The following is a 53,929-nucleotide window of genomic DNA, read 5'->3' on the forward strand; positions in this document are numbered from 1 at the left end:
ATTTTTGGAATGGGTGATCGTCCGGTGTGGATGCCAGAGCCACGATGCCTGCAGCGTAGCGTTGGCCAAATACCACGTCGTAATCCTCGACGATCGCAACAGGAGGAGGCAACCGCTTCGACGGATCGTCGAACCATTTCAGTAGGCGGGCGAGCGCTTGCGCCAACGTAGCCTCGATGACCGGCCGGCGCTCCATGTCATAGCTATCCAGCAACGAGGGATCGGCATGCCCGCGTGCTACCATCGCAAGCTTCCAGGCAAGGTTATGGGCGTCGTGGATACCTGAATTGCCACCGAAAGCGCCTGTTGGGGGCATCACATGTGCGGCATCCCCCACAAGAAACGCGCGGCCTCGGCGGAATTGGCGCGCTGTGAGGGCGGCCACTTCCCAGGAGCGCGCATCGACAAGCCTCGTCGTGATGTCCGGCCGGCCCGCACCTCGTATGATCAGTTCCCTGCACTTGGCTTCATCAAAATCCTGTGGTTTCTCGCCCTTTTCGGGAAAGTACTGGAGCGCCAGAAGCCATCGTCCACCCTGTCTGGGCGTGAAGGTCCCGTTGAGGTCCGTCACGAAGCACGACGTGAAGCGCTTGCCGCCTATCGTCGGAGGCATGTCCGTGTCAAAGACGACATTCATCCAGTGCTGAAGGCCGCCTGCCCCGCTGCGGCTGATCTCCAGCCTCTCTCGCAGGGAACCGTTCGCACCGTCCGCGACGATCAGATAGTCGGCCGAGATGACCTCCTTTGCGCAGGTCGCGATATCGCGAATTTCCGCGCGGACGACGGTCTCGTCCTGATCGAAAGTCACCAGCTCCGTGCTGAAACGCACGTCTGCACCGTTCCGCTCGGCGTAGCGGCGCAGAATCGGTTCCAGGACGTGCTGATCACACGTCGCTGGTTGCGTGGGGCTGAGGGCACTTGCATCCGGCCACGCCGGTCCGCCCCATTGAATCTGCGGATCGGCGAGATTCCTGGCGCGCGCAATAGCGCCTGCCTGCTGGTCCCCCGTCCGATTTGTACGAATCTCCTCCTCGAGGCCGAGGCTTCGGAATATCTCCATGCTGCGCGGGGAGATGCCGGCAAACTTGTACTGGATTGACGTGTCGGGATGACGCTCGACGAGGACACACGCAATGTCGTTGTGAGCCAAAAGGGCGGCCGCCGTCAGACCGTTCAGGCCGCCTCCGACGACGAGAACCGTGGTATTGGTCATCTCGGATCTCCTCTCATTGCTTTGACCACAAAAACATTTTGATTGATCAAATCATATGATTGGTCCAAGTATGTGTCAAGGCACGAAGGAGCGTGGAATGAGACCGAGCCAAGATCGCTTGCAGCACGCCACCGAGGCATGGCGCCTGATGTTTGATTTCCTGATGCGGTCCGCGCCGGACCGGTTGGCGATCCAGCAGAAATTGGGCCTGACGCCCAACGACTCCCGCGCCCTCTTCACGCTCGACAAAGATGCGGGCAAGCCGATCGGCGCATTGGCTGCTCAATGGCAGTGCGATCCATCGACGGCGACCTGGCTGGTCGACCGGCTTGAGCAGGCGGGGCTCGCCGAACGGATTCCGTCGCCAGGCGATCGCCGTGTGAAGCTTGTCAAGCTCACACCCAAAGGTGCCGCAACCATCAAGGAATTGATGAAGGAATATCACAAACCCCCGCCCGAGATACTTGCGCTTCCACGCGCTGATCTGGATCAGTTGATCGGCCTCGTAAGAAAGTTACAGGCTGGCAAATCCGTGAGTTGATCCTATCCCGGAAAGGCACTGGCTAGGATCGGGTAGCGCCGCGTCACACTTTCCATGCTGCCGCTCGAGCTGCTCTGGTGGTCGGCAGGTTCCTTGCTTTCCGGTTTTTTGACGTGGTCAAACCTTGGCCCATCCTATCGCGCATGAGAAGGTAAGGGGTGGGTTCGGCATCATCTGGACGACGCAGCGGCGGCCGTGGCCGCCTGGATGCTGCTGCTGCTGAAGAAGACCATTTGAGCGTTGTCGCAATGGCGACATCAGTCTCGTTGCGTCTCTACTTTCAGCATCACGCCTCTTCCAGTCTGCGTACACGAGCCCTGACCCCATTGCCGATGGCATCAGCGACTTCCGCAGGAAAATCCTTTGGGAGCGATGCAGAAACCAGTTCGACCGCCGCTAGCGCCTGTTGGCGCAGCTCATCAAAGATCGCCTTGACGGGTTTCGGACCGATCCCTGCTTTGGCGGCGGTCTGGATAAAATGGGGTGGCATGACGCTGTCGACGAGGTAGTGGCGTGTGTCACCAATAGCCATCGCCAGTTTCATTTTGTTGCGCTTGATCTGTCCCGCATCAAGGCTGGGCTGCGCTGAAATCACATCATAGAGCGGCGTTATGCGGAACCGGCCGCCGGGGGAAAGAAAGACGCTAAAATTCTTGGCGTGCCCATCTGTGGCGCCGAGAAGCCAAAAGGCAACCACGGCCTTTAAAACCGCAGCCTGGTCTACCTCCGGTTGGTCGCTTCCCTTCATCAAATTGAGGATAGCCGGAACGCCAGGCCCGCCGTCGGATTCGTATTTCAGTGACGGCGGCACAGAAAGGGCCTGGCAGCAGTCTTCCTGGGGCAAACGCAGGAGACGATTGTCACTGGTCCATCGGCGATCGAACCGCTCGACCGCGAGCACGCGATTGCCTTCGAACTCCTCGATTGCGACGACGGCGCTCGGGAGCCCTAGGGCGGTTGTCAGCTTGAGGCAGAAAAATTCGTTCTCGACGCTGAAGGAAAGATCGATGCCATTTGGCAACCGTCCAATCTGTGGTTTGAGGATGTGCGTCGTGGCAGTCGTCGCCAGCGGCTTGTACCAACGTCCTTTCCAGAACAAGAGCGCAGTCTTTTCCTGAGCGCCAGCGATCGAGATCCGGAAGTCCTCGTCCTCGCCAAGCCCAAGGGGAGCCGATGCCAGATCGAGGAGAAGACGAGCAATCTCGGTATCGTCAACGGGTTTGCCGTTGACAATACCGGCGGGGCCTGGCTCGACACCATCCGGCAGGAATTGCAATGCGCCGACACAATCGCGCCCGACAGCGGCAAGCAGGTCGTAAGCGTCTATTCCTTGAGCATGAACACGCTCCGCCATACGGCGGCGAATGGGGACGTTGTCGGGCAGGAGATTGTCGAAGACGGCGATGACGGGCGCACCGATATAACGATCTTCACGCAGAGGCAGTGATAGCGAGACGGGCAGCGCGTGCTCCCAAGCAAGCCAGGACGGATCGTACTGAAAATCGATCGCGCCGCTGGATTGTCTATTCAGCCGCCCGACGAGACGGCTGTTCAAGAAGACATTTAGCGGGATGTGCTGCCGCGGACGAGCCATCAGAAGATGTCCTCGATCTCAGCCGGCTTTGCCTTGGTACGAGGGCGGACGACGAATTCGAGGTCGAGCGCTGCGAGAATATCGCAAAGCGTTCCGAGCTGGGTCCCAGGCGCGCCACTCTCGACGGCCGAGATGGTCGCCTGACGCAGCATCGTTTGGTCCCCGACATTGGTCTGGTTGAGGCGGAGCTTGCGACGCTGCCGGCGGACGGCATCTCCAATTTGCTTGGGTGTTCGGGCGATTTGGTCCACAGCATACCTCTCTAGCCATGGTATTATACGCTCGCGCAGATAAACTTCAATATACGCTTTTCCGTATCGAATTTTGTATACTTTGAAGCGTATAAGCAGCAATATGGTCGGCGTATGATCTTCGATCCGCATGGACCGTCACCGCCATGCTTTCAGCTTGTCCGGCCGCCGCCGGCCAATGTGACCGAAGCGAATAGCCGGCATGCTCATAAAGCTCCAAGGCAAAGTGAGGTCAGTCCTAGCAGACTGCGGCAACGGATCGGTTTTTCAAACGGATCTTGCGGCACTCACCCAATCGAGGCGTGCGGCAGGGACAAGCCCATAATTGTAAAAATTGATGCCGTCGACATCCGGCGCCATCGCAGCTTTGACCTTGGCGGTGAGGATGTCGGGGCCGGCCATTTCCGGATAGAACAGCCGGTAGCCGGCGCCGAGGAACTTTTTCACGCCAAGGGCTGCGCGTCCGGCCGCCATCAGGCTGGCGACATCGCCGGGCTGCATGTCGTAGGCACACAGGATTGCCCCGTCACAGACCTTGCCGAGCGCCGCGAGATCGCAGCCGCCAAGCCAACCGTCTTTCAAATCGATGATGACAACGCGGGTCGCCGGATTGGCCACCTCGCGCAGTTCGGCGACCAGGCTGGTCACCGGTTCGAACCGCCACAGCAGGTAGCCATGGAGTTCCGGCCTTGGCAAAAAAGTGTCGAGGCCGCTCCCCGGAAAGTCTGGAAAGCGCCGTTCGGGCACGGCGCGCTCGCAGGTCTCGACGATCCATTGCCCGACGAGCTTGCGCGCTACTTCGCCGTCGACGCCGGCCTCGGCCGCGCGCGCAAGGCAGGACGGGCAGAAACATATCGACAACAGAAAATCGTCTTCCGGCATCAGCCCGACACCGTCTTTCTCATGATGGTATTCGTGGGCGAAGCCCATGAAGGACGGGCTTTCAAGCTCGATCCGGTCCGGCCTGTAGCTGTGCGAGATATCGGCGATCAGCGCGCGGACATAAGCGCGCGCTTCCGGATGTGATGGGCAGAGATTGTAGTAGTTGGCATCGCCGAAGGCGTTGCGGGTTACGGCCTGCGGATGAAGCATGCCGAGCCGGGTGTTGTGCAAGCAGACCGTCCAACACGAAACGCCGAGCCCGCCCACCTCGCGCCGGCGGACAAGGTCGCCAAGCACATCGCCGCCTTCCATGATCACCTTCGCCACCTTGGGCTGGATGGCTAGGTCGGCCCAGTGTGCCGCATCTGGCTTGAAATAGATGGTTCCGTCTTCCGGAAAATAGGCTTTCCGGCGCGGGCTGCGCGGCTGCAGAAACCGGCCAGCGTGATACGAAGTCGCCAGACTGATCATGTTGAGCCCGGCACGCTCGACAAGATCGCGCTCGACCATCTCCAAGCCCAGATCCTGGACATCCCAAGGATAGGTCCACATCGACAGTTGCATCCGGTTATCCTCAGTCTTGATCCTGATATGGGCGTATGGTCGGGAGGGCTTCTTATCAGTCGACCGGCTCGGCGACCTGCATGAGGCAGTCTCCCGCCTCGCACATCGTGTGCAGCCGGCGCGAAAGCACAATGCCGCTTTCGAGGAAGTGCAGGGCTTGCTCGGCGAGGTCGAGTCGTTCGAGGTCGTGGTACCAGCCCGCCAGTTGGCCTGAAGTCACGCTGTCGCCCAGCCTGACTGCCGGCTCGAACCAACCACGGCTTGTGGCATAAAGGCCCTGACTGTGCCGAGACAACGAAAGAAGCCGCGTCGGCGCCGAAGGTCCGGTTGCCGGTGCAAGAACCGGCGCCTCAACCACTCCCAAGGCGGCCATCAGGGCGTCGAGTGCGCGGGCGGTAATCTCCATCGTATCGACCGTGACAGTGCCACCGCCGCCGAACTCTCCGCTGACGCCGATGGCGCCGGCCCGGCGCGCCGCACCCATGGAGGTCGGTGAGGCCTGGCCGTTGTCGGCCACGAACCCATAGGGCATGCTGAGCGTCCGCATTAGCTCCACACCGCGCCGGTGCCGGTCGGGATCGGTGTTGTGCTCGACAAGCGTGGTCGGCAGATGCTCCATCGAGGTGCCGCCAGAATGAATGTCGAAGATGACGTCGTGGCGGGGAAACAGTTCCATCTCCAGGAAATTGGCAAGCCGGCTTGTTGGCGTGCCTGACGGGTCGCCCGGAAAGGCGCGGTTGAGATTGCCGCCGTCGAGTGGCGAGCAGCGCTTTGCGGCGATCACCGCCGGCACGTTCGCCATCGGCAGGATGGTGACGCGACCCTTGATCTGCTTGGGATCGAGCCGGCGCACCAGCTTTGCCAACGACAGCTCGCCTTCATATTCGTCGCCGTGATTGCCGGCCATCAGAAGCACCGACGGGCCTTCGCCGTTGCGGACAAGGCAGATCGGGACCTTGACCTGGAAATAGGGCGAACGGTCGATCGAAAACGGAATGCTGAGATGGCCGAGTGTCTTGCCGTCCCGGTCGAAGTCGAGCGTATGGCTGAGGCCGGTGTGCATGGCGGCGGCTCAGATAGCTGCGATCGCAGTGACCTCTATGCGGAGATCGGGATCGGCGAGACGCGCCTCGACACAGGCGCGCGCCGGCAGGCGCGCAGGATCCACCCAGGCATCGTAGATGCTGTTCATGGCATCGAAGTCGGCGATCTGCGGCAGGAAGATGTTGATCGCCACTAGCCTCGACTTGCTGCTGCCGGCCTCAACAAGGAGCGCCTCGACCTTGGAGAGCACGTCGCTCGTCTGACCCTCGATGCCGGCCTTGCGGTCGTCTGCCACCTGGCCTGCGATGTGCACGAGGCCGCCATAGACGACCGCCTGAGACATGCGGGAGCCGGACTGGAAGTACTTGATCATATCAGATCCTTTCGAGGTTCTCTTTTTTGGAAGTGGCCGCGATATCTGCTCAGCCGAAATAGGTAGGAAAGGCGTGGCGGACATACCCGGCCGCGTCGGCGCCGAAGATCACGCGATAGCGATCGAGGCAGGTGCAGGGGTGCGAGATGCCGAATTCAACGACGTCACCAACGGCAATATCGTCGCCCGACGCAATTGTCAGGAAGGCGTGCTGGTCGTTGAGCTTGAAGACCTCGGCACGCGTTTTCGGCAGCTGCTTGCCGGCACGAAAGATGGTCACGACCTTCGGAAAGCCCTGGTCGAACGACACGTCGCGCATGCCCATACCGCAGATAGCAAGGCCGGGCTCCGGCCGCGACAGTACCTCGGCCCAAAGACGTAAAGCCGGATGGAAGCAATTTCGTGCGGAAGCACCGACGCCGCCGATCGCAAAACCGTCGCGGGCATCGAGTGCGCCGAGCGACCTGTCGTAGACGCCATGGTCGTGAAAGAAGATGGCGCCGCTGCGCAGCACCAACGTGGCATTGCCGTCCCTGGAGACGAGGGGCGAAAGCGCTGCGACCACCTTGTCGAAGTACACCGAGCCGCCGGCGGTGGCGATCAGCGGGGTGTCGCCGCCGACGCGGGCGCGGAGCCGCAGGAACATATCGGCTGTCATTGCCAACAGCGCGGATATCGCCTCATCGGTACGGCCAGGATCGGCTTGCGCCGCGGCACCTTCGTAGGCTGCGACGCCGGCGATCAGCAGCCGCCCTCCGGCAGCTACAACCGCGTCGGCGATCGCCTCGGCTTCGCCGGTGGTCCGGGCGCCTGCCCTCCCCGCACCAAGTTCGACGAGCACGCGCAATGGCGGCAGCGTCGCATTGGCGCGCCAAGCTTCAGCAAGCGCATTCACGGCGTCGAAAGAGTCGGCAAAAACGTAGAACTCGGCGCTTGGCCAGGCGCCGACAAGGACAGCAAGTCGGTTCGCACCACCTGGTCCGCCGACCTCGTTGGCGATGATCAGCCGAGAGAGCCCGGATCTGAGCATCACTGTGGCCTGCCTTATGTCGGCGACGGTCGTGCCCCATGCTCCGGCCTCGACCAGGGACCGGGCAAGGTCCGGCGCCATCGGGGTCTTGGCATGCGGGGCGATCACGGCGCCCTGTTCTCGCGCATACCCCAAGAACAGGTCACGATTGGCGATGAAGGCCTCCTCGTCGAGGGTCAACACCGGCAACGACATACGTCCATGCGCTGGATGCCAGCGCTCAGATGCGACAAAGCTGCTGTCCAGGCCGAGGGTGCCAGGCGGAACGCCGCGGATACGATCGTCGAGCAGGAAATTTTCACGGGTCGCGAGCGACAGTACGGGTGAGTTTTCGGTCATCCGATGCTAGTCCTTTCGCTTTCGCAGGATGAAGTCCGGATCGATTTCCGATGCCGGCCACACCATGAGAGAGATGCGTGCCAAAGCGTTACTGCGGACCGATCATCGATGCCCACCATCACCTGTGGGATCTCGGCCTCGGCCGCCATCCCTGGCTCGCGCCCACGGCTGGCGAACGCGGCGGTCTGGGCGAGCTTGGCCCCTTGCGGCGAAACTACCTTCCTGAAGATTATTTGCGCGACGCCGGCCAGCACAGTGTCGTCGCCACCGTCCATATTGAAGCCGGTTGGGCCGGGGATGACTGCGTGGGTGAAACGCGGTGGCTTGAAACCCTCGACAAGTCGCGCGGCGTGGCCGCCCGTTACGTCGTTCACGTACCTCTGGCGAACCGCCAAGCGCCGGCGCTGGTCCAGGCGCAGGCGGCATTCGACCGTGTCGTCGGCGTACGCGACATACTGAGCTGGGATCCTGATCCCGCCCGTCGTTTTGCCGCCCGCGACGGCATCATGGACGATCCGGCCTGGCGTGCCGGCCTGTCCCTGCTTGGGCGCCGCCGGCTGGTTTTCGACCTGATGGTGTTTCCGCGCCAGCTCACCGGCGCGGCGCGCCTCGCAGCGGCATTTCCAGACCAGCTCTTTGTTCTCAACCATTGCGGCAGCCCGATCGATCGCGATGCGGACGGAATGCGGGTGTGGCGCGAGGGGCTGCGGCTTTTGTCGGAGCGCGAGAACGTCGCCATCAAGATATCGGATCTGGTCGCCTACGATCATGATTGGACGCTCGACAGCCTAAGGTCGGTTGTCATGCATTGCATCGACTGTTTCGGTACGCGGCGCGCGATGTTCGGCAGCGACTTTCCGGTCGCCGGCCTGCATGCATCGTTCGATGCGGTGTATGACAGCTTCAAGGCCATTGCAGGAGAGCTTTCCGCGGACGAGCAGACGGCACTGTTCTACGGCAATGCACGGCGCATTTATCGGCTGGACGATATGTCATCGGCGGGCCTGCTCTCTGCCTGAGAGAAGCAGCAGCCCCAGGATCAGCGACCCGAACAGGATACTGCGCCAGCCAGGCGATGCGTTGACCACGGTGATCAGCGCGGTGATCGTAACCAGCAGGATGGCGCCGGGGATGGTGCCGGCATAGGTGCCAAGCCCGCCGAGGATCGAGGTGCCGCCAAGCACCACGGCGGCAATCGAGGCGAGCAGATAAGGATCGCCGATACCGACATAGCCTTGTCCGTTCATGCCGAGGACCAACACACCGGCAAGTCCCGCACAGAAGCCGCTGATGCCGTAGACCGCCAGCGTGGTCGAGGCGACGGGAACCCCGGACAGCGCCGCGGCGAGCGGATTGGCGCCCATCGCGAATATCCGGGCGCCAAGGGATGTCGCATGCATCGTGGTCAGAACGATCACTGAAATGACCACCCACAAAAGCACGCCTGCCGGAATACCGACCGGCCGCGCATTGCCGAGCCAGCGGACCAGCGGGTTCTCGGCGGTCACGGCACTGCCGCCGGCGATGATGATCAGCAGACCTTGCAGGAATGTCGCCATCGCCAGCGTCATGATCATTGGATGAACGCGCAACAGCGCCACGCCCAGCCCGTTCACCAGACCGATTGCGCTCGTCAACGTGAGAACTGCAAGAACGGCGGTGAGCCCTGTCGGATCCGCCTGCCATGAAAGCAGCGGCAGGCTGACAGCGCTAACCGTGACGATCGCCGCGACGGAAAGGTCGATTCCGCCGGCAATCACCACGAAAGTTTGGCCCGCCGCGACCAGGCCGACCACCGCGCCCAATTCAACCAAATAGCGCAAATGCCCATAAGCGCCGAAGCCAGGTGAAGCGAAGCTCGCCGCGATCCATACCGCCGCAACTATAGCGATCGTAAGGAAGGGCCGGCTGCGCAAAATCGTCACGGCGCGCCTGCCGCTCACACTGACTTTCCGTGCTGTCATTGCTGCACCTTGCGGAATTGCGGGATGGCGACCGCCCCGATGATGATGAGGCCCTGGGCGACATATTGGGCGACCGGCGTGAAGCCGAGGAAGAACATGACACTGATCATCAGGCTGAGCAGCAGGCTGCCCGCAAGAGCGCCGCGCATGGTACCTTGGCCGCCAAGGAAACCGATGCCGCCGAGCACTGCGGCGGCTATGGAATTCAGCGTGAACGCCGTGCCGATGACTGGATCGCCCGAACCCGTTTGCGCGGCGATGAACAGGCCGGCGCCTGTGCAAAGCAGGCCGCTAATCGCGTAGGCGGCGATCCGGGCACCGTCGACCGGCACGCTGGAGCGGTAAGCGCCGACGGGATTTTCGCCTGCAGCATAGATGCTCAAACCAAGCGGCGTGGCGAGATAGAGTTTCCACAAAACCACGATGAGTACCAGCAGCACGAATGCCGCCGGCGTGTTGCCGGCAAGCAGGTCCGACAGCCACTCGGGTATGGCGCCCCCCGGCCTCGGCAGGATGAGCAGGGCAGCGCCGCCGATAATGAAGGAGCCAGCCAGCGTCACCACGATCGCCGGCAACCGAAGTTTCACGACGATGAACCCGATCGCGGCACCGATGCCGAGACCGGTCAGCGCCACCGCAGCGGCACCGCCGGCTACGCCCAGCGGTCCAGTCATCGTCGTCGCAGCGATCACTGCGCCCAGGCTGACCATGGCGCCGATGGCCAGGCTTATGCCGCCGGTGAGCATGAGGATCGCCTGGGCCATGGCGACCAGCGCCAGCGGAAACCAGCTCTGGGTGAATTTGGCGAAACCGGACGCTGTCAAGAGGCCGGGAAACAGGAAACCGTAAGCAATGACGAACGCCAGGACCACAGCGAACAGGCTGCGCACGCCGACATTGCGGCGCAGCTGAACCGGCCAGTAGAGCGCGCCGGCTTGGCTTGAGGATGCGACCGCGCTCATGCCGCAACTTTCTGCTGTTCGGCGCCCATTGCGGCGGAAACGATGGCTTCCTCGCTCAGTGCCTCGCGCTCGAGCATGGCCACGATGCGGCCTTCGCGGACCACGCCGACGCGGTCGCAAAGGTGCACCAGTTCGGGTGTGTCGGAACTGAGCAGCACGATCGCCTTGCCGGCGGCGGCGAGTTTGCGAAGCATCATGTAGATCTCACGCTTGGTCTCGACATCGACGCCGCGCGTCGGGTCGTTGAGGAGAAGCACAGGCGGCTCGTGTGGCATCCATTTCGCCAGCGCGACCTTCTGCTGGTTGCCACCTGAGAGTGCCTGTGCCGGGCGGTCGAGGTCGCCCTTGATGGCAAGCTGGGCGGCGAGACCCCTTGCCATATCGCGCTCGGCACGCCGACTGCGCAGCTTCAGCGCCGGCAGCCTTGCGAAGGCGGGCAGCATCATATTGGTGATGATGGGATGGATCAGGTGCAGGCCTTCGCGCTTGCGGTCAGCCGGGACATAAGCGAGGCCGAGCGCATTGGCGTTCGGCACGCCGCCGGGCAAACCCGAAACACCGTTTACGGTCGCGGATACCGTCCTGGCGGGGATCGCGCCGTAGAGGCCAAGCAGCAGATCTTCCTGCCCCTGCCCGACCAGGCCGCCAATGCCAAGCACCTCGCCCGTCCTGATGTCGAGATCGACGTCGCGCATCAGGCCGGCCGAAAATTTACGAACCGAGATGGCGTCGGCCGGCGATGGCGAAGGCCGCCATCGTGGAAAGAGATCGCCGGGGTCGCGGCCGACCATCAGCCGTACCAGCCCGGCGGCATCGGTTCCTTCCAGCGAGCAGTCCGCCGTGCAGGTCCCGTCCTTGAGCACGGTGACATGCTCGCACAGCGCCATCACCTCGTTCAGTCGGTGTGAGATGTAGAGAATAGCGATGCCCTCGCCCCGAAGCCTCTCCAGCAGGTCGCTGAGGATTTTTGTCTCAGTTGCCGATAGCGATGAGGTGGGTTCGTCGAGAATGAGCACGCGCGGCCGGCGGTAAAGCGCCTTGGCGATCTCCACCATCTGCCGGCGGCCGAGGGACAGGTGCCCCACCGGCGCAGACAGCGGTTCGTAAAGCCCGACAAGATCGCATGCGGCCCTGGCCCGGACGGCAAGCTCGTTGTAGTCGATCAAGCCGAACCGCTTGGGATAGGCACCGAGCCCGATGTTTTCGGCAATGGACAAGCTGGTCGTCAGGCTGAGTTCCTGCTGGACAACGGCGATTCCGGCCTGTCGCGCATTAGCGGGGGTCATGCGCGAGACCGGGCGCCCATCGACCTCGATCGCCCCGCCGTCCGGGCGCAAGGCGCCGGACAAAAGGTTGATCAGTGTCGACTTACCTGCGCCGTTCTCGCCCAGCAGTGCATGCACGCGGCCGGGCTGGAGAGCGATTGAAACGTTGCGCAGAACGGGGTTGCCGAAAAAGGACTTCGACACCCCCTGCGCGGCGAGAAGCGGAGCCGTGGTTGTCAATGCTACAACCCTTCAGGCTTATTTTTGGGCCAGCAGCTTCTTGAATAGATCCTCATCGTACGGCGAATAGATGTAACCGTCAGCCGGGAAATCCTTCGCCCGGGCGAGGTATTCGTCGATGTTGGAATTGTCGATCACCGGCAACGGGATCTTGACGAAAGCCGGCACATCCTCGCCCTCCAGTGCCTGGACGGCGGTGTAGGTGGCGAAGGCGCCGAGCCAGTTCGGCTGCATCGTCGCCCAGCTCTTCAGGCCCTTTTCCTTCCACAGTTCGAGAAACTGGCGCGCATTCTCGCCGGTGATCGGCACCTGGTCGCGGCCCTGCTTGTCGAGCGCGAGCACGGCGCCCGCCGACAACGCGCCGCCCAGCGACAGGATGCCGTCGATTTCGGGGTTGGCGAAAAGCAGGCTGGTGACGGCCTCCTGGGCGGGCGCGACATTGTAGGGCGTGTTCGTCTCGGCAAGCACCTTCACATCGGGATGGGCCTTAAGCTCGGCATCGGCGCCTTTGCGCCGGTCGTCGCTGACCGAAACGCCGGCTGGGCCATTGAGGATGAGGATCTTGCCCTTGCCGCCGATGGCGTCGATCAGGAACTTGGCCGCCTGATCGCCCCACTGTGAGGAATCGGTGTTGACCTTGGCGGTCACCTGGTCGGTATCGACGAGGCTGTCGAAGTTGATGATGGCGATGCCTTTGGCGCAGGCGTCCGCCAGCACGCGCGCCGGCGCGGTCGACGAACCAGCGATCAAGATGATGGCATCGACATCGGAATCGATCATCGACTGGATCTGCTGAATCTGGACGTTGGCGTCGCCCTGGGCATCGGTCACGACGAGTTTGTCGACCAAGCCTTGCTTCTTCAAAGTCTCGACTTCGGCTTCGATCGTGCCCTGTGTCTGCTTCATCCAGGTCGGCACTGAATAGATATTGGCCCAGCCGATCGTATATGGCGCTTTGCGATCGCCCTTGATGCATTTAGCGGCGGCGTTGGCCTGCGAACCGGCGCCGAGGCTGAGGAGGAGGCCGAGGCAAAGGGCACTGGCGGACGCGAAAAACGATGATTTCGTCATGATTGTTCCCTTCTGAAGTTATGCCTGGACGTGCGGGATCGGGACGAGAGAACCCGCCGGTTGCCGCATCGGAAACCGCCCGTTTTTCTCGTCAGGACTTTCTGCGCCTGGCTCGTTATTGTCCGATATTTCAGACAATAGGCCTGTATATCGGACAAACGGGATGCTAGACTGAGCCTTGACATCTTTCAAGCGTCTTGAGACGAGGGCCGAATGATTTTTGCGCGGGTGCGGCCTACATGAGCGATGGCGTCACTGGTCTAATTGAAACGGAAGCCGGCGCCGAGCCGCGCAATGGCGAACGGCGTCGCGGGATCGACCGCGTCATCATGCTACTCGAGGCCCTTCTGCGGCACCGCGCGCCGATGCGCGTCGGCGACATCGCCAAGATGATCGGCGCGCCGCGTTCAACCACTTATGAAATCGTCAACAGCCTGCTGGAAGCCGAAATGCTCGAAAATGTCGGGACGGAAGGCTACGTCTATTTCGGAAAGGCGATGCATCTGTTCGGCTGGGCCTACTCACATCATAATGCCCATTACCGGCGCATCATCGAAACCCTGGACAGACTTGGCGCGGAGACGGGCGAGACCGTCCAACTGTGCGGCCTGCGCGGGACCAAATATGTCGTCCTTGATTGCCGGGACTCGCCTGGCCCGTTCCGGATTTCAAGCGATGTAGGCGTCGAGGTGCCGATACCGTGGACGGCGTCCGGTAGGCTGCTGCTCGGCCATATGAGCGAGCAGGAAATACGGGACTTCATTCCGCCTGGCGACTACACGCTTCCCGACGGCCGCGTCATTGCGCCAGCCGAGTTCTTCGACGATGTCGCTCTGGCGCGCCAGCAAGGTTTCAGCGAGACCGCCGCTCTGGCCGACCGCTTCACCTGGTGCATGGCCGCGCCGATCCGCGACGGCAACGGAGCCATCAACAAGACGCTTTGTTTCGTGTTGCCCGTCGACACGCCAGAAGCGCGGCGCAGCGAATTGCTTGCCCTGTTATGCGAGCGCGCCAGTGGGTTGTCGCTCGCGGGAAGCTACTAAAAAATCGGCGCGCGAAGGTCTGGGGTGGGGTCCGTTCGTTCAGCCGCAGCAGCGAAGCCAGAAACTGGTACTCCGGTGAGTATGGCAAAGGCGGCAGCGCGCTCCTGCTACCAGATCATCGCATATTCGATCGGAAAAATCGGCAGTCGGCTTCGGCCTGGTTCAGACCTGCCTACGGAGTGTCGCCGACCATGCCTGAGAACAGCACTGAACGCGCTGACCGAGAAGAGAAAGCGAAGTGAAGTCCAGTATCGAGAGCCCTCCGTCGGCGATCACTCCTATGACTTTGTGGAAAGCGAGGTCGAATCCGACGCGCCGCTCCATGTCGGCGACATCGCGCTCGCCACTTGTCCAAGCTGGCTGGAATTCCGCGGACTGCCCGACTTCCTGCAGCGAAGGCCACGACTGGAACAATGGTATAGATCCTTCGTGGAACGCCCTTCAATGCGTGCCACGCCCTACGGCGGCGACACGCGAGATTGACATCGATCGCCAGGCTTTCGAGTTCCAGCATGTGTCCCTCATCAGCAAGCATTCTCGCGGTCATTTGCTGGGCGGCCTCGATGATAGAGCGCGAAACCGCGACCTTGCCAGGACAGCCTTGAGGGCGGCACATCAAAGGTCATTTCTTCGTCTGTGCGCGTCGCCTGACGCAGCACGTCAGGAGGCAGCCACTGCAACGAAAAGCGATTGTCCTTGCCTTTCGATGCGGAACAGGATGGGCTTTTTCTGCTGACGGGATTTCGTCCACTCTTGCTGGATATCCGACGGCTGCGTCACGTTGCGGGTATTGGCCGAGACGATGACGTCGCCAGGCCGAAGGCCGTTCTCGGCGGCGGGGCTGTTCGGCGCCACTTCCTGGATAAACACGCCGGTGGTACCCGGCTGCAGACCCAGTTGCTGGCGCGCTTCGTCCGGAATGGGGCTGAGCGACAGCCCGAGGCGTTGGTCCGCCCCTTCCGGACTCGGAACGGCACCGGTCTGTACCTCCTCGTCCTTGCGTTGACCGACGGTCAGTTCCACCTCCTGCTGAGAGCCGCCGCGGTTCCTTGTCAGCGTGGCTTTCGACCCTGGCTTTTCGTTCGCTGCCGCCAGCGTCAGGTCATGGACGCCCTGAATGTCCTTGTCGTTGAACCGGGTGATCACATCCCCCGATTGCAAGCCGGCCTTCTCCGCCGGACTGCCGGGCTCGACCGAGGCGACCAGCGCTCCCTTGGTGCTCGATATGCCAAGCGCCTGGGCAAGCGACGGCGTCACCTCCTGGAGACGCACTCCGATGAAGCCGCGCTCGATCCGGCCGGTGCGGATCAGCTGATCGGCGACGCTCCGTGCGGTTCGGGACGGCACGGCGAAACCGATGCCTATGCTGCCGCCCGACGGCGAGACGATGGCCGTGTTGACCCCGATCACTTCGCCTCGCGCGTTAAACAGGGGGCCGCCGGAATTGCCTCTGTTGATCGAGGCGTCTGTCTGGAGGAAATCGTCGTAAGGGCCGGCCTGGATGTCGCGCGAGCGGGCGGAAAGCACGCCGACGGTCACCGTTCCCCCGAGCCCGAAGGGACTGCCAATCGCGATCGTCCAGGCACCCGGCTGCATTGCGTCAGAGTCACCCCAGGCGGTGGTCGTCATGCTGGGGCGTGGATCGACCTTCAGCACCGCGATGTCGGTTGCTGGATCGCGGCCCACCAGTCGCGCGGGCGACGTCTCCTTATCGTAGAATACGACGTGGATTTCGGTGGAGTCGGCCACGACATGATTGTTGGTGACGATGTAGCCCTCGGGGCTGACCACGAAGCCGGAGCCAAGAGCTTCTCGCACCTGCGGCTGGACTGGCCCGCGGCCATCGAAGGGATTGAGAAAATCGTCGAGCATCGTTTGGTCCTGGATGATCTGCCTCGTCGTGATAGCGACCACGGCCGGCAGCTTCTGACGCACGATTGCGCTGAAGTCGTTCGGGATTTCCTGTGCTGAAACCGGAGCAAAGCCGCCAGCCGAGAGCATCAAGATTCCTGCGACGAGGCCCCTGCACAGTCGCTTCCTGGAAATGTAAGACATGATTGGTTCTCCTGCCCGACCGCCCTGGCGCTGCTGCGTGAGTTGTGCCAGACGCAAGAACTGACACTCACGCCGATTGTTTCACCGGTTCGAAAAAATGTTGATGGTGGGCTGAACCGCGAGAAATGTGGCGTTGCGGGGCCATTGAAATTTGGTCGAAACTCTCCAAAATTTCAGCTGGTAGAAATCGCGAGAGCCACCAAAGATGACATCAACAGAGGAGACTATTCAAAGCGGAGGACCATCGATGGAAGGAGCCATTTCGACGAGTTTTCCCCCAATCGGGCCCGAGGGGCCTGATGTTTTTCTTGACCGGTTGCTCCATCCAGCACGGCATTTCGAGCGACCTCAGGACGTGCTGGCTGACGTGACGCTGGACGTCCAGGAGAAGCGTGCAATCCTTTCGTCCTGGGCATCGGACGCCTGTGCAGTGGAATCGGTGCCGGCGCTGCGCATGCCGCCGGGAGCAACCGAACCGGTCAGCTTCGATGCCATCATGGACGCGTTGCGCCAATTGGATCAATTGGAGAAGCTTCCCGGCGCCGGTCACGGTCGTGAGATCGAAAGTATTGCGGTCACCGGTTTTACAGCATCCGTCGATCGACTTTGAGTGGAGCGCAGCCACGCTCTTCATCCGAGGCATCCGCCCGCCGGCCAGGATTGGCCGGCGGGCGGGATAGACGTGTTCTTAGCGACCAGTCGTCTGGCTGAAAATTTTCCTATAGCCCCCCTTGAACACGTAAAGCACTGTTATAAATAATTAATCGCCGGTCGCCAGATGGGGCCGGCGCAGGTCCAGGAGGCGTCAAGGCTCTCTTGGCGTCTCCTTGTATCCATGTTGCTCAAAGGAGGATGTGGCTATGAGGACAAACCTCGATTTTACCCCCCTGTTCCGGTCCAGCATCGGCTTCGACCGAATTTTCAACATGCTGGAGAATGCGAGCCGTATCACTGCGATAGACAATTGGCCGCCCTATGACATCGCCAAGACTGGTGAGGACGCCTATCGCATCACCATGGCGGTCCCCGGCTTCTCGCGGGATCAGCTGACCATCACTCATCAGCCTAACCTGTTGGTTGTGAGCGGGTCGCAATCTGGCGACGATGACGGCCAGTATCTCTATCGCGGCATAGCCGGGCCCGCCTTCGAGCGTCGGTTCGAACTGGCCGACCATGTGAAGGTCGTTGGCGCCAGCCTGGACAATGGGCTGCTGAACATCGATCTCAAGCGCGAGCTTCCCGAAGAGATGAAGCCGCGCCGGATCGCCATCGCCGGCAGCACGGCAAAGGCAGCACCGCGGCAGATCGAGGCCGAAAAGAACGCAGCCTGAAGTCAGCGTGAACCAGAAGCGACAGGCACCGGCAATCGTCCGGTGCCGCGCGGTTGAACGTGGAGGTGAATGACAATGAACATGCGTGACCTTATCCCGTGGGGCCGCAACAACAACCAGGCCCCGAGCATCTATAGCGGTGGCGACCCGTTCCTTTCGCTTCACCGCGAGGTAAACCGGCTCTTTGACGATATGTTGAGGAGCTTCGAGACGCGCTTGCCTGCTGCGGGGCAGCTTTCGCCTTTCGAGAGCGGCTGGCCGAAGGTGGAGATCTCGGAGTCGGATAATGAGCTTCGCGTCACCGCCGAGGTCCCCGGCATGGAAGAGAAGGACATCGAAGTTCTGCTCGACGAAGACGTGCTGACCCTGCGTGGCGAAAAGCAGTCGGAGACCGACGAGAAGGACTACTCCGAGCGCTTCTATGGTCGCTTCGAGCGGCGCATACCCCTTGGCTACGAGGTCGAGGACGACAAGGTCAAGGCGTCCTTTGCCAATGGCGTCCTGACCCTGACGCTGCCGAAGAACCCGAACGCGCAGTCGAAGGTGAAGCGCATCCCGATCACCCACTGACGCATGGAGCAAGTCGGAGGCGGCAGGCCGCTGCCTCCGGCGCATCCTTCGCCAAAATGGGAGGGATGAGTGATGCAGAAGCAAGAAAGAGAAGTCACACCAGTCGTAGAAAATCTCGAACTGGCAAACGACAACCGCGGGCGAGCGCCGCTGTTCGGCAGATCCGAGTTCCCGAGTGATGCGGTCGCACGGATCTACAAGCCTTGCCGCTCAGTCATGACCTCCGGCCGTGCGCGGCCGAAGGTCTGGCGGCTGGTGTTCGAGCGGCGTACTGCGCCGGTCATTGAACCGCTGATGGGCTACACCGGAGGTGGTGACACGCTGACCCAGGTGGAGCTCGATTTTCCGACGGCTCAGGCGGCCATCGACTATGCCGAACGGCAGGGGCTTGCCTACGAGGTTCAAGGAAGCCCGGCGGCCGAAAAGTCCGTCGAATCTTCTGATGCGGACAAGCGGCTGCAGGCCGGCGCAGACGTTGTCTTGAACCGCCTCCAGTTGACTTTGCTGCAGACCAGCTATGGCGCTGTTTCGCAGGCGTCGCATTATCGAGCGGCTCTGGCGGACTCGGAGGCACTTTTTGCATCGCCGATGGATGTGGTCGTCGACCCTCTTCTGACCGCCGACGAGAAACGCGCCATCCTGCGCAACTGGGCGTGGAATGAGTATCTGGTCGATCTCGCAACGGCCGAGGGGATGCCGGAGAACGCGCGTCCGACGCGGCTCGACGAAGTGGAACAGGCGCTGGTCGCATTGGAACCCTGGATGACGGCAGCGAACCTGACCGTCTCCATTCCTGAACAGAAGCAGAAGGCAATGTGAGGTGACGCTATGGATCCGCTCATTGTGTTCGATTGTGAAAATACCGTGCCGAACCGTTTCGCACTGGCTGTCGCCGCGGTGAGACGGGCTCGTGCACTCAGCCGGGGCGCCGAGCCTCGCCTGTCCGACAAAGTGACTGTGGCCGTCGAACTCGCCTGCGTGAGATCGCCGGCAACCGGTTCCAGCCCGACGAGTCAAGCCCTTCGTTCTGGCGGGTTCGGTTCCGCGCGATCGCCGGGTTCGGCCCGGCCGACGAAGAAAGCTTCGCGGTGGCGAAGGGCAATCCCTGGCCGCCGCACCCGCCTTCGCTCAGAGGGCGGTGCACTGACCATGTCAGGAAAGGAGGATGAACAATGGAGAAATGGCTGAAATCTGAAACACGTCCGGTGATCGACATCCTCAATGTGATCGCCGGCATAGCGCTGGTTCTGTCGCCTTGGTTTCTCGGCTTTGCGGCTGAACCCCATGCGGCCTGGAACGCCTGGATCGCCGGTGCGGTGATCGCCCTGATCGCCGTGGGTGCACTGGTTGCGTTCCATGCCTATGAGGAATGGGCAAACCTGGTGGTTGGGCTATGGACGCTGATCTCGCCTTGGGTCCTCGGTTTTTCGGCCCTGGCTGCCGCCATGTGGGCGCATGTGATTGTGGGCGTCATCGTGGCGGCCTTGGCTGCCGGAAACCTCTGGTTCTTCGGCGACCGTCCGGTTTCAACGGCCTGACCAGTCTCTCCGGCGGGCCTGGATTTCCGGGCCCGCTTTTTTCAACCGTCTTCGATGGGGTCTGCCGTTGCAGGCGTTGCGGCCAGGCACATCGGCAGCCGAAACACAGGCCGCTTTTTCACCGACGTGTATTGAGCCGGATCTCGCCCTGCAGCTCGTCATTTCCCGTGCTTGGCGCGCGGGGAAGAAAGAGATGAACGCTTGTTCCCTCGCCGACTGCACTCTCGATCCGAACATGCCCTCCAGACTGCTTGATGAAGCCGTAAACCTGGCTAAGCCCAAGTCCGGTCCCCTGGCCATCCGCCTTGGTGGTAAAGAACGGCTCGAACACCTGGGCCAGGACCTCCTTGCTCATCCCGCACCCCGTATCGCGGACCGTGACCCGAACGAAAGAGGCAGCCAGAGCGGGCACGTCTTCGATGTCGCCTGGAGTATCGCTGGTCTCAATCGCCAGCGTGCCCCTGCCGGCCATCGCGTCCTTGGCATTCACAGCCAGGTTCAGGATGGCGACGTCCAGCTGATTGGCGTCGACGAGGACAGGGCCAAGTGCCGGATCCAGCTCAAGGCTAATGCCGATCCCGTTCCCCAGCGTCCGCTCCAGCAGCATCGTGACGGCTTTGATTCGTCCATTCAGGTCGATTCTCTCCGGATACAGCGACTGTCCGCGAGAGAACGCGAGCAATTGCTGCGTGAGCGCACCGCAGTTTTGCGTTCGTTTCAGCAACTCTTCAATCAGAATCGCCGTGTTCGGATTGGCAGGATCCTGGCGCAGCTGCTTCTGAAGCAGTCGCAGCCCCGATTCGAACACCGCGAGCAGATTGTTGATGTCGTGAACGATGCCGGCGGCGAGCCGGCCGATCGCCTCGAGCTTTTGTGATTGACGTCGACGCTCCTGCTGCGCGCGTTGCGCGGAGACGTCGCGAAGACTGGCAAGCAGCGCCGGCCTACCATCCCAGCTAAGCTCGACCGTCCGCATTTCCACTTCGGCTGGTGCTCGATTGGGTCTGTGGACGGTGATTTCCGTGGTTTCACCCGATATGACCGGTCGCCCGAGGGGAATCTGGACGAGATCGGCAGCCGGACAACCGAAGATCGCGGCCGCCGCCGGATGCATAAAGCACCGTTCCCGTCAGATCCACGACGAGAACCCCGTCGGCCGTGGTTTCGATCAGCCGTCGAAAATCGAACTGGCTGATGCCCGTCAGACTTGCCTCGCCGTATTGGTCGAAGATTTCGGCTGCGGCGCGCGCCATCTCAACGCTCCTCACGCCAAGGACGCGGCGGAGCGCCGAACACGTCGGGCGCGCCATCGAAGGGCTGACCGAGATGCATCCCGGCGCTGTCGATTGTGAAGCGCCGAATCTGCTTGTCATGCTCGCTGCCGCGCATTTTCAGCACCATGATCCCCCGATGCATGAAATCCCCTTCCTGGATGTACCGCAACAGGATGATCGAGTCCGTGAGGGTTGAAATATGCTGTTCGCTGGCACTCTGGCCGCCGACGAGCGATTTGTTGGTGGCTGTGCAAAGGCCAGCGATCTCGTGTTTCTTGATGAAGGAAGTGAGGCTGATCAGGAATTCCCGGAAACCGGTCTCTGGTGCGATCCGTTCCAATGCCGACAGGCTGTCGATAGCGATCCGGTCAGGTTTGAACTCCTCAACGAGTTCGCGAATCATCAACAGGTGATCCGGCAAGTTCTGCGCTTCCGGGTAAATGCAAACGACCTTCAGCCGGCCATCCGCCTCCATGCCCTCGAAATCGACGCCCCAGCCGCGCGCATTGCGGAACAGCTGGCCGCGGCTCTCTTCGTAGCCGACCAGCAAGGCACGTTCGCCAGCCGCTGCGCCGCCTGCCAGAAAGTTGGTCACCAGCAGCGTCTTTCCGGTGCCCGTCGCACCGCTGACGAGGGTGACGCTGTCGCGGAAGAATCCACCGCCACACATCCTGTCGAGTTCCGGATTGCCGCTCGTCACCCGCTTGGTGCTGGATTGCTGCTCAAGCCGCAATGAAGACAGTGGCACTGCCACTATGCCTTGCTTCACCACGAGCGTGATCGGCACCTCGCCCTCGACGTGGCGGCTGCCCCGCATCTTGAGAACTTCGATCGTGCGCCTGCGCCGCTCGCGGTCGAGCGCGTTGCGCAGGATTACGACGTTGTCGGCAACGAACTCCTCGATCCGGTGGCGGGAGATCTCGCCATACTCGCTGTTGCGTTCGGCGGTCATCAGCACCGTCAAACCATCCCTCTTTAGCGCTGTCGCGATGCGAAGGAGCTCCCGACGCACCGATGTCTGCTCCGCGACGAAGTGGTCGAAGAGCTGGGTGACCGAATCCAGCACAATGCGCTTCGCCGCGGCGTTTCGCGCAGCGTGCAGGACACGCGCTAGCAAGCCTGACAAATCGAAATTGCCGATAATCATCTGGTCGTGGTCACGCGGGCTGGCGTCGACGAAAACCAAGTTGTTCGTCTCGCGCCAACGGCGGATGTCCCAGCCGAAGCTGGCCATGTTGACCTCGATCTCGAGCGGCGATTCCTCGAACGTGACGAAGACGCCTGGCTCGTCGAGCACGGTGATGCCATGGGCCAGAAACTGCGTTGCAAATACAGTCTTGCCACTGCCCGGCGTGCCTCCGACGATGGTGGTGCGCCCGCGCGGCAGGCCGCCCATCACAAGATCGTCGAAAGCCTCGATACCGGTCCTGACGCGTTCGAGCACAGGATCGATGAGGATCTCTTCAGCTGTGGTCATAGCCACTGTCCTTCTTGCGACAACCGAAATAGTCGAGAACCTGAGCGATGTTGCCGATGTCGCCAATCAGCCGGCGTGGAGGGGTGGTTGACTCATCCGAGAGCGCCGGCGTCGCTAGAATGCCGGCCCTTTCAGCCTCTTCAGGATGGGCGAGGACGTCGACGACCTGGATTTCGACACGGCCGGCCAACTCCTCCACTATCCTCAGACGGCTTTCCAGCGCCCGCCGGGCGCCCGGCGCATCGCCGGCGACATAGAGTCGAAGCAGGCCGTTGGCCCCTGGATTGGACCGATCATTGACGCTCATGTTCACGCCTTGCTGCAGGGAGTTGCAGTTTTCGGCGTGCACGAGGCGCCACGCCACGGAATCCAGTCGCCGGCATTTTTCTTCCCTCAGCAGAAGTCGGTCTGCCTGGAAGCCGATGCACCACGGCTCGCGCTCGGTGAGGCCTGGATCAGCGCCCCTTATGTCTTTGTAGATAGCTGTGCCTGGTTCGTCTGCGCACTTGTGAACATTTCTCCACATTTGGCGTTGTAGACGTCCCATTTGAAAAGAGGAGTGCGATGGAGAACCTGCAAAAAACAATCGGAGCCGATTGGAAACAACCTGCTTCGGGCACTCAGGGCGGACGACTGGGAGATCCTGCACCCAGGACTCGAACAATGGTGGGCGTCCGCCGGGACACTGCTGCACGAACCAGGCGATACGGTCCGCTTCGCTTACTTTCCTTGCGGATCGGCACTGGTCTCCTATCTTGTCGTGCTGAGCGACGGGCGAGCGATAGAGACTGCGCTGATCGGTCGTGAAGGAGCGGTAGGCGGCATCGTCAGCCAAGGCAGACTGCCGGCGTATGCGCGGGCCGAAGTTCAGCTTGGAGGGGTATTCTTCAGGATCGACCTGCACCATCTCGAAGAAGCCAAATTGCGTTCCTTGACATTGCATCACCTGTTCGCCCGTTACGCCGATTGCCTGATGGCGCAGGTGTTCCAATCCGTCGCCTGCAGCGCAGCGCATTCGATTGAACAGCGCACTGCAAGATGGCTGGTGGCGGCGACAGAACGGACGGGGGCACAGGAACTGGGTGTGACGCAGGAACAGCTTGCGACAATGCTAGGCGTCGGCCGCAGCTATCTGAGCCGAGTCATCCGCGACCTGCGGCAGCGCGGCGTCATCGAGACGCGGCGCGCTCGGCTTGCGGTGCGCAATGCTGACGGGCTGCGTTCCCTTGCCTGCGAGTGCAATGCGGCGGTCAGCCATCATTTCAACGACGTATTGAAAGGAGTCTATCCGGCGGAGGAAAACGGCTGACAAGTTCGCCGGGCCTGCCGCACAGGAAGGACAATGACTGACCCACTATCGTCGCCGGCCGGTCTGGGCTTCCCACTTTTTGCGCCGTACCTGGCCTGCACCGATGCCGCGCGGGCTTGGCGACCTATATCCGGTTCCCTGTGGAGGCCGCCATGGACATGAGCAACAGAAATACGCGGTTCAATATCTGGTACTGGGTCGCGGCGTTCGTGGGCGTGATGGTCGTCCAGTATATCTATGCCACGACGCAGCACGTCGCCGAGATACCGTACAGCCAGTTCGAGACCTTGCTGAACGCCGGCAAAATCGCCGAGGTGCAGGTTTCGGACCGCTTCATCCAGGGCCGCTTCAAGGAGCCGCAAGACGGCAGGCCGCAATTCATCACCACACGCGTCGAGCCGAACCTCGCCCGTGACCTGCAGGAGCACGGTGTCACTGTGACCGGCCAGGTCGAAAGCACCTTCCTGAGCGACCTGCTTTCCTGGGTTGTGCCGGTGCTCGTCTTCTTTGGCCTGTGGATGCTGCTTCTAAGACGCATGGACGGCGGCGTCGGAGGTTTGATGCAAATTGGCAGGAGCAAGGCCAGGGTCTATGTCGAAGCCAATACCGGCGTGACGTTCGACGATGTGGCGGGGGTCGATGAAGCCAAGGCCGAGCTGCAGGAGATTGTGGATTTTCTGAAGAACCCGGGCGAATACGGCCGCCTCGGAGGCCGCATGCCCAAAGGCGTGCTGCTGGTCGGACCGCCGGGCACGGGCAAGACTCTGCTCGCCAAGGCCGTCGCCGGCGAAGCCAAGGTCCCGTTCTTCTCGATCTCCGGTTCGGAGTTCGTCGAGATGTTCGTGGGGGTCGGGGCCGCGCGCGTGCGCGACCTTTTCGAGCAGGCGCGGTCCAAGGCTCCCGCAATCATATTCATCGACGAGCTCGACGCTCTTGGCCGCGCCCGCGGGACCATGGTCGGCGGTCACGACGAAAAGGAGCAGACGCTCAACCAGCTTCTGGTCGAACTCGACGGTTTCGATCCACAGATCGGCGTCGTGCTGCTGGCCGCGACGAACCGTCCTGAGATCCTTGATCCGGCACTTCTGCGCGCCGGCCGTTTCGACCGCCAGGTATTGGTCGACCGGCCCGACAAGCAGGGTCGCATCAAGATCCTGCAGGTTCACATGAGCAAGGCCAAGCTGGCGACGGATGTCGATGCGGAAAAGGTGGCGGCGCTGACGCCCGGTTTCACCGGTGCTGACCTGGCCAATCTCGTGAACGAGGCGACGTTGCTCGCCACGCGCCGCAAGGCGGATGCGGTAATGATGGGAGATTTCAACAATGCGGTGGAGCGCATCGTCGCGGGACTGGAGAAACGCAACCGGCTCCTGAACCCGAAGGAGCGCGAGATCGTCGCCTACCATGAAATGGGTCATGCGCTGGTAGCCATGGCCCTGCCTGGCGTCGACCCGGTGCACAAGGTGTCGATCATACCACGCGGCGTCGGCGCGCTCGGCTACACTATCCAGCGTCCGACCGAGGACCGCTTCCTGATGACGCGCGAGGAGCTGGACAACAAGATGGCAGTGCTGCTCGGCGGCAGGGCGGCCGAATGGATCGTATTCGGCCATCTGTCCACCGGAGCCGCCGATGATCTCGCCAAGGTAACCGACATAGCGCGCGCCATGGTGACGCGTTACGGCATGTCGGCAAAACTCGGGCACGTGGCGTTGGAAAAGGACCCACGCTCGTTCCTGAGCCCCAACCCGCTCGCCGGCGGACCGCGCGAGCACGATTACGGCGAAGCCGCCGCCGATGCCATCGACGCAGAAGTGCGCGACATTGTGGAGGCCGCGCTCGGACGAACCGTCAGCCTGCTCACCTCCCGGCGCGACGTGCTGGAAAGGGCGGCACGCAGGCTGCTCGAGACCGAGACGCTCGATGAGACTGAACTTGCGGCGCTGGTCGGAGACGTCTCGACGGCGGATCGTGCTGCGCAGGATAGTTCGCATAAGAAGAAGGCTGCGCTGCAGCCGGCCAGGACCGCGGCTGCAATCCCCACGCGCGGATCGGGGAAGTTTCGGACGCAATAATGATGTTTCGGACTGCTCCCGCCGGCACAGACCGCTCTTGGAAAGCCGTGCCGCACGCTAGGACGGTGACACGCAAGATCGACATTGATCTCTAGGCTTTCGAAATCCAGTATGTGTCGGTCACCAACCAAGCGTTCTCGATGCCATTTTTCGGTCGCCCTCGGTGATATTGCGCGAGACGGGTGACCTTGCCTCGCGCAGCTTTGAGGGCGACCATCAAGGCCTTTTCTTCGTCACTGCGCCTGGCTCCGCTGCAAGGGTAAAATCCGCATGGCACAAGTGATCGTACGGGAAACGTATCGCCAGCCCTTTCCAGAAGCATCATGAAACCTCGTCGGTCTTCACCCGTGAACGGCAATGCCATCCGGCCAGCGTCGGACAAATTTGAAAGCCACCGTTCCGGCACGTGCGTCACTCCGGCAAAGGCGATCACGACATCGAGGTCTGGCAGATCAATTGCCTGCGTTGCATCACCGCACGTCACTTCGACGTGCGCATAATGAGCAAGATTGCCTTGCGCGCGACGAGCTAGTTGTTCGTCGATCTCATATGCAATCACGCGTCCTTCAGAACCGGTCAGTTCAGCGAGGATGGCGGTGAAATAGCCGACACCGGCGCCCACCTGAAGGACGGTCTGGCCGGGAGTGATGTTCAGATGGTCGAAAACCAATGCCCAAAGCGACGGCAAGCCGCTGTTCAGTCCGCGTTTTTCGTCAAGCAAGACCAGAACGTCGTGGTAGATCTCATGAAGTGCGGCTGAAGGGCTGGTATGGACCGCCCCGATTTGCAATCTCGAATGGATACGCCATGGCCCGTCGCCAAGGTAGTGTTCGCGCGGAACCCTTGCAAAGGCCTCGATGACCGCAGGATTGTGCAAGACAGGTGATGCGACACGCAGGTCTTCGGCAAACCACCGGCGCGCTACACTAGCATCGATTTCTGTTGGCATAGAGTATCGGCTCCCGGATTGCGCGTACTCCATCATGCTCTCAGAAAACCGAGTGACGGCAAAGGGCGGCTATCCTCGTATGGACGGGGCGATGCGCGCTGTCCGTTTGCGACCGAGCGCGGTTTCGCCGAGCGCCTTCCGCGAGACTGTAAACCGTGGCGATATGGAAGAACACTGTCCCCGACGATCACATCCTCCGGCTGGCGAGCAGCCTTGTCAGCCAATCCGGGTCCATTTCCGGCACGGAGGACAGAAGCCGTTCGGTATAGGGGGCATGCGGCGGCGTGAGAATTTCGCTCTTTAATCCCTGCTCAACGACTTTACCCTGGTGCATGACCACAATTTCGTCGGCGATCGCCCGCACGGTGGCAATGTCATGGGTGATGAAAATGTAGGTCATGCCGAGCTCGCGCTGAAGCCGGATCAAGAGCTTCAGGATTTCCTCTTGCACAATCTGGTCGAGCGCGGACGTGATTTCGTCGCAGATTATCAGCTCCGGATCGGCGGCCAACGCCCGGGCGATGCAAACGCGCTGCTTCTGGCCTCCCGACAGTTCGGCCGGCAGACGATCCAGGTAAGTTTCGCTCATCTCGACCATGTGCATGAGTTCGCCGATCCGCCGATCCCGTTGTGCACCCTTGAGGCCAAGGTAGAATTCAAGCGGACGAGCTATAACTTCTTCGACCGTCTGGCGCGGATTTAGGGCGTTGTCGGGCATTTGATAAATCATCTGTATGCGTCGCAGGATCTCTTTTGGGCGCAACTTCACGGTCTTGGAAAGAGCCTGGCCGGCAAAGGAAATCGACCCCGAAAGCGGGGGCAGCAGGCCGGTAACGACGCGAGCGAGCGTCGATTTCCCGGAACCGGACTCGCCGACCACAGCCACTGTTCTTCCGCGTGGAACTTTGATCGAGACATCCTGGAGCACCTTAACCGCCCGGCCGTAGGCCGCGGTGACGTTGTCTATCGTAAGCAAATATTCATCGGCCGGAACTTCGGGCTTGGCGAGCTTGCGCACGGCCCAGAGCGTCTTGGTATATTCCTGGGTGGGCGAGGCGAGCATCTGGCGCGTTTCTGCCTCCTCCACGGTTAGTCCATGGCGCAAAACCATGATGCGGTCCGCCATTTGCGCCACCACAGCCAGATCATGCGTCACATAGATTGCAGCGGTGTTGAACTCCTCCACGATGTTGCGAATGGAGGCAAGAACTTCGACCTGGGTTGTCACATCGAGCGCCGTCGTTGGCTCGTCGAAGACGATGAGGTCCGGACGGCAAGCCATCGCCATCGCGGTCATCGCCCGTTGCAACTGTCCGCCGGAAACCTGGTGAGGATAGCGAAAGCCAATGGTCTCCGGATCTGGAAGCTGAAGACGCCGATAAAGATCGACCGCACTCCGGTTCGCTTTCTCTCGGCTGGCAATCCCATGCGCCACCACGGTTTCGACAGTCTGATCGAGGAGTCGGTGGGCCGGATTGAAAGAGGCCGCCGCGCTTTGCGCGACATAGGCGATACGGGAGCCTCTGAGGCGACGCCGCCCTGTTTCGCTTAGTGCCAGAAGATTGATCCCGTCGAACAGGATCGAGCCCTGTGTAATACGGCAGCCCGGCTTGGCGTAACCCATCGCCGCGAGGCCAATGGTGGATTTGCCGGCGCCTGACTCGCCGATCAGGCCAAGAACGTCCCCCCGCTTCAGCGCCAGATCGACCCCGCGGACAATGGGATACCACCGCTCGTCCGAGAAACCCTCCACATGCAGATTGCGGATCTGAAGCAGATCCTTGCCTTTTTCGCGCAATCCGGGAGCGCTATTTTTCATCCCGCAACCCGCTTGTTGCATGCAGGAACCAGTCCACGACGAAATTCACAGAGACCGTGAGGAGGGCAATCGCGCCGGCCGGCAGCAGCGGCGTGACATCGCCGTAGGTGATCAGGGTCGCATTCTCGCGCACCATCGATCCCCAATCGGCGGTCGGTGGCTGAATACCGACCCCCAGGAAGGACAGTGCCGCGATCGTGAGGAATACGAAGCAAAATCGCAAGCCGAACTCCGCGACCAGCGGCGGCATCACGTTGGGAAGGATTTCCTTGGCGATGATCCATTTCGGGCCTTCGCCGCGCAATCGCGCCACTTCGACATAGTCCATTACCGCCACGTTAAGCCCGACGGCGCGTGCGAGCCGAAAGACACGGGTAGAATCGAGCAGCGCAATGATGATTATCAGGCTTGTGATCGACGAGCCGAAGATCGAAAGCAGCACCAGGGCGAAGATAAGGCTTGGGATCGACATCAAGACGTCCACCGCACGCGACAGTATCTGGTCGAGCCATCCTCTATACAACGCGGCAAGAAGGCCTAGCGAGACGCCGACTGCGAAGGACAGCAATGTAGTCGCGACGGCTATACCGATGGTGTTGCGCGCACCGTAAATCAAGCGTGTGAGCATATCGCGGCCGAGCTGGTCGGTTCCCAATTTGAACTGCTGGCTCCACGGTGCGAAGGCCTCGCTGAAGACCTGTGTTTCGCCGTATGGGGCGATCCAGTGCGCGAAGACCGCAACGACGACATAGCCAATGATCACGAGGATGCCGAACCAGGCACTGAAGGGTGCCTTCTTCAGCGCCGTTTTGGCCCGGGTGGCGCGCGAGCGCCTCAGCCTGTGAACCTGCGCGATGGGTTCGTAGCTGGTCATCGTGGATGCAAGAGCCTGGGATTGGTGGCGATGGAAATGATGTCGGCGGTCAGATTAAGGAGGATATAGGTCGCCGCGAAAATCAAGGCGCAAGCCTGGACAACCGGAACATCCCTTGATTTGACCGCGTCGACCATCAGCTGACCGATGCCGGGATAGACGAACACCACTTCGACGACGACCACTCCGACGACGAGATAAGCAAGATTGAAGGCCACCACCGTGACGATCGGAGCCCATGCGTTGGGCAAGGCATGCCTGAGTACGATGGCAATCGGCGAGACTCCCTTGAGACGCGCCATGTCGATATAGGGGCTTGCAAGCATGTTGATGATTGCCGCTCGTGTCATGCGCATCATGTGTGCGACGATGACGAGCGTAAGCGTGGTCGCCGGCAAGGCTACTCTCCAGACCTGATCCCAGAACGGCGTCTGGTCGTTTACGTTCGACAATGTCGGGAACTTGGGAACTGCGTTAAGTATCCAGTTCAGTGACACTGCAAGCCAGTGCGGCAGGGATTGTGCGAACTGGGAGCCGATGAATGTGTCGCGCGAGATGACCAGATAGGCAAGCATATAGGCGACGAAGAACTCCGGGAACGAAATGGTTGTCAGCGTCACTGCGTTCACCACCCGGTCGAACCAGCCATTGCGGTAGAGCGCAGCGAGGATGCCCAGTCCCAGGGCGAGCGGAACTGCGATCAGCGCGGTCATCGATGCGAGGAACATCGTATTGTAAAGGCGCGGCGCGATGATCTCGGCGACGGTGCGCCGATATCCGGTGCGGCTTGCGAACGAAGAGCCAAAATCTCCGTGGAGCATCTGCCCGACCCAGACGAAATAACGCTCGACAGGCGGACGGTCGATGCCAATTTCTCGCTGGAAGGCGGCGACCGTTTCGGGTGTCGCGGATTGTCCGAGCATCGCCTTGGCGAAGTCGCCCGGCAGCATTGCAATCGCGGAGAAGATAATGATGGAGACGATGAACAGCGTGACCAGGCCGAGGCCAAGGCGCTGCAGAACCGTTCTTGCGACCGGGTTCATTTGCTCGCGTTTCCCGTTGCCGTCGCTGCCCTGCCGGCAGGGCACACGGCTGCAAGCCGAAGCCCAGTAGCCATCGCGGGTCCGGCCCGCTCTCTCACGCAGTGGCGATCCACCAGCGTTCGGCCATCTTCAGTCCATCGTTCTCCCAGTTCGGCGCCACTTCGCCATGTGCGAGCTTGTTGGATTTGGCGCTGACGAAATTGTTGAAGACCAGCACGATGCTGCCGCCATCATCATGCGTCAGTTGCTGCATCTCGGCATACATTGCCGCCCGCTTGGCCTCATCCGTCTCGGCGCGCGCCTGGACAAGCAACTCGTTGAAGCGGGGATTTTTCCAGAACGACTCGTTCCAGCTGGAATCGGCGGCGAAGGCTTGCGTGAACATCCAGTCGGCCGTGGCGCGACCACTCCAATAGGAAGCGCACCAAGGTTTCTTGAGCCAGACATTGTCCCAATAGGCGTCCTCGGCCTCGCGCACGACGTTTACGTCGATACCGCACTGGGCTGCCGTCTCGCGGATCAGCGCAGCCGCGTCCACCGCGCCTGCAAAAGCGGCATCGGCGACCGACAGGTCCACCTTCAGTTTCTCCATTCCAGCCTTTTTCAGATAATGCTTGGCTTTCTCCGGATCGAAACTGTGCTGCGGCTGCGGATTCGTGGCGAATTTAATCGCCGGCGCGATCGGGTTGTCATTGGCCACAGTGGCGTGACCGAGAAAGATCTTGTCGACGATCTCCTGACGGTTGATCGCCCACTTTAAGGCCATCCGGACATCCGGATTATCGAACGGCGCCATCGTGACATTCATCGGCAAGGTGTAATGGCCATAGCCGGTGACCTCGACGATCTCCACCTTGGGGTTGCGTTTCAACATGCCGAGGGTCTTAAGGTCGGCGCGGCCAATATAGTCCACCTCCCCCGTCGATAGCGCGGCCATGCGAGCGGCGAGATCGGTGATGGCGATGAACTCCACCTCGTCGAGATAGGGTTTGCCGTTCTTGAAGTAGTTCGGATTGCGCTTGAGTTTGGCCGAAACGCCGGGCTGGAAATTCTCAAGCACGAAAGCGCCGGTGCGAACGCCCGATCCCCAATCCGCCTTGCCGTCCTTGGCCGGCATGATGACCAGATGGTAGTCACTCATGATGTAGGGGAAGTCGGCGTTGCCGCTTTTCAGCGTGAAGACAACCGTTTCGGGGCCATCCGCCTTAATGCTGGCGACGGGCTCAAGCAGCGGCTTCGCCGCCGACTTAGTTTCGTCGCCCATATGATAGCGAAGCGAAGTCACGACATCGTCCGCCGTCACATTCTTGCCGTTGTGGAAGGTTGCGCCCTTGCGAAGCTTGAAGACCCAGGTTTTGGCGCCATCGGACGATTCAAAGCTCTCGGCAAGGTCCGGTTGGACGTTGCCTTTGGCGTCGACCTCGGTGAGGCTGTTGGACATCGAGCCCGAGAACGCTGTCTGTGTGAAGGTGTCCGGGTAGCCGGCCGGATCGATCGAATCCGTCGTCGCGCCATGTGCCATTCCGAGCTTGGCGAAGCCGCCCTGCAGCGGTTCGGCGCGGGCCGTGCTGACGAAGAGCTTATCCGCAGCGGTGACCGTCAGCCCAGCGGCCAGCCCAAGATTAATGAAATCGCGACGGGAAATCTTGCCGCGACCGATCAGGCTTTGAGCGATAGCAAGCTTGTATCCAGATTCTGACATTTGACTCTCCCATTGCGGATTTTCCGCGTTCTTGTTCGTCACGCACCCTGTGAAGAAATCTGCCCGTTAGCCGCGATCATCATTTCTGCTACTCTTCGAATCCGTACCTCAATCAGGCCGTCACATAGATGCTGCCCGCCTCGACCGTTACTGGAAATGTGCGCGCACGAACGGACGGATCGACCAGGGCCGCGCCTGATTTGATGTCAAATTCCCAGCCATGCCAGGCGCAGCGCACGATCTCGTTTTGGCGGTGATAGATGAACTGCGCCTCTTCGACCGGTGCAGTTGTTCCACATTGCGGCCCCTCGCAAAGGGGAGCGCCGCGGTGCGGACAAACATTCAGCAGCGCGTGGAATGAATCTCCGATGCGAAAAACGCCGACCGAAAGGCTGCGGATCTTGGCGATGAAGGGAGATCCGGTTTCGATCTCGTCGACTCTACAGATGTATGTCTTTTCGGGCATCGTCTGCTTCCTCAGGCAGCATTCGCCGCTTGCGCGCGCGGGATGCGCTTGTAAACCTCCAGCGCATTCAGCCCCATGATCTTGCTCTTCCAGGCAGGAGGGATTTGCAGCGTGTTGGCATCGTCATAGTCCCAATGCGGATAGTCGGAGGCAAACATCAGCGTATTTTCGCCGTCCATCGCCTCGAGAGTGGACCAGAGATGCTGAATATTTGCGGGCTGCTCCAGCGGCTGCGTGGAAAAGCGGATATTTCGCCGGCAATATTCGGACGGCAGCATTTTCAGCCATGGCGTCTCTTTGCGTAGGGCTTTGTAGTCGGCGTCCAGGCGCCACAATACCGATGGCACCCAGGCGACGCCGCATTCGATGACCACGAAGTAGAGGTCCGGCCATTTTTCGAAGACGCCATGCGCAATCATGCTTGCGACATGCGAAATGGCCGACATGTGCAGGATGGCATGGGTCTCCCAGAAGAATGTCGTCGGGGCCGGAGCAATCCCGGTCGAATTCACGCCACCATGGCCGCCCAGATGAATGGCAAAGGGCAGCCCCACCTCGGCGCAAGCCTCATAAATTGGATGGTAAAACGGATCGCCATAGGGCTTGACGGAGCCTTGCGAAGCGAGAACCTGAACCATGCGCGGGTGATTGCCCAGACGGCGTATCTCGGCGGCCGCGAGCTTCGGATCCTGTGGCGCGACGATGGTCGAGCCCATGAAGCGATCGTCCTTCGGCAGCCATTGGTCGATCTGATAGTCATTGTAGGCGCTGACGAGGGCGCTGGCATAATAGGGATTGGCGAGGGTGGAAGCCTCGATCGGCTCATCGCCGGTCAGGATCGCCACATCGACCTTGTACTTGTCGAGGTGTTTTTCCTTCATGATGAGATAGTTGTCGGCTTCTGTTTTCGGACGGACGTCCTTGCGTGAGAAGTCCTGCGGATGAAACCAGGGACGATGGCCATGCGGGAAGGCGCCAACGGGACCTGTCTTCTCGCCTTCAACGAACATGTCCTTCCATAGGCCGGAAAGGTAAGGCTCCAATACAGTCGCGCTCGACCAGTAATTGTGACAATCGCAGTCGACTATGAACACGTTGCTCAGCTCCGTAGCTTCAGCCTGGACGATCTGCCGGCCGATTTCACCGCGTGCAGCTTCCGCCTTGAGTATTGTTTGATCAAGCTTATGATCCTGCGCAATATGATCGACTTTTTCGATCGGAGGTCATGTGCAGCTAGATCACATCGAAACCTTTCTCGACATCATCGAGTCGCGAAATTTCAATCGTACCGCCGACCGGCTGGGGTTGACCCAGTCGACGATCAGCACCCGCATCAAGAATCTGGAGAGCGCGATCGGGTCCGAGCTCTTTCTGCGCGGGCGCGCCGGCGCTGAGCCGACAGCCGCCGGGCGGCGGTTCGAAGCCTATGCCAGATCCTTGCTGTCGACGTGGTCGCAAGCTCGACACGATGTGCGAGCGTTCAACCGTTTCGAGGGCACGTTGCGCATCGCCGCACAGGTGGGGATGACCCGTTCGGTCCTGCCGGGATGGGTCGAGACACTGTGCCAGGCGCTTCCAAAATCCTCGATCCATGTCGAGTCGGACTATTCGAACCAGATGGTCAGCGACCTAAGCATGGGAAATCTCGATATTGCCGTGCTTTATGCGCCTCGCTACCTGCCTGAGATCGCCTACGAGCATCTGATGGTCGAGGAATATGTGATGGTTTCGACGGCTGCCAGAACGCTGTCTGATGTCGACCCTGAAACCTACATTCGCCCAGGCTACACCGCGGTGCTGGAAAAGACGCACGCAGAGCTGCTGGCCGAGCTTGCGATCTGTCGGCTTTCGACGGGATCGGAAACTCTGGCGGAGATCATGCTGCGACGAACGGGCGGCACCTGCTACATGCGCAGCGACGATGCGCGCCGGTTCACGGCCGAGCTCCCATCGTTCCTCGTCGAGGGAGCGCCGACGCTGCACCAGCCAGTCCACACCGCGATCCTTGCGCGCCGCAAACACGAACCCATTATTCGCAAGGGCATCCGAGCTCTCCAGGTGGCTGTAATGTCCCTGGAAGTGTAATCGAAATTACCGATCATAACGGCAGGATTGCGCGGCTGTTCAGCGGGGTTTGAAGTGGCATCTTGGCTCCACTTCAAACCCGAGTTGAATGATGAATGCTTACGCGGCCTTTGCAGCCTCCGGCTTCGCCCCAACAAAGCTTCACCGCCAGTGGGCACAGACCACGCCGCAGCTTGTGCTCTGCCGACGCGTGATCGACGAGACGCACGACGTGAAAACATTCGTTCTCACACCCGCTTCAGATCGGATGTTCTGCTTCAGCGCTGGCCAATATGTTGTGGTGCACCTGAGGATCGAGGGCGCCGCGGTGACACGCTCCTACTCTGTTTCATCACCGCCGACGCGACCGCTCGACCTGCAGATCACCGTGAAACGGACGCCGGGCGGGCTCGTTTCGAATTGGCTCCATGACAATTTGAAGCCGGGCGATGGCATCGAGATCGAAGGGCCGCTCGGCTCGTTCAATCTCGACGATCTGCCGCATGCAAAGTCCCTCTTCCTTTCAGGTGGCAGCGGGATAACTCCCGTCATGTCGATGCTGCGGGCATTTACCGACCGCGCAGCAAACCAGGATATCCACTTCATTCATAGTGCGAGAACGCCGGACGACATCATTTTTCGGCTCGAACTGGACGCACTTGCCGCTCGCTTTCCCAATGTTCATGTGACTTGCATTTGCAGTCATGGAGACCCGGCCTGGACGGGTCCAACCGGGCGAATTAACAGTGAGATGCTCCTGACCTTGGTTCCCGATCTCCATAGCCGCACGATTTTTGCCTGTGGGCCGGAATCCTACATGAAGGCTGCACGCAGCTGCCTCGATGCAATCGGGCTCGCCCCTTCACAGTATCATGAGGAGAGCTTCGGGGGCGGCAACTTTTCGCGTTCGCTATCCGATTCAAAGGTTTCGTCTTCGGTCCGCTTCGCCCGCTCCGGCCTTGCATATCACTGCGCGCCCGGAGAGACCCTAGGCGGACTGACCTTGGAGGACAAATCGGCAGGCTACATCCTGGCGTGCTGCAGCCGCCCACAAGGCGACATTTTGCTTGATCTATAATTGTACCCATCGCGGAACGAAATCGGGCAGCCTTTGCGTTCAACGACCAAGCCATACTACTGCGACCGCAAGTGATTAGGTTTCGGAACCCGGATGGGCTCGCCCGATTTCTGGCGCAGCTCACGCTGGGCATCGCAAACGACAAAAGTCCTACCCAGCAATACGCTTGAGCTATCATTCAGCCGTTGCATGGGATGGACCTCGACACAAAGAGGCGCGGCAATTCGGCTCCAGCTACACCGTCGCAGCCGGATCAGGGGCGTTGCGGTTGAGATGAACCGCAATCGAATTACGGTTCACCAGGCGAGCAGCGAGGACACGGTGTTCAAACGGTGCGGTGTCGCCAGCCAGCCTCTTCAAGAGAAGCTCGGCTGCCGTCGCCCCGATCAGATGCGCCGGCTGCGCGATGGCTGTGATACCTTGGGCCACGAACTGCATCCAGTCGAGATCGTCGAAGCAAAGCAGCGAAACCTCTCCCGGAATCGCAAGCTTCAGTGCGGATGTCGCCTCCAGAACGCCTGTCGACATCACACCGTCGGCGGTAAACAGGGCGGACGGCGCATTGCGCATTGTCAGCAGATCGAGTGCCTCCTTTCGGGCTGCCTCGCTGGAATAGACCGCCACGCGGCGGATCAACTGTGGATCCGGCGAAATGCCCGCAGCGCGATGGGCTTCGAGATAACCCAACAACCGTTGCCAGCTTGGATGATGGTAGCGAACGTCGGAGCTGGAGAGATCAGCGTTTGTCACAAAGGAACCAACATCATCGCGTTGGTCCGGCCCGAGTTCCGCCAATATTCCGATGCGGCTGTGTCCGGCGGCGATGATCGCCGCTATGCTGCTACGCGTTACAGAAACGTTATCGACCACGACCGAATCGGTTTCCATGCCCGCCACGATGCGATCGAACTGCACGACGGGACAGCCGGCCGCGACTGCGTCACGAAGATGATCCGGCTTGTCCAAGAAGGTCGATGAGACGACTAAACCATCGACCTGCTTTTCCAACAGCAGCTGCACCGCCTCTCGCTCGAGTTCGGCATTTTCGTCACTATTCGTAACGATAACCCCGAAGCCGCCACGGCGCGCGACGTCCCCTATTCCGCGCAGCACGCTTGCATAGAATGGGCTTTCGATGTCGCCCACGACAACGCCGATAGTCTGGGTCTTACCGGTGATCAGACCTTTGGCCAGGCGATTGGGCCGATAACCCAGCGCAGATGCCGCGGCGCGCACCTTCTCCTGGACCTCAGGGCTGCTGTACCCGTAGTCACCAAGCACGCGCCCAGCCGTGGCAGAGCTCACTCCAGCCCGGCGAGCGACTTCGATGATAGTTGCGTTTTTGGATCTTTGAGTCACCCAGCAAGTCCCGCCGACCATGCAACGTCGTGGCGACGAACTAGCGGCAGTTAGGCACGCCCCGCAAGGCCGAACACCCCAGAACCCGCCGCTGCGCACACCATTTGAATCACAGCACCTCCGACAGAAAGCGTCGAAGACGCGGGCTCTGCGGATTGTCGAATAGGTCTTCTGGCCGGCCTGCCTCGACGATCCGCCCCTCGTCCATGAACACGACCTGGTTCGCGACCTTGCGAGCGAAATTCATCTCGTGTGTAACGACCACCATCGTCATCCCGCCCCGCCCGAGGTCGGCCATCAAGTTCAGGACACCTTTGACCAATTCTGGATCGAGGGCGCTGGTGACTTCGTCGAACAGCATAATTTCGGGTTCGAGGGCGAGCGCACGCGCGATGGCCACCCGCTGCTGTTGCCCGCCCGAGAGATTGGCCGGCCGATGGTCCTTACGCTCCAGCAGTCCGACTTCATTTAGCCTCGCCAAGGCCGCGTCATTAGCCTCCTCGCGCGACATGCGTTTAACTTTGCGCAGCGCCAAGGTGATGTTGGCGAGCGCGCTACGGTCGGGGAACAGATTGAACTGCTGGAAAACCATGCCCACGCGCCGCCGGAGTTGGTCAGGGGTCTGCTTGTAGATGCTTTCGCCGTCGAGCAGAATGTCACCGGCTCGGCATTCTACGAGACGGTTGAGGCAGCGCAGCAAGGTCGACTTGCCCGATCCGGACGGACCGATGAGGCAGGTGACGGTCCCGGGCTCCACTTTCAGACCGACGTCATGCAGCACCTGGACGGCGCCGTAGGCCATGTCGATATTTTTGACCTCGATGCCGGCACCCTTGAAGCGTGTGGGCGCTGCTGCAGGCAACGTCGCTGCTCCCGGCACGACGGCTTCGGCAAGCTCGGCGACCTCTTGGAGGCCACTCTGCACGGCGGTTATTCGTTTGCCGACGCGCATGCGCGCGTCGATGTAGTTGACGAGATGGGTCAGCGGCACCGTGATCACGAGATAGAACACTCCGGCCAGCAATAGGGGCGACAAGTTGCCGGTCAGCACAGCCTGGTCCTGGCCGACGCGGAACAGTTCGCGTTCGGAGGCGAGCAGACCAAGGAAATAGACCAGGCTGGAGTCTTTGACATTGCCGATGAACTGGTTGACCAGTGCAGGCAGGACGCGACGGATGCCTTGCGGGATCACCACCAGGCGCATGCCTTGGCCATACGTCATACCGAGAGTGCGCGTGGCGTCGATCTGACCCCGCTCGACGCTCTGAATGCCGGCGCGGAAAATCTCCCCGATGTAGGCTCCGGCGATCAGGCTGAGCGCCAGAATGCCCAGCGGATAAGGCGATGGACCGAACAGATCTCGGCCCAACCGCGCGAAGCCTTGGCCAATGATCAGGATTGTGACAATGGCAGGAAGCCCACGGAATATATCGGTGTAGACTCGGGCAAGGAGTTTCAGCGGCCGGTTCTCTGAAATTCCCATGACTGCGAGGACGATACCGATCAGCGTCCCGAAAAACGTCGAGGCAAGGGCCAGGATCAAAGTGTTCTTGAGGCCGACCATCACCATGTTTGGCAGAACTTCTGCCATCGCCTGGAAATCAAGGAAGCTGCGGGCGAAGGTATCGAACCAGCTCATATCAAGTCCATCTATAACTCGGCCGGGCACCGTTGCTGACGGGCCCGGCCGGAAACGAAAATGAATACGCGCGAATTTACTTCTTGGGCAGATATTGATCCGGCATCGGAGTGCCCGGGAACCATTTCTCATGCAGCCGTTTCCAAGTGCCATCGTCCATGGCCTTGCGCAGCGCCTTGTTGAGCGCCTCGCGGAAGGCATCGTTGCCTTTCTTGACCACGAACCCGGCCGGCGCATCGAAGGACGGCACGTTCATTGTTATCTTCAGGTTCTTGTAGCGCTCCACATACTGCTTGGCGGACTCATAGTCAGTGAAATGGCCATCAATCGTCCCGTTATTCAGCGCCGCCACCGCAGTGTTGTTGTCGGGAAATTTGACAATGTCGCCCTTGAGGTTCTTCTCGGCATAGATTTCCTGCAGCGTTCCCTGGATCACGCCGATGCGCTTTCCGGCGGTGCTCTCATTGCTCGTCAGTGCCGGATCCGCCGAAATGATCGACAGGTAGCCGGCGAGATAGCCGTCGCCAAAATCCACCGTCTTCTTGCGCTGCGCCGTTGTGCCGATGGCGGCGACAGCGACATCGAAGCGGCCGTTGGCAACGGAGGGCAGCAGCGCCGAGAATTCCTGGCCGGTGAAAACGACCTGCTCCTCCTTGAACCCGAGCCGGCGCGCCACATCACGGAAGAGTTCGGCGTCGAAGCCGGTGAAGTTGCCGTTGGCATCGGTGAAGACATAGGGTTTCGCATCGCCCATGGTTCCGACGCTGATCACCGTCGGGTCGATGAGGTTATAAGGGTTGTCCGCTGCGTTTGCCTGAGTTGACGAGGCCAACGTGCCAAGTCCTGTCAACAGCGCGATCGTCAGCGCCAGACCGGATTTCAAAAGTAGGCGCCTGCTCGAATTCGTGTGCATGTCTTCTCCTCTTACGATTGGCCGAACTCGGCCTTGCGATCCCACTCGACGTCTCATCTATCAAAACGCTCTTGGACGGCGTTCGGTCAGGAACGTGAGAACGTTATCATTTTCTCTAGCATTGTCCATTTCTCGCGTCAATTGTTTCGGAGAATTTCGCAGCTAGATGGTTTCCAGTGTTAAGCGTGGGGGATCTTCGGCGTCATCTTTCCTAAGTCGATTGCTGTCGCATGGCCGATTGCCCCGTAGTACCGGCAGGTAGCAGCCGCCGCGTCCGCGGCATGGCCGAGGATGTCTTGAGGCGCCTCTTTCTTAAGCAGGCCGAACAGCGTTCTTGCGATGAAGGTGTCGCCCGCGCCCAGGGTGTCGACGGGTTTGACCAACCGCGCCGGGGTTCGGTAAGAGACGGTGTCGCCGTGAAGCACCGCGCCGGCTCGACCACGAGTCACAAGAACCCACTTTGAACCACATGCAAGCAATTCGGCCGCGATTGCGGCCAATTCCTTGTCGTCGAGACCGTCACCCGAGACACAAGCCAGATAGCAATAGGGTCCAATCTCGCGTCGATGTCCCGGGTCCCGTCGCGTGGAAAAATCATAAGACAACAGTGACTTACTTGATACAGCGGCAACCCACGGGTCCAAACCGCTGGACTGGCCGATGTGGACGGCCTGAAAGCCCGAGAGAAAATCCAGATCTTCTTGCGTCGGCGTAAACACCGAAACTCCGAGATCGAAGTCCAGGAAAATCCGATCGGCGTTGCGGTGACCTATGAGGCAGTAAGCGGTCGGTCCCTCGAGACGCCGTAATCGGGTGATGTCCACGCGCTCCGACGCCAGTGCACTGCAGATAAGGTCCCCTGCCCGGTCTTTGCCGATCGCTCCGACATAGGCCGATCGCCCGCCGAAGCGGCTGACATAAACCGAGACATTGAGGCAATTTCCACCAGGATACATCTCGTCGCGAGCAAGATAACAATCGACCACGTTATCGCCTATCGCGGCAATCTTGACCATTGCAGGACTTTCAGTTTAAAGGGTGTGATAACGTTCGCACAATGGCCGCCCACCTGTCAATTGTGGGCCCGCCCCTAGCTCTGCCAACGAGACGAGGAAGCTCATGATTTCCGCCCTGCCCTCCGACGTGGAACGCGCCCTGACCGCTACGGCGGGCACGCAGTTTTCGCACCTATTCCTCGTGGCGTGCGGCGGTTCGCTCTCGATCATGATGGCAGGCAAATACTTCGTCGACCGTCACAGCGGCGCATTCGCCTGCGACATCTACAACGCGGATGAGTTCGTCTGCCGAGACCCGCGACGGTTGGGACCTGACGCGCTCGTTGTCCTTTGCTCGCAGACCGGCACCACCCGCGAAACTGTGCGAGCGGCCAATCATGCAAAGAATCGAGGCGCAACGACAATCGGCATGACGCTCGACCAGATATCGCCCCTCGCGCTGGCGGTCGACCACGCAGTCGCCTACCAGGCCTCCTACACGACGGGCAAAGCAATCGATTCAGCCTGCAGCAACTACGGCGTGCTCTATATGTTGCTCGCCGGCCTGATCGATGCTCGGGAGGATGCCGGGCTAACTGCCGATCTGCTGAGGAGCCTGAGCCATCTTCAGCCGGCGATCGAGCGTGCGCACCGGACCTATGCCGACCGGTTTCAGGCCTTCGCCCCCCGTTTCGCGCCGCGCAATGCGATCCACACACTGGCCAGCGGTGCCAGCTATGGTGCGGCCTATTCGTACGCCACCTGCGTGTTGATGGAGATGCAGTGGTACGATTCGCAGGCCATACACGCCAACGAGTTCTTTCACGGCCCATTTGAGGTGGTCGACCGGGACGCTTGCTTCGTGGTCTTAGTGGGTTTGGACGAAACGCGGAGCCTTCCCGAACGTGCCCGAGACTTCCTTTTCAAGTACGGCAGCCGGGAAAACGTCCTGGTGCTCGATGGAACTGAACTCGACCTCAGTGGTATGTCCGAACACATCAAACCCTATCTCGTGCCCTTGGTCTTCTTCGACACGCTTTGGCGTTTTGCCTACGAGCTGGCCGCCCTGCGCGGCCGGCCAATGCTTGAGGGCCGGCGCTACATGAAGAAGCTCACCGACTATTAGTTCCGCCGCGCTCTGCAGCCATCCAACAACTCCCAGCCCGGCTTCTGCGAAGAAGGATTTCTCCATGACTGCATCACCAAAGCCGCGCCATGTCGTTGTTATCGGCGCGGGCATCTTCGGCATCTCTTCCGCGTTGCACCTTGCTCGTCTTGGCCTTGATGTAACGCTTGTCAACGACGGCGCGCCAGCCAACGGTGCATCCGGCCGTTCACTTTCCTGGCTGAACTCAGCGCGACGTGCGGACACTGCCTACCACCGCTTGAGGCTTGCAGGCATCGACCGTTATCGGACCCTGGCCGCCACAAGGCCGGAAACGGAATCGTGGCTTCGCTTTGACGGCGGCCTCACCTGGGATGCGGATGACGAGACGAACCAGATCGCGTCCGTCTGCCAGTTGGAGCAGGATATTGGTTATGACGCGCTTCTGCTCGGCCCTGCCGAAGTCGGTGCAGTGGTGCCCGGCGTCAACGCGAGCGCAATTACCCCCCAGGGCGCCATCTTCAATCCTGGCGAAGGATGGGTTGACCTGCCGTCTTTGATCAGTCTGCTGCTCAATGAGTTCCGCTCCCGTGGCGGCAAGTTTGTTCGGGACGCTGGACGCGTCCGGATAGATGCCACAGGTGGTCGCGCGCGTGGCGTCGTCACTGCCGACGGTGTGCCGGTAAAGGCGGATGCAGTGGTCCTTGCGGTCGGGCCAGCGACGCCTATCATGCTCGCAGAGATCGGAGTTCGTGTCCCCGACGCCACGCCAATTTCACTTCTCTTGAAGACCAAGCCGATCAAGACCGAGCTCCGTGCCGTGCTGAATACGCCCCGCGTGGCGGTTCGCCCGACGCCGGATGGCGCACTTGTTTTGGATTCGGCGTGGTCGGAGGAAGAAGTCGTGGTCAACTCTGACGGAACCTACACCGTGCACGACAAGACCGTCAAAGGACTGCTCGAGGAGGCTAGTGCGGTGCTCGAGGGCAATCCGCGGCTCCAACTCGCTGCCTATGCAGTTGGCCCGAAGCCCATCCCCGGCGACGGCGAGCCAGTGCTTGGCTGCGTCGAGACCGTTGCCGGACTTCACGTCGCCTTCAGCCACAGCGGCGCCACGCTTGGATTGATCGTCGGCGAATTGCTTGCCAAAGAAATCGCCTCTGGCAATCCGCATCCCATGCTTGCAACGTTCCGCCCTAATCGTTTCAGCTGAAAGGGCAATTTGGGGCAAGGCCGAACTGTCCAGATGGGTCGCGGGCCTGGGGAAGAGCGGCGTGATCAGGTTGTCGTGCTACGGCAACAGAGACGGCGAGAGATCGGCGCTGCGCGTCCAAGCGCGAACGCTCGAAGAAGAATGCCCCGCAAACTATGGTCAGATAGCCACTCGCGATCCACTGGAGTGCGCTAACCGCGACAAGTTGCGCAAGCTTCCGCCCGCAAAATCAGACACTGCGCATAATCAGAAGCCGTTGCCCCAGAACGATTTCACCTTGTCAAGAGACGGCCCGCCTTGCGGCGTGCGAGGGGTCGGCAATGACTTGACCAAGCCTTGACCAAGGGTCAGGATTGCGCCTATCGTCGCGTGCAAGAGCGATTGTCGAGCAATCCACACTCAGCTCGGCAATGAACACGGCTCACCACGTTGACCCGACGCGCGCAAGGACAGGAAATGACCATCACGGTGAAAGTTGGCGAGGCCAAAACGCATCTCTCGGAACTGCTTTCAAGGGTAGAAGCCGGCGAGGAGGTGATTATTTCGCGCGGCAATGATCCCATCGCTAAACTGTCGCGGATTCAACGGCGCAACGATGTCGAAGCCGTGATCGAAGAGATCAGCGCTGCCCGCGCCCGCGCCAAGCCCGTGACGCAGGACGAAATTCGGGCCTGGCGCGATGAAGGGCGCCGCGCTTGATGGCGATCATCGTCTGATGCCTTTCGTTGTCGACCTTTCCGTGGCGGCTGCCTGGATTCTTCCTGATGAAGACAGCGAGGCGGCGGCCGCCCTGATGCGACGATTGCCGGGAGCAACGGCGCCTGTCCCTTCCCTGTTCTGGCACGAGGCGCGTAACGTCGTATTGATGGCCGAGCGGCGTGGCCGCATCGCGGCGGGCGAAGCTGCCACCACCATGGCACGGCTGCGCCGATTGCCGCTGGAGGACGCCGGCGGCGGGTCGGACGGCGCAGTGCTGACATTAGCGGCTTCGCACGGGCTCAGCGCCTATGACGCCGCCTATCTGGCGCTGGCAATCGAAACCGAGTTGCCGCTGGCCACCCTCGATCGGAAGCTCGCACTTGCCGCACGCCGCCAGGGAGTCCAAATTCTCGGGCCGCTCGCGAATGGCAATTGACCTCTTCGCTCGGCCACCTGCCTATGTTATTCGACGTGCAGAAGTCTTTGACGCTCTCGATTCCGTGCTGCCTCTGGACCACCGCGACTTTCTCGCCGAAGAACCCGAGAAGATCGCAGGTAGACCGCACCAAGAGTCTCTACCTTGTTGGAATCAGATGCAGTGCAGACTTCCCGCCCTTCACGGCCGCCGCTGACAGCTTGCGGTCAAAGCTGGCAAGTTGGCCGCCGCGCGCCTTGGCAAGCGCGAGAAGGTAGGTAGCCGTCACCTGCGCCGAGGTCAGGATTTTGGCTGCATCAATGTCGCCGGAGCGAACCAGGCTCACATCGTCGGGCCAGAAGCTGTGCCCGTGCAGGGTCCGCAACTTGGTAACGATTCGCGCAACAACAGCTGGTGAGCCGGGAGAACTGGGATATCTTTGGTTGCCGACGATGCGCAGGACGCCGTTTTCGGTGACGGGACACGTAGCCCATGCGGAGTTTACCGGTCTCTTCGAACCAGCCATGCGCGTCGTCATGGGCGACGTGGCCAGGATCTATCAGTGCGATCAGCACATTCGAGCAGGAGCGTCACGGCAGTTCGTCTCGCAAGGCATTGACCGTCTCAAGCGTGACAGGAGGTGCATCCGGCCGAGGCGACAGAAGAGGAATCCCGTTGCGCTCGCCGCCGGCTTGAGGCCGACGCAGCGAGCGCCGGGCGAGATCGGTGATGACCTCGCCGAGGCTGCGATCCTGCTGCCGGGCGATGGCCTTGGCTGCAACCAGGACATCGTCATCGATCGCCAATGTGGTTCTCATGTTGCCCTGCTTGGTGCGCATCAAACATCACGCATCATATAGAATAGCGACGTCGGATACTCAACCGGTGCGAATAGCCGGCGGACTTGGCGTGGAACGCGTTTTGTGCCGGAAGGATTGTCGCTTCACGGCTTCAACCTTTGTATGCGACGAGAACTGCGCCCCCTGCTGCAATCAGTGAAACGCCAAGCCAGTTCGGCAGGGACAATTGTTCACGGAGGAAACCCACTCCGAATACCGTGTCAAGCGCGCCGCTTAGCCTGGCGTCACCGAGCAACTCCCCCTCCCATAATGCAGCATCAGGGCTGCGGTCACATATCTTGATTGTGTTTTGCTGACATCAGCCAGATCCAGCCACGTCGACAACGGCCTTGATCAGACCGGACTTCTGCTGCGCCCAGATTGCGATGTCGCGTGGGCTGTCGCGCAGGGTGGTGCGATGGGTGACGAGTCGGTCGATTGGTATTTTTCCAGCGCGGATCGAGGCAATGACGTGCTGGAAATCGCTACGCGTCGCGTTGCGACTGCCGATCAGCATCATTTCCCGCTTGTGGAACTCTGGATCTGAGAAGGTTATGTCGTCCGGCACGACGCTGACCATCACCATGACGCCACCATGGGCAACATAGGCAAAGGCAGCCTGCATCGAACGGCTGTTTCCCGTTGCGTCGAAGACGACGTCGAAACCTGCTCCCGCAGTTCGCTCCCCTATCGTTTCGACGATCGATCCCTTCGACCCGTCGATCACCAGAAAGCCCAATTGTCTTGCGGCAAAGGCCAGCCGCTCGGCATCGACGTCCATGACGGTCACGTTGAGTTGCGCTATGCGCGCAAAAAGCGCGGTGCCAAGGCCGATCGGCCCGGCGCCGATAACCAAGGTGCGAATGCCCGGCCCCGCCATGGATCTGCGCACCGCGTGAGCACCGATGGCCAGAAACTCGACCGTGGCAGCCTCGACCGGTGACAGGCCGGCCGCTGGTATCAAGTTCTGCGCCGGCACGAGAATCTGCTCGCTCATGGCACCGTCACGGTGCACGCCAAGCATCTCGATCGACATGCAGCAGTTCGGCTTTCCCTGGCGGCAGGCGGCACAATTTCCGCGGGCAAAATAGGGGTTGACGAGGATTTGCTCTCCAACCGACAGGTCCACCGGCGCGTTGATTGCAGCGATTGTTCCCGAAACCTCATGGCCCATGACGCGCGGATAGGCGAGATAAGGATGCCTGCCCTCGAAGATGTGGTAGTCGGTTCCACATATCCCGACATAGGCGACATTGATCAGTGCCCAGCCTTCGGGCGGAGTGCCTGGTGCCTGCTGCTCCTCAAACATCAGCCTGGCCGGCTCAGCGCATCCACTTCTTTTGCGGGTGCGCCAAATTAAAATAATCCCCCCCCGTCCAATGGGGGCGCCCGCTGGGGGCGGGGGGGCCCCCCCCCCGCACCGCTGGTGGATCACTCGAAGTCCTTGACGTTCTGCAGCGTCACCAGTCCGGCGCCGGTATCCACATTGGCCTCGACGGGTTCCCCGCGGATGGCCTTGACGACGGTGTCGATGCCAAGCTCACCCATTTTCGCTGGAAATTGAGCTACGCTGGCGTCCTCCGCTCCCGACTTGATCGCTTCGATCTCACCGCAGCACGCGTCGAAGCCGACCACTATGAGGTTGTCGTTGGCAATGCCGGAATTGCTGATCGACTTGACGGCGCCAGGGATCGGCGGACCGCAGGCCGAGTAGATCGCCTTGAGATCGGGATTGGCGGTGAGGATGTCTTCGGTCACTGACGTGCCAAGTTCCAGCGTGCAGTTGGTTGCGCCCTTGCCGACGACATCGACCTTGACGTCGCCCAATCCCTCCATCATGCCCGTGACCCGGTCATCCAGAGCCGGCACCCCGGGAACGCCTTGCAGGATACCGATCTTGTCACCCAGGCGCCCCACTTGAAGCCGGAAATACGCCTTCTCCCGCGAGAGCCTAAACGCCTCAAACCGGGCCATTGGTCCGGACGCGAGAAGGCCCTGGCTTTGCGTCCGGGACAGCCAGGACCCACTTATCCGACGGTGAATTCTGCGCTGCCTAAGCAGTGCGGCTGCACGCCCCTTTGCGATCCCGTTTGGGATCCACATTGAGGTTAACTCTGATGATCTGCCCCATCTTGTCAGAAAAGGACATTTCGCTTGACCTTACGAGTAAAGGAAAGCAATCAGCCTTGACAAAAATCGCGATGAGGATTGCGCGGACAACTGGGCTTTGATGAGCAGATGGTTCTCCGTGGTCTGTTCGACCGCGAGTGTCTCGGCTCGACGGGCATCGGTCGTGGCGTCGCGATCCCTCACGCTCTGCTGGGCACGATCTCTTCGCCAGTCGTGTCCGCTTGGCCCAGCCGTTGACTTCGACGGCCTCGACGACGACCAGTCGATCTCATTTAGCCTGTACTCTGGCCGAGCTCTGCTAATTCCGCCTTCCTCCCTGCCCTTCGCAAAGATGCCGGCTGCTTCGAGTAGCTCATGTTCGGGAGTGACTCCGATTGGCACGGTCAGCTGATGGGGTGCTGGCGATTGTCGAAAATGAGCCGCTTCCGGGAATTTTCCACCAATTTGCATACTTCTCGTGTCGGGTGTCTGGGCAGTTCAGCAATGCCTAGATTCCTGACGCGGCGCATAGCGCAGTGAACAAAGAGGGCTCTCCACCAGCCGATGAGGCGGCCTTCGCGGAGGATTGAAGCATCTTCGGGTGTAACCCAACAGAATGTCTGCGTCGTCACATTAATCTGAGGCCGCGTCGCGCTCTGGCAAAGCACGGTCTGGTTCTCCCGCGGGCACTGCGATCGATCAGCTCCGCATCGTTGAGCGCAGAAAAACCCGCCTCGACTGCCGCTGAGCGCGCCATCCCCGCCTCTGGAACGGTTTACATACTTTGCCGTTGCTAAAGGCACCTGCAGGAGCCAGGCATGAGAGTGTTCCAACCAGTTTTGCCCCTCGCCGTGTTCGCGTTGCAACTCTTTGCCGTGGAGTCATTTGCTCAGACCGAGCAGCAAGATCCTCCGGGGCAAGGCGCATCATCGACAACCGAAGATGCCGAGGATGTCGGCGTCGACGTTTCGCTTGGCAGGCACGAAGTGAAACAGCAGATCGCACGGGAGCTTGGAATTTCCGAGGTGGAAGTGCCTCTGGCAGTTCATGTGCCTATCGAGCTCGCCAAGCGGGTCTGCGAGAAAGAGGTATTCGACGCACGCTCCAATGTGAACCGAAGCTGCACCGCGACGAAATACATCCCGGAAATTGCCGAAGCAGCACGAAATCGTCCGCAAACCTCTGCCGTTCCGGAGCAATAGTCGAAGACGAATACTATAGGATAGAGAAGGGGTGCTTGGCTTGCTCAGGGCGATCGACAAGGCGCCGCCACGAAAGTGTGGAGCGCTTGCGCGTAAGTTTTCAGGCAGCGTCGATATCCGCTTGGCTTCCGCGAGCAGTTGCGTCGAGGTGAGTTCAACTACATCGCAAAACAGGTCCGCGGTCCCTATACACTGCTGATCTGCTCGGCAACTTCGTCCAGGTTCGACCGCTGAGGGCGCCGACAGTTTCGTCATTCAGGACAGCAAGATCGTCGTCTGGTCCATTCACTAAGGTTGCACCCCAAGGCGGCTGGGTAAGCCGGCGGGCCTCTTCCACTCACCGCATCGGACTCGTCACAGCCTTTGTTCAGTACCGGCGTCATCCACCAGAAACGTCCTGATCACACATGCGGCGGCATTTCCTCGAATCGGCCGAAAAGCGGCGCAATTCACCCACACGTCGATCCTGCCGAAACGCGACACGGCAAAGCTGCGCATTCGCTCCACGGCCGCATCGCCCGCCATATCCGCGGCAAAGGTCAGCGCCTCACCGCCCAAGCCGGCACACTCCTTGGCGACCTTGTCGAGTGCGTCCGCGTTTCTTGAGACCAGCACCAGCCGTGCGCCTTGCGCGCAAAACCCAGAACGGTCGCTCTGCCGATGCCGCTGGAGGCGCCGGTGACCACCACGACGGCTCCCAGCACGTCGGCCATTCGTCAAAACCCTATCGGGATCGTTCCGAGCGAGAGTTGAGCTCCTCACCTTGTTCGGGATGCATCCCTACCCTGTGCTCGTAGACAAGCGTTCCGCCTTTCCAGCCGGTATAAAGGAGTAGCAGAACGACAATCGTGGACAGCGCCAGGCCCCAGGGCAAGGCGCCCTCGGCGGCACCGGCACTTAGGCGCAGGATGAAGCTGGCCAGCGCCAGCACCACGGCCACGACGTTGCCGACCATATGGTGCCACGCGGCATTGATGGACCGCACCCTTGAATTTCCAAGAAAATCGGCAAAGCCGGCCAGCGCCGCGGCAGCGCTCATCAAAAGGGCAAAGCCGAGCAGCCAGAAGGATGCTTCGGCCCAGAATGCATTGCCGGTCGACCAGAACACTAAATCCGACAGGAATACCGATACGAGCAATGCGATCGGGAAAGGGATGAGCATGGGGTGAATCGGATGGCTGCCGATCTTTGCGGTGGTTGCAACGCCCAGCAGATGATTTGCGCGATCGTCAGCCATGCCAAACAACGTTGAAGGCGGCCCGGGGGTTCCAATCCGGCGCGAACAGCTTCGATCAGCGCTATCGAGAGTTGTTCTCAGCGGCGCGATGCGCAGGATTAAAACCTGCGACTTAAATATTCCGAGCCGCGCAGCCGAACCGCCATTCGGCCTCGGCGGCCTTGGAAATGCCGATCCTGCGGCCTGTCAGAACGTGCTGCGTTCGCGCGGTGGGCTGACGTAGGCCGGGTCTCGACGATGATGCCGCCGACGCCGTGCAAAGCGCCGGCCCTACCTGTTGTTTTTGAGGAGACGAGCTTCCCTCAGGATTGAGCCGCGATCGAAGCCGACCAGCGACACTATCTCGCGTATCTGATGTTCGGATGCGCCTGACTCTCGCGCGAGTTCGCTGACGATTTCAGGTTTCAGGCCGGGCCGTGCTTGTTCTTCCGCCATTACATTGTGCCTGGTGTCGGGCCCAAGAGTGCGATAGTCGCCCCCAAGCGCAGCGGCCATGTTGTGTTGCTAACGATTTGCTATTGTACGCTTTCGGACCAATTCTAGCCAGGGGATTCGCTCAGGACCGTCCAAGCGCCTGCCGGGAAGCCTCGACAGAAGTTCTTCCTCGTCCACTAGTCCGGCTATGTAATTTGCAATGATCCGGGACGCCAGCGCTTCGCGTCGCTGTTCAGATAGAGCGTCGGACTTGAGCCGGTCGAACACGCGGCCCAGCAGCGCTAGTTCAGATGGATAGAAGACGCCCGCCTCTTCGGCTTTTCGGTGGATCGGCATGTGATCCTCCCACGCCGGATGAATATGCTGCGCAACTAATCCCATTCGGCGACGGGAGTTAAGAACGAGCGGTCGCATCCCTGCAGGTGGTGTAGCTCGGCGGTACCGAAGCCGCTCGCGAGCGCGCCCTCGATGGCGCTGTTAGCGAGTGGCTTTGCGTTGGTCATCGAAAGTTCGCCGGTAAAGTGGGGTTTGCTGACACAACCGGATTCGAAGGAACCATCGATGACCGATGACATGATGAACCTGCGCGCGCCCGTGGAGAAGACTCCGGATTGAACGAAGCCGCTGACGCGTCATTTGGTGCGTAGGTTTGCGGATGACGCTTCTGATTTGAAAGATTGCGGCTGTTGAAGCGCAATCTTGAGAACAGGAGTTTGAGATGGCCCAGTTGAGCCCTCTTCGCCGACGAATGATCGAGGACATGACGATCCGCAATCTGTCGCCGGCTACCCAGCGATCCTGCACGCGGTGACCAATTTTCGCGCTATTTCGACCGCTCACCGGACCGGCTCGGCCTGGAGGACGTCCGCGCCTCCCAGGTCCATCTGGTTTCGGCGGGAGTCTCGTGGCCGGCGCTGAACCAGACGGTGTGCGCGCTGCGGTTTTTCTACGGCGTGACGTCCACTTCATGAGGAACGTGCTGGCCCATGCCGGCAAGGGCGCTGCGTCGTTTCCGCTTTCATCGCCAGCGCCTTCGCCCAGGAAACGCCCGAGGTCGCGAGCACGCAATGGCGCGCCGTGGCTGATCAGATCCGGCCCAAGGTCCCGAAGCTCGCCACCATCATGGACGACGCCGAGCCCGACATGCTTGCCTAAATGACTTTCCCCAAGGAGCACCGCGCCAAGCTGCACTCGATCCAACCCGATCGAGAGCCTCAACGACGAGATCAAGCGGCGCACCGAGGTCGTCGGCATCTTCCCAAATGATGACGCCATCGTCCGCCTGGTTGGCGCGATCCTGCTCGAACAGAACGACGAATGGGCCGTGCAGCGCGCTAGACACATGACGCTGGAAACCATCTGCCAAATGAGCGTCTGCCTGAAGGATTTCCGCTGTCATCGAGTCCTTCGGCCGGATTTTTCGCAGCGGACCTTTGCCCGCACCCTCGCGCCGCTAATCCGAGAGGCAGCGCGATAGCTCCTCACTTGTCTCCCAATCAATACGTGATCCTCGTTCCGGAACGTCCGCAATGGACGCGGAGCCGAGATGCTCAAGCCGCTGCTGACGCGGCGGACTAGAATCAGGGGTCAACCCGACCGTCGCTCGCTGCTGGCTGCCGGTGTGCCGTGGCCGAAGGAACAACAAGAGACTGGTCCAGTTAGAGCCATGCATGCGTCGATAGAAATGAAAGAGGAGATGACAATGGCGACGAAAAAAAGCTCTCAGGGCAGCTCCAAGGGCTTGGAAGACCTTTTCTATGATGGTCTGAAAGACATCTACTACGCCGAACGCAAGATTCTGACGGCCCTCCGGAAAATGGCAAAGGGCGCGGAGTCCGAAGAGTTGAAGGCGGCGTTCGAAAAACATCGTGACGAGACAGAGGGTCAGATTGAGCGTCTGCAGCAAGTTTTCGACGCGTTTGGCAAGAGAGTCCAAGGGAAAACGTGCCCGGCGATCGACGGCATCATCGAAGAAGGACAAGAGATTTTGGAGGAGTTCCAGGAGGCTCCGGCATTGGACGCGGGTCTCGTGGCTGCAGCCCAGTCCGTCGAACATTATGAAATAGCGCGCTACGGAACTCTTGTCACATGGGCCGGCTTACTTGGTCTGAAAGACGCAGTCCCGCTACTCGAACAGACGCTCAAGGAAGAAAAAGCAACCGATGAGGCGCTCACCCGACTAGGCGAAGCAGGCGTCAACGAACGGGCGATGCAACAGGCCGCATAACTTCGGATCGACTCGACGCGACCGCGGCCAAGGCAGACGAGATTGGAGCTTGGTTGTATTCGCCAATCCTGGCACACGCGTATAGGCCGCCGAGCCGTCGACGTGGTTGGTAGCCGACCGGTTTCGACTAGCCACCGGAACTGACAATGGGGACTGCGAATGCGATCACTTGCGCACGTCTTGGGCGACAGGATGTTGGTATGAACGAGGATACCGCTCGTCGGCCCACGGCAGGCTCTTCCGGGTTCGACAGCTTTTTCATGGCTGGTTTCGAGTGTTCCTCCCACAGGCGCGCCGACGGGGCCCGTCTTGATCTGATCCGCGCGACCTCACATGACATCCATGCACATGGCGACTATCGCCGTTGTGCCGAGCTTGGGCTTCGCACGATCCGCGACGGCTTGCGCTGGCACCTGATTGAAACGGCGCCCGGAGTCTTCGACTGGTCGAGTTGGACGTCGGCGATCGAAGCAGCCCAGGCGGCCGGGGTGCAGATTATCTGGGATATCTTCCACTATGGCTCGCCAGACCATATCGACCAAGGTGGCCCGGGGTTTATCAAGGACTACGTCCGTTTCGCCGCGGAAGCTGTTCGGGTTCATCGCTCCGCAACCGGGGTGGCTCCCCTGGTGTGCCCGATCAACGAGATTTCGTTTTTTGCATGGGCGGTGGAGGTCGGCTATTTCCCCCGCGTCGGGCCGAACAAGCGTGGATGGTTCAAACGACACCTTGTCAGGGCAGCGGTCGCCGGCGTGAGGGCCATGCGGGAGGCCGAACCCGGCTGCAGGTTCATCTGGGCTGAACCGCTGATCCATATTGCTCCTCGTGACCGTACTCACCCCGAGCGGCGGCGCGCCGAAAATGCTCGCCAGGGCCAATTCGAGGCGTATGACATGCTGATCGGGCGCGTGGAACCGGAGTTGGGCGGCAGCGAGGACGTTGTGGACGTCATCGGCCTCAACTTCTATCCGCACAACCAATGGTACTTGAATGGCCCAACGATACCGATGGGGCACCACGAATACCGTGCACTTTCGGAAATGCTGGTCGAGGTCGCCGAGCGATACAAGAAGCCGATGTTCATCGCCGAGACCGGCGCCGAAGGTTCAGGCCGGCCAGCCTGGCTTCACTACGTTTGCGACGAAGTGCGCGACGCGACGAGCCTCGGTGCACCTGTTCAGGGTATATGCCTGTACCCGGTGACGGCCTACCCAGGTTGGGACAATTCGCGCCACGCCGAAGTCGGCTTGTTCTCCACCATTCATGCGGACGGCTCGCGCACTGTTCGCAAGCCACTTGCGGACGAGTTGGAGCGCCAGCGCCAATCGTTCTTGGCGTTTGAGGAACAACAAGCAAGGGCGCCTTAGGCTCGCTGATAGGAACAGTGCGCGCTTTTCAGCTGCATCAACAGCACAGCATATCTAGAGCTGTTCGCCGAGAAGCCGAGAAACATGGGCCTCTTTGGCCGTGGGTCGCCCGACGCCGGTCAGGCCGGCGCATCATTCACTCGGCCGCCTCGCGCTGCGTCGGCGTGACGAGCAT

54 protein-coding genes and 4 pseudogenes (1 of these 58 running past the window's edge) are annotated in these 53,929 nt (G+C 60.7%); 23 read left to right on the forward strand and 35 right to left on the reverse strand.

The window, feature by feature from the left end; translation table 11 throughout:
• Positions 1-1,213, reverse strand: the 5' portion of a protein-coding gene (locus tag NKI39_RS16135; RefSeq protein ID WP_352832945.1) for an FAD-dependent monooxygenase. Its footprint begins 389 nt before the window's first position; the window shows 1,213 of its 1,602 coding nt (coding positions 1-1,213); its start codon is at positions 1,211-1,213; its stop codon lies beyond the left edge, outside the window.
• A 97-nt stretch (positions 1,214-1,310) separates the two neighbouring features.
• Between NKI39_RS16135 and NKI39_RS16140 the strand changes: the two genes are divergently transcribed.
• A complete protein-coding gene (locus tag NKI39_RS16140) occupies positions 1,311-1,754 on the forward strand; it encodes a MarR family winged helix-turn-helix transcriptional regulator (RefSeq protein WP_352470937.1) in 444 nt (147 codons plus the stop codon).
• 286 nt (positions 1,755-2,040) lie between these two features.
• On the opposite strand, the gene NKI39_RS16145 is transcribed toward NKI39_RS16140, so the two are convergent.
• The 6 genes from NKI39_RS16145 to NKI39_RS16170 form a co-directional block, all read right to left on the reverse strand.
• A complete protein-coding gene (locus NKI39_RS16145; protein WP_352832948.1) occupies positions 2,041-3,348 on the reverse strand; it encodes a type II toxin-antitoxin system HipA family toxin in 1,308 nt (435 codons plus the stop codon).
• Positions 3,348-3,500, reverse strand: a complete 153-nt coding sequence (locus NKI39_RS34315; protein ID WP_502896956.1) for a helix-turn-helix domain-containing protein — start codon at positions 3,498-3,500, stop codon at positions 3,348-3,350. Before NKI39_RS34315 ends, NKI39_RS16145 begins: the two co-directional genes overlap by 1 nt.
• Before the next feature lie 366 nt (positions 3,501-3,866).
• Complete coding sequence (locus NKI39_RS16155; RefSeq protein WP_352832951.1) at positions 3,867-5,045, reverse strand: hypothetical protein; 1,179 nt, start codon at positions 5,043-5,045, stop codon at positions 3,867-3,869.
• Between the two features lie 55 nt (positions 5,046-5,100).
• On the reverse strand, positions 5,101-6,108 hold the full coding sequence (locus tag NKI39_RS16160; RefSeq protein WP_352832954.1) for a succinylglutamate desuccinylase/aspartoacylase family protein: 1,008 nt from the start codon (positions 6,106-6,108) through the stop codon (positions 5,101-5,103).
• 9 nt (positions 6,109-6,117) lie between these two features.
• Positions 6,118-6,462: a RidA family protein gene (locus NKI39_RS16165; protein WP_352470933.1), complete on the reverse strand. Its 345-nt coding sequence runs from the start codon at positions 6,460-6,462 to the stop codon at positions 6,118-6,120.
• A 49-nt stretch (positions 6,463-6,511) separates the two neighbouring features.
• Positions 6,512-7,831, reverse strand: a complete 1,320-nt coding sequence (locus tag NKI39_RS16170; RefSeq protein WP_352832957.1) for a type III PLP-dependent enzyme domain-containing protein — start codon at positions 7,829-7,831, stop codon at positions 6,512-6,514.
• A 77-nt stretch (positions 7,832-7,908) separates the two neighbouring features.
• On the opposite strand from NKI39_RS16170, the gene NKI39_RS16175 reads away from it, so the two are divergent.
• On the forward strand, positions 7,909-8,850 hold the full coding sequence (locus NKI39_RS16175) for an amidohydrolase family protein (protein WP_352503470.1): 942 nt from the start codon (positions 7,909-7,911) through the stop codon (positions 8,848-8,850).
• Here the strand turns inward: NKI39_RS16175 and NKI39_RS16180 are convergent.
• From NKI39_RS16180 to NKI39_RS16195, 4 genes are read right to left on the reverse strand one after another with little or no spacing between them, the layout of a single operon-like run.
• Entirely contained in the window at positions 8,824-9,795 is a 972-nt protein-coding gene (locus NKI39_RS16180) for an ABC transporter permease (protein ID WP_352470930.1), read from the reverse strand. The genes NKI39_RS16175 and NKI39_RS16180 overlap by 27 nt on opposite strands.
• Positions 9,792-10,757 carry an ABC transporter permease gene (locus tag NKI39_RS16185; protein WP_352503472.1) on the reverse strand — a complete coding sequence of 322 codons (966 nt, stop codon included), beginning with the start codon at positions 10,755-10,757 and terminating at the stop codon, positions 9,792-9,794. Before NKI39_RS16185 ends, NKI39_RS16180 begins: the two co-directional genes overlap by 4 nt.
• On the reverse strand, positions 10,754-12,262 hold the full coding sequence (locus NKI39_RS16190; protein WP_352832960.1) for a sugar ABC transporter ATP-binding protein: 1,509 nt from the start codon (positions 12,260-12,262) through the stop codon (positions 10,754-10,756). Before NKI39_RS16190 ends, NKI39_RS16185 begins: the two co-directional genes overlap by 4 nt.
• Positions 12,263-12,280: 18 nt before the next feature.
• On the reverse strand, positions 12,281-13,333 hold the full coding sequence (locus NKI39_RS16195) for an ABC transporter substrate-binding protein (protein ID WP_352470927.1): 1,053 nt from the start codon (positions 13,331-13,333) through the stop codon (positions 12,281-12,283).
• Positions 13,334-13,572: 239 nt separating this feature from the next.
• Between NKI39_RS16195 and NKI39_RS16200 the strand changes: the two genes are divergently transcribed.
• The gene (locus NKI39_RS16200; RefSeq protein WP_352832963.1) at positions 13,573-14,376 is read left to right on the forward strand and encodes an IclR family transcriptional regulator; all 804 of its coding nucleotides are present in this window, start codon (positions 13,573-13,575) and stop codon (positions 14,374-14,376) included.
• Between the two features lie 660 nt (positions 14,377-15,036).
• Here NKI39_RS16200 and NKI39_RS16205 read toward each other — a convergent pair.
• Positions 15,037-16,431 carry a Do family serine endopeptidase gene (locus tag NKI39_RS16205; protein WP_352832966.1) on the reverse strand — a complete coding sequence of 465 codons (1,395 nt, stop codon included), beginning with the start codon at positions 16,429-16,431 and terminating at the stop codon, positions 15,037-15,039.
• A gap of 247 nt (positions 16,432-16,678) precedes the next feature.
• Between NKI39_RS16205 and NKI39_RS16210 the strand changes: the two genes are divergently transcribed.
• From NKI39_RS16210 to NKI39_RS16235, 6 genes are all read left to right on the forward strand, one after another.
• Positions 16,679-17,041 (forward strand): hypothetical protein, encoded by a 363-nt coding sequence (locus NKI39_RS16210; RefSeq protein ID WP_352832968.1) that lies wholly within the window; start codon positions 16,679-16,681, stop codon positions 17,039-17,041.
• 250 nt (positions 17,042-17,291) lie between these two features.
• A complete protein-coding gene (locus NKI39_RS16215; RefSeq protein WP_352832971.1) occupies positions 17,292-17,762 on the forward strand; it encodes an Hsp20 family protein in 471 nt (156 codons plus the stop codon).
• 75 nt (positions 17,763-17,837) lie between these two features.
• On the forward strand, positions 17,838-18,332 hold the full coding sequence (locus tag NKI39_RS16220) for an Hsp20/alpha crystallin family protein (protein ID WP_352832974.1): 495 nt from the start codon (positions 17,838-17,840) through the stop codon (positions 18,330-18,332).
• 72 nt (positions 18,333-18,404) lie between these two features.
• Entirely contained in the window at positions 18,405-19,151 is a 747-nt protein-coding gene (locus tag NKI39_RS16225; RefSeq protein ID WP_352832977.1) for an NADH dehydrogenase ubiquinone Fe-S protein 4, read from the forward strand.
• 9 nt (positions 19,152-19,160) lie between these two features.
• On the forward strand, positions 19,161-19,520 hold the full coding sequence (gene rpoZ, locus NKI39_RS16230) for a DNA-directed RNA polymerase subunit omega (protein WP_352706441.1): 360 nt from the start codon (positions 19,161-19,163) through the stop codon (positions 19,518-19,520).
• Positions 19,505-19,870 carry an SPW repeat protein gene (locus NKI39_RS16235; protein WP_352706440.1) on the forward strand — a complete coding sequence of 122 codons (366 nt, stop codon included), beginning with the start codon at positions 19,505-19,507 and terminating at the stop codon, positions 19,868-19,870. The genes rpoZ and NKI39_RS16235 overlap by 16 nt, the downstream gene beginning before the upstream one ends.
• A gap of 118 nt (positions 19,871-19,988) precedes the next feature.
• On the opposite strand, the gene NKI39_RS16240 is transcribed toward NKI39_RS16235, so the two are convergent.
• From NKI39_RS16240 to NKI39_RS16255, 4 genes are read right to left on the reverse strand one after another with little or no spacing between them, the layout of a single operon-like run.
• On the reverse strand, positions 19,989-20,846 hold the full coding sequence (locus NKI39_RS16240; RefSeq protein WP_352832981.1) for a sensor histidine kinase: 858 nt from the start codon (positions 20,844-20,846) through the stop codon (positions 19,989-19,991).
• A gap of 52 nt (positions 20,847-20,898) precedes the next feature.
• On the reverse strand, positions 20,899-21,123 hold the full coding sequence (locus tag NKI39_RS16245; RefSeq protein ID WP_352832983.1) for a PAS domain-containing protein: 225 nt from the start codon (positions 21,121-21,123) through the stop codon (positions 20,899-20,901).
• A 1-nt stretch (position 21,124) separates the two neighbouring features.
• Positions 21,125-22,621, reverse strand: coding sequence for a circadian clock protein KaiC (kaiC, locus tag NKI39_RS16250; protein WP_352832986.1), 1,497 nt, complete (start codon positions 22,619-22,621; stop codon positions 21,125-21,127).
• Positions 22,608-23,612, reverse strand: coding sequence for a circadian clock KaiB family protein (locus NKI39_RS16255; protein ID WP_352832989.1), 1,005 nt, complete (start codon positions 23,610-23,612; stop codon positions 22,608-22,610). The genes kaiC and NKI39_RS16255 overlap by 14 nt, the downstream gene beginning before the upstream one ends.
• Here NKI39_RS16255 and NKI39_RS16260 point away from each other — a divergent pair.
• Positions 23,595-23,930 (forward strand): Crp/Fnr family transcriptional regulator, encoded by a 336-nt coding sequence (locus NKI39_RS16260; RefSeq protein ID WP_352832992.1) that lies wholly within the window; start codon positions 23,595-23,597, stop codon positions 23,928-23,930. The two genes, NKI39_RS16255 and NKI39_RS16260, sit on opposite strands and share 18 nt — an antisense overlap.
• Positions 23,931-24,082: 152 nt before the next feature.
• Positions 24,083-26,005 (forward strand): ATP-dependent zinc metalloprotease FtsH, encoded by a 1,923-nt coding sequence (ftsH, locus tag NKI39_RS16265; RefSeq protein WP_352832994.1) that lies wholly within the window; start codon positions 24,083-24,085, stop codon positions 26,003-26,005.
• Positions 26,006-26,096: 91 nt separating this feature from the next.
• Here the strand turns inward: ftsH and NKI39_RS16270 are convergent, their stop codons facing one another.
• From NKI39_RS16270 to NKI39_RS16300, 7 genes are all read right to left on the reverse strand, one after another.
• The gene (locus NKI39_RS16270; RefSeq protein ID WP_352832997.1) at positions 26,097-26,954 is read right to left on the reverse strand and encodes a protein-L-isoaspartate O-methyltransferase family protein; all 858 of its coding nucleotides are present in this window, start codon (positions 26,952-26,954) and stop codon (positions 26,097-26,099) included.
• A 187-nt stretch (positions 26,955-27,141) separates the two neighbouring features.
• Complete coding sequence (locus tag NKI39_RS16275; protein WP_352833000.1) at positions 27,142-28,773, reverse strand: ABC transporter ATP-binding protein; 1,632 nt, start codon at positions 28,771-28,773, stop codon at positions 27,142-27,144.
• Positions 28,763-29,647 (reverse strand): ABC transporter permease, encoded by an 885-nt coding sequence (locus NKI39_RS16280; RefSeq protein WP_352614852.1) that lies wholly within the window; start codon positions 29,645-29,647, stop codon positions 28,763-28,765. Before NKI39_RS16280 ends, NKI39_RS16275 begins: the two co-directional genes overlap by 11 nt.
• Positions 29,644-30,690 carry an ABC transporter permease gene (locus tag NKI39_RS16285; protein ID WP_352833003.1) on the reverse strand — a complete coding sequence of 349 codons (1,047 nt, stop codon included), beginning with the start codon at positions 30,688-30,690 and terminating at the stop codon, positions 29,644-29,646. The genes NKI39_RS16280 and NKI39_RS16285 overlap by 4 nt, the downstream gene beginning before the upstream one ends.
• A gap of 94 nt (positions 30,691-30,784) precedes the next feature.
• Complete coding sequence (locus NKI39_RS16290) at positions 30,785-32,392, reverse strand: ABC transporter substrate-binding protein (RefSeq protein ID WP_352833006.1); 1,608 nt, start codon at positions 32,390-32,392, stop codon at positions 30,785-30,787.
• 112 nt (positions 32,393-32,504) lie between these two features.
• On the reverse strand, positions 32,505-32,858 hold the full coding sequence (locus tag NKI39_RS16295; RefSeq protein ID WP_352503722.1) for a Rieske (2Fe-2S) protein: 354 nt from the start codon (positions 32,856-32,858) through the stop codon (positions 32,505-32,507).
• An 11-nt stretch (positions 32,859-32,869) separates the two neighbouring features.
• On the reverse strand, positions 32,870-33,952 hold the full coding sequence (locus NKI39_RS16300; RefSeq protein ID WP_352833008.1) for an amidohydrolase family protein: 1,083 nt from the start codon (positions 33,950-33,952) through the stop codon (positions 32,870-32,872).
• Positions 33,953-34,085: 133 nt separating this feature from the next.
• Here NKI39_RS16300 and NKI39_RS16305 point away from each other — a divergent pair, with 133 nt between their 5' ends.
• Positions 34,086-34,943, forward strand: coding sequence for a LysR family transcriptional regulator (locus tag NKI39_RS16305; protein WP_352503720.1), 858 nt, complete (start codon positions 34,086-34,088; stop codon positions 34,941-34,943).
• A gap of 91 nt (positions 34,944-35,034) precedes the next feature.
• Complete coding sequence (locus tag NKI39_RS16310) at positions 35,035-36,000, forward strand: FAD-binding oxidoreductase (RefSeq protein ID WP_352833011.1); 966 nt, start codon at positions 35,035-35,037, stop codon at positions 35,998-36,000.
• 234 nt (positions 36,001-36,234) lie between these two features.
• Here NKI39_RS16310 and NKI39_RS16315 read toward each other — a convergent pair whose 3' ends face one another.
• The 4 genes from NKI39_RS16315 to NKI39_RS16330 form a co-directional block, all read right to left on the reverse strand.
• Positions 36,235-37,380 (reverse strand): LacI family DNA-binding transcriptional regulator, encoded by a 1,146-nt coding sequence (locus NKI39_RS16315; protein ID WP_352614842.1) that lies wholly within the window; start codon positions 37,378-37,380, stop codon positions 36,235-36,237.
• A gap of 88 nt (positions 37,381-37,468) precedes the next feature.
• Entirely contained in the window at positions 37,469-38,998 is a 1,530-nt protein-coding gene (locus NKI39_RS16320) for an amino acid ABC transporter permease/ATP-binding protein (protein WP_352833036.1), read from the reverse strand.
• Between the two features lie 76 nt (positions 38,999-39,074).
• Positions 39,075-39,911 carry an ABC transporter substrate-binding protein gene (locus NKI39_RS16325; RefSeq protein WP_352503716.1) on the reverse strand — a complete coding sequence of 279 codons (837 nt, stop codon included), beginning with the start codon at positions 39,909-39,911 and terminating at the stop codon, positions 39,075-39,077.
• Between the two features lie 179 nt (positions 39,912-40,090).
• Entirely contained in the window at positions 40,091-40,927 is an 837-nt protein-coding gene (locus tag NKI39_RS16330; protein WP_352833015.1) for a PfkB family carbohydrate kinase, read from the reverse strand.
• A 103-nt stretch (positions 40,928-41,030) separates the two neighbouring features.
• Between NKI39_RS16330 and NKI39_RS16335 the strand changes: the two genes are divergently transcribed.
• From NKI39_RS16335 to NKI39_RS16350, 4 genes are all read left to right on the forward strand, one after another.
• Entirely contained in the window at positions 41,031-42,032 is a 1,002-nt protein-coding gene (locus NKI39_RS16335) for an SIS domain-containing protein (RefSeq protein ID WP_352833017.1), read from the forward strand.
• Between the two features lie 64 nt (positions 42,033-42,096).
• A complete protein-coding gene (locus NKI39_RS16340) occupies positions 42,097-43,224 on the forward strand; it encodes an NAD(P)/FAD-dependent oxidoreductase (protein WP_352833020.1) in 1,128 nt (375 codons plus the stop codon).
• A gap of 456 nt (positions 43,225-43,680) precedes the next feature.
• Positions 43,681-43,923 carry a type II toxin-antitoxin system Phd/YefM family antitoxin gene (locus NKI39_RS16345; RefSeq protein WP_352467423.1) on the forward strand — a complete coding sequence of 81 codons (243 nt, stop codon included), beginning with the start codon at positions 43,681-43,683 and terminating at the stop codon, positions 43,921-43,923.
• Complete coding sequence (locus NKI39_RS16350) at positions 43,904-44,359, forward strand: type II toxin-antitoxin system VapC family toxin (RefSeq protein ID WP_352540699.1); 456 nt, start codon at positions 43,904-43,906, stop codon at positions 44,357-44,359. The genes NKI39_RS16345 and NKI39_RS16350 overlap by 20 nt, the downstream gene beginning before the upstream one ends.
• A 139-nt stretch (positions 44,360-44,498) precedes the next feature.
• Here the strand turns inward: NKI39_RS16350 and NKI39_RS16355 are convergent.
• The 5 genes and pseudogenes from NKI39_RS16355 to NKI39_RS16375 all read right to left on the reverse strand — a co-directional run bounded on the left by NKI39_RS16355 (position 44,499) and on the right by NKI39_RS16375 (position 47,151).
• Positions 44,499-44,913: pseudogene (locus tag NKI39_RS16355) on the reverse strand (TA system VapC family ribonuclease toxin).
• Positions 44,914-44,928: 15 nt separating this feature from the next.
• Positions 44,929-45,156: a hypothetical protein gene (locus NKI39_RS16360; RefSeq protein WP_023679266.1), complete on the reverse strand. Its 228-nt coding sequence runs from the start codon at positions 45,154-45,156 to the stop codon at positions 44,929-44,931.
• 133 nt (positions 45,157-45,289) lie between these two features.
• A pseudogene (locus tag NKI39_RS16365) lies at positions 45,290-45,394 on the reverse strand (EamA family transporter); the annotation flags it as partial.
• 102 nt (positions 45,395-45,496) lie between these two features.
• On the reverse strand, positions 45,497-46,486 hold the full coding sequence (locus NKI39_RS16370; RefSeq protein WP_352833023.1) for a zinc-binding alcohol dehydrogenase family protein: 990 nt from the start codon (positions 46,484-46,486) through the stop codon (positions 45,497-45,499).
• Positions 46,487-46,608: 122 nt separating this feature from the next.
• Entirely contained in the window at positions 46,609-47,151 is a 543-nt protein-coding gene (locus NKI39_RS16375) for a sugar ABC transporter substrate-binding protein (protein WP_352833025.1), read from the reverse strand.
• A gap of 264 nt (positions 47,152-47,415) precedes the next feature.
• On the opposite strand from NKI39_RS16375, the gene NKI39_RS16380 reads away from it, so the two are divergent.
• Both NKI39_RS16380 and NKI39_RS16385 read left to right on the forward strand, forming a co-directional pair.
• Positions 47,416-47,544 (forward strand): PTS sugar transporter subunit IIA, encoded by a 129-nt coding sequence (locus tag NKI39_RS16380; protein WP_352833039.1) that lies wholly within the window; start codon positions 47,416-47,418, stop codon positions 47,542-47,544.
• 560 nt (positions 47,545-48,104) lie between these two features.
• On the forward strand, positions 48,105-48,488 hold the full coding sequence (locus tag NKI39_RS16385; protein WP_352833027.1) for a hypothetical protein: 384 nt from the start codon (positions 48,105-48,107) through the stop codon (positions 48,486-48,488).
• A gap of 354 nt (positions 48,489-48,842) precedes the next feature.
• Here NKI39_RS16385 and NKI39_RS16390 read toward each other — a convergent pair whose 3' ends face one another.
• From NKI39_RS16390 to NKI39_RS16400, 3 genes are all read right to left on the reverse strand, one after another.
• Entirely contained in the window at positions 48,843-49,250 is a 408-nt protein-coding gene (locus tag NKI39_RS16390; protein ID WP_352833030.1) for an SDR family NAD(P)-dependent oxidoreductase, read from the reverse strand.
• On the reverse strand, positions 49,213-49,725 hold the full coding sequence (locus NKI39_RS16395; RefSeq protein WP_352833042.1) for a DUF2231 domain-containing protein: 513 nt from the start codon (positions 49,723-49,725) through the stop codon (positions 49,213-49,215). Before NKI39_RS16395 ends, NKI39_RS16390 begins: the two co-directional genes overlap by 38 nt.
• Before the next feature lie 806 nt (positions 49,726-50,531).
• Positions 50,532-50,735, reverse strand: coding sequence for a hypothetical protein (locus NKI39_RS16400; protein ID WP_352833031.1), 204 nt, complete (start codon positions 50,733-50,735; stop codon positions 50,532-50,534).
• Between the two features lie 143 nt (positions 50,736-50,878).
• On the opposite strand from NKI39_RS16400, the pseudogene NKI39_RS16405 reads away from it, so the two are divergent.
• From NKI39_RS16405 to NKI39_RS16420, 4 genes and pseudogenes are all read left to right on the forward strand, one after another.
• Positions 50,879-51,119: pseudogene (locus NKI39_RS16405) on the forward strand (phage integrase N-terminal SAM-like domain-containing protein); the annotation flags it as partial.
• Positions 51,053-51,532, forward strand: a pseudogene (locus NKI39_RS16410) (transposase); the annotation flags it as partial. The pseudogenes NKI39_RS16405 and NKI39_RS16410, both read left to right, overlap by 67 nt.
• A gap of 330 nt (positions 51,533-51,862) precedes the next feature.
• Positions 51,863-52,387 carry a YciE/YciF ferroxidase family protein gene (locus tag NKI39_RS16415; protein WP_352833044.1) on the forward strand — a complete coding sequence of 175 codons (525 nt, stop codon included), beginning with the start codon at positions 51,863-51,865 and terminating at the stop codon, positions 52,385-52,387.
• A 200-nt stretch (positions 52,388-52,587) separates the two neighbouring features.
• Positions 52,588-53,754 carry a glycoside hydrolase family 1 protein gene (locus NKI39_RS16420; RefSeq protein ID WP_352833034.1) on the forward strand — a complete coding sequence of 389 codons (1,167 nt, stop codon included), beginning with the start codon at positions 52,588-52,590 and terminating at the stop codon, positions 53,752-53,754.
• The last annotated feature ends 175 nt before the right edge of the window (positions 53,755-53,929 follow it).

This window comes from Mesorhizobium sp. M0664, from assembly GCF_040320565.1.
Lineage (GTDB): Bacteria > Pseudomonadota > Alphaproteobacteria > Rhizobiales > Rhizobiaceae > Mesorhizobium.

Coding starts and splice junctions, on each gene's coding strand:
- NKI39_RS16140 (WP_352470937.1), top strand. CDS start 1,311: ATGAGACCGAGCCAAGATCGCTTGCAGCACGCCACCGAGGCATGGCGC.
- NKI39_RS16145 (WP_352832948.1), bottom strand. CDS start 3,348: ATGGCTCGTCCGCGGCAGCACATCCCGCTAAATGTCTTCTTGAACAGC.
- NKI39_RS34315 (WP_502896956.1), bottom strand. CDS start 3,500: ATGCTGCGTCAGGCGACCATCTCGGCCGTCGAGAGTGGCGCGCCTGGG.
- NKI39_RS16155 (WP_352832951.1), bottom strand. CDS start 5,045: ATGCAACTGTCGATGTGGACCTATCCTTGGGATGTCCAGGATCTGGGC.
- NKI39_RS16160 (WP_352832954.1), bottom strand. CDS start 6,108: ATGCACACCGGCCTCAGCCATACGCTCGACTTCGACCGGGACGGCAAG.
- NKI39_RS16165 (WP_352470933.1), bottom strand. CDS start 6,462: ATGATCAAGTACTTCCAGTCCGGCTCCCGCATGTCTCAGGCGGTCGTC.
- NKI39_RS16170 (WP_352832957.1), bottom strand. CDS start 7,831: ATGACCGAAAACTCACCCGTACTGTCGCTCGCGACCCGTGAAAATTTC.
- NKI39_RS16180 (WP_352470930.1), bottom strand. CDS start 9,795: ATGACAGCACGGAAAGTCAGTGTGAGCGGCAGGCGCGCCGTGACGATT.
- NKI39_RS16185 (WP_352503472.1), bottom strand. CDS start 10,757: ATGAGCGCGGTCGCATCCTCAAGCCAAGCCGGCGCGCTCTACTGGCCG.
- NKI39_RS16195 (WP_352470927.1), bottom strand. CDS start 13,333: ATGACGAAATCATCGTTTTTCGCGTCCGCCAGTGCCCTTTGCCTCGGC.
- NKI39_RS16200 (WP_352832963.1), top strand. CDS start 13,573: ATGAGCGATGGCGTCACTGGTCTAATTGAAACGGAAGCCGGCGCCGAG.
- NKI39_RS16205 (WP_352832966.1), bottom strand. CDS start 16,431: ATGTCTTACATTTCCAGGAAGCGACTGTGCAGGGGCCTCGTCGCAGGA.
- NKI39_RS16210 (WP_352832968.1), top strand. CDS start 16,679: ATGGAAGGAGCCATTTCGACGAGTTTTCCCCCAATCGGGCCCGAGGGG.
- NKI39_RS16215 (WP_352832971.1), top strand. CDS start 17,292: ATGAGGACAAACCTCGATTTTACCCCCCTGTTCCGGTCCAGCATCGGC.
- NKI39_RS16220 (WP_352832974.1), top strand. CDS start 17,838: ATGAACATGCGTGACCTTATCCCGTGGGGCCGCAACAACAACCAGGCC.
- NKI39_RS16225 (WP_352832977.1), top strand. CDS start 18,405: ATGCAGAAGCAAGAAAGAGAAGTCACACCAGTCGTAGAAAATCTCGAA.
- rpoZ (WP_352706441.1), top strand. CDS start 19,161: ATGGATCCGCTCATTGTGTTCGATTGTGAAAATACCGTGCCGAACCGT.
- NKI39_RS16235 (WP_352706440.1), top strand. CDS start 19,505: ATGGAGAAATGGCTGAAATCTGAAACACGTCCGGTGATCGACATCCTC.
- NKI39_RS16240 (WP_352832981.1), bottom strand. CDS start 20,846: ATGCGGACGGTCGAGCTTAGCTGGGATGGTAGGCCGGCGCTGCTTGCC.
- NKI39_RS16245 (WP_352832983.1), bottom strand. CDS start 21,123: ATGGCGCGCGCCGCAGCCGAAATCTTCGACCAATACGGCGAGGCAAGT.
- kaiC (WP_352832986.1), bottom strand. CDS start 22,621: ATGACCACAGCTGAAGAGATCCTCATCGATCCTGTGCTCGAACGCGTC.
- NKI39_RS16260 (WP_352832992.1), top strand. CDS start 23,595: ATGGCGCAGGTGTTCCAATCCGTCGCCTGCAGCGCAGCGCATTCGATT.
- ftsH (WP_352832994.1), top strand. CDS start 24,083: ATGGACATGAGCAACAGAAATACGCGGTTCAATATCTGGTACTGGGTC.
- NKI39_RS16270 (WP_352832997.1), bottom strand. CDS start 26,954: ATGCCAACAGAAATCGATGCTAGTGTAGCGCGCCGGTGGTTTGCCGAA.
- NKI39_RS16275 (WP_352833000.1), bottom strand. CDS start 28,773: ATGAAAAATAGCGCTCCCGGATTGCGCGAAAAAGGCAAGGATCTGCTT.
- NKI39_RS16280 (WP_352614852.1), bottom strand. CDS start 29,647: ATGACCAGCTACGAACCCATCGCGCAGGTTCACAGGCTGAGGCGCTCG.
- NKI39_RS16285 (WP_352833003.1), bottom strand. CDS start 30,690: ATGAACCCGGTCGCAAGAACGGTTCTGCAGCGCCTTGGCCTCGGCCTG.
- NKI39_RS16290 (WP_352833006.1), bottom strand. CDS start 32,392: ATGTCAGAATCTGGATACAAGCTTGCTATCGCTCAAAGCCTGATCGGT.
- NKI39_RS16295 (WP_352503722.1), bottom strand. CDS start 32,858: ATGCCCGAAAAGACATACATCTGTAGAGTCGACGAGATCGAAACCGGA.
- NKI39_RS16310 (WP_352833011.1), top strand. CDS start 35,035: ATGAATGCTTACGCGGCCTTTGCAGCCTCCGGCTTCGCCCCAACAAAG.
- NKI39_RS16315 (WP_352614842.1), bottom strand. CDS start 37,380: ATGGTCGGCGGGACTTGCTGGGTGACTCAAAGATCCAAAAACGCAACT.
- NKI39_RS16320 (WP_352833036.1), bottom strand. CDS start 38,998: ATGAGCTGGTTCGATACCTTCGCCCGCAGCTTCCTTGATTTCCAGGCG.
- NKI39_RS16325 (WP_352503716.1), bottom strand. CDS start 39,911: ATGCACACGAATTCGAGCAGGCGCCTACTTTTGAAATCCGGTCTGGCG.
- NKI39_RS16330 (WP_352833015.1), bottom strand. CDS start 40,927: ATGGTCAAGATTGCCGCGATAGGCGATAACGTGGTCGATTGTTATCTT.
- NKI39_RS16335 (WP_352833017.1), top strand. CDS start 41,031: ATGATTTCCGCCCTGCCCTCCGACGTGGAACGCGCCCTGACCGCTACG.
- NKI39_RS16340 (WP_352833020.1), top strand. CDS start 42,097: ATGACTGCATCACCAAAGCCGCGCCATGTCGTTGTTATCGGCGCGGGC.
- NKI39_RS16345 (WP_352467423.1), top strand. CDS start 43,681: ATGACCATCACGGTGAAAGTTGGCGAGGCCAAAACGCATCTCTCGGAA.
- NKI39_RS16350 (WP_352540699.1), top strand. CDS start 43,904: ATGAAGGGCGCCGCGCTTGATGGCGATCATCGTCTGATGCCTTTCGTT.
- NKI39_RS16360 (WP_023679266.1), bottom strand. CDS start 45,156: ATGAGAACCACATTGGCGATCGATGACGATGTCCTGGTTGCAGCCAAG.
- NKI39_RS16370 (WP_352833023.1), bottom strand. CDS start 46,486: ATGTTTGAGGAGCAGCAGGCACCAGGCACTCCGCCCGAAGGCTGGGCA.
- NKI39_RS16375 (WP_352833025.1), bottom strand. CDS start 47,151: ATGGCCCGGTTTGAGGCGTTTAGGCTCTCGCGGGAGAAGGCGTATTTC.
- NKI39_RS16380 (WP_352833039.1), top strand. CDS start 47,416: ATGGTTCTCCGTGGTCTGTTCGACCGCGAGTGTCTCGGCTCGACGGGC.
- NKI39_RS16385 (WP_352833027.1), top strand. CDS start 48,105: ATGAGAGTGTTCCAACCAGTTTTGCCCCTCGCCGTGTTCGCGTTGCAA.
- NKI39_RS16395 (WP_352833042.1), bottom strand. CDS start 49,725: ATGGCTGACGATCGCGCAAATCATCTGCTGGGCGTTGCAACCACCGCA.
- NKI39_RS16400 (WP_352833031.1), bottom strand. CDS start 50,735: ATGTCATCGGTCATCGATGGTTCCTTCGAATCCGGTTGTGTCAGCAAA.
- NKI39_RS16415 (WP_352833044.1), top strand. CDS start 51,863: ATGGCGACGAAAAAAAGCTCTCAGGGCAGCTCCAAGGGCTTGGAAGAC.
- NKI39_RS16420 (WP_352833034.1), top strand. CDS start 52,588: ATGAACGAGGATACCGCTCGTCGGCCCACGGCAGGCTCTTCCGGGTTC.